Annotated in this window: 58 protein-coding genes (1 of these 58 running past the window's edge); 36 read left to right on the forward strand and 22 right to left on the reverse strand. The window is 59.3% G+C overall.

What is annotated here, in order from left to right; translation table 11 throughout:
• Window positions 1–23: 23 nt before the first annotated feature.
• Window positions 24–692 carry an SDR family oxidoreductase gene (locus EJ076_RS10685; protein WP_126067773.1) on the forward strand — a complete coding sequence of 223 codons (669 nt, stop codon included), beginning with the start codon at window positions 24–26 and terminating at the stop codon, window positions 690–692.
• A 586-nt stretch (window positions 693–1,278) separates the two neighbouring features.
• Here the strand turns inward: EJ076_RS10685 and EJ076_RS10695 are convergent.
• The gene (locus tag EJ076_RS10695; protein ID WP_126067775.1) at window positions 1,279–2,235 is read right to left on the reverse strand and encodes an NAD(P)-dependent oxidoreductase; all 957 of its coding nucleotides are present in this window, start codon (window positions 2,233–2,235) and stop codon (window positions 1,279–1,281) included.
• A gap of 176 nt (window positions 2,236–2,411) precedes the next feature.
• Entirely contained in the window at window positions 2,412–3,293 is an 882-nt protein-coding gene (locus EJ076_RS10705) for a hypothetical protein (protein WP_245463005.1), read from the reverse strand.
• 414 nt (window positions 3,294–3,707) lie between these two features.
• On the opposite strand from EJ076_RS10705, the gene EJ076_RS10710 reads away from it, so the two are divergent.
• The gene (locus EJ076_RS10710; RefSeq protein WP_126067776.1) at window positions 3,708–4,091 is read left to right on the forward strand and encodes a hypothetical protein; all 384 of its coding nucleotides are present in this window, start codon (window positions 3,708–3,710) and stop codon (window positions 4,089–4,091) included.
• Window positions 4,092–4,387: 296 nt separating this feature from the next.
• Here EJ076_RS10710 and EJ076_RS10715 read toward each other — a convergent pair whose 3' ends face one another.
• Window positions 4,388–5,329, reverse strand: coding sequence for a YihY/virulence factor BrkB family protein (locus EJ076_RS10715; RefSeq protein ID WP_245463006.1), 942 nt, complete (start codon window positions 5,327–5,329; stop codon window positions 4,388–4,390).
• A 366-nt stretch (window positions 5,330–5,695) separates the two neighbouring features.
• Here EJ076_RS10715 and EJ076_RS10720 point away from each other — a divergent pair, with 366 nt between their 5' ends.
• Window positions 5,696–5,887, forward strand: coding sequence for a hypothetical protein (locus EJ076_RS10720; RefSeq protein WP_126067777.1), 192 nt, complete (start codon window positions 5,696–5,698; stop codon window positions 5,885–5,887).
• 870 nt (window positions 5,888–6,757) lie between these two features.
• Window positions 6,758–7,009 carry a hypothetical protein gene (locus tag EJ076_RS10730; protein WP_126067779.1) on the forward strand — a complete coding sequence of 84 codons (252 nt, stop codon included), beginning with the start codon at window positions 6,758–6,760 and terminating at the stop codon, window positions 7,007–7,009.
• A 144-nt stretch (window positions 7,010–7,153) separates the two neighbouring features.
• Here EJ076_RS10730 and EJ076_RS10735 read toward each other — a convergent pair whose 3' ends face one another.
• The gene (locus EJ076_RS10735) at window positions 7,154–8,182 is read right to left on the reverse strand and encodes a L,D-transpeptidase (RefSeq protein WP_245463007.1); all 1,029 of its coding nucleotides are present in this window, start codon (window positions 8,180–8,182) and stop codon (window positions 7,154–7,156) included.
• Window positions 8,183–8,308: 126 nt separating this feature from the next.
• Window positions 8,309–9,067: a DUF1236 domain-containing protein gene (locus EJ076_RS10740; protein ID WP_126067780.1), complete on the reverse strand. Its 759-nt coding sequence runs from the start codon at window positions 9,065–9,067 to the stop codon at window positions 8,309–8,311.
• Between the two features lie 158 nt (window positions 9,068–9,225).
• Between EJ076_RS10740 and EJ076_RS10745 the strand changes: the two genes are divergently transcribed.
• The gene (locus tag EJ076_RS10745) at window positions 9,226–10,050 is read left to right on the forward strand and encodes a zinc ribbon domain-containing protein (protein WP_126067781.1); all 825 of its coding nucleotides are present in this window, start codon (window positions 9,226–9,228) and stop codon (window positions 10,048–10,050) included.
• 321 nt (window positions 10,051–10,371) lie between these two features.
• Here EJ076_RS10745 and EJ076_RS35160 read toward each other — a convergent pair whose 3' ends face one another.
• Window positions 10,372–10,515 carry a hypothetical protein gene (locus EJ076_RS35160; RefSeq protein WP_164548601.1) on the reverse strand — a complete coding sequence of 48 codons (144 nt, stop codon included), beginning with the start codon at window positions 10,513–10,515 and terminating at the stop codon, window positions 10,372–10,374.
• Window positions 10,516–10,584: 69 nt separating this feature from the next.
• Here EJ076_RS35160 and EJ076_RS10750 point away from each other — a divergent pair, with 69 nt between their 5' ends.
• The 9 genes from EJ076_RS10750 (at window position 10,585) to EJ076_RS10785 (ending at window position 18,735) form a co-directional block, all read left to right on the forward strand.
• Window positions 10,585–11,865, forward strand: coding sequence for a M20 family metallopeptidase (locus tag EJ076_RS10750; protein WP_126067782.1), 1,281 nt, complete (start codon window positions 10,585–10,587; stop codon window positions 11,863–11,865).
• 125 nt (window positions 11,866–11,990) lie between these two features.
• Window positions 11,991–12,659 carry a trimeric intracellular cation channel family protein gene (locus tag EJ076_RS10755; RefSeq protein ID WP_126067783.1) on the forward strand — a complete coding sequence of 223 codons (669 nt, stop codon included), beginning with the start codon at window positions 11,991–11,993 and terminating at the stop codon, window positions 12,657–12,659.
• Window positions 12,660–12,848: 189 nt separating this feature from the next.
• Entirely contained in the window at window positions 12,849–13,421 is a 573-nt protein-coding gene (locus EJ076_RS10760) for an NADPH-dependent FMN reductase (protein WP_126067784.1), read from the forward strand.
• Between the two features lie 99 nt (window positions 13,422–13,520).
• The gene (locus EJ076_RS10765) at window positions 13,521–13,931 is read left to right on the forward strand and encodes a DoxX family protein (RefSeq protein ID WP_126067785.1); all 411 of its coding nucleotides are present in this window, start codon (window positions 13,521–13,523) and stop codon (window positions 13,929–13,931) included.
• Between the two features lie 48 nt (window positions 13,932–13,979).
• Window positions 13,980–14,498: a sugar dehydrogenase complex small subunit gene (locus tag EJ076_RS10770; RefSeq protein WP_206438784.1), complete on the forward strand. Its 519-nt coding sequence runs from the start codon at window positions 13,980–13,982 to the stop codon at window positions 14,496–14,498.
• Between the two features lie 9 nt (window positions 14,499–14,507).
• Window positions 14,508–16,142, forward strand: a complete 1,635-nt coding sequence (locus tag EJ076_RS10775; RefSeq protein WP_126067786.1) for a GMC family oxidoreductase — start codon at window positions 14,508–14,510, stop codon at window positions 16,140–16,142.
• Entirely contained in the window at window positions 16,139–17,536 is a 1,398-nt protein-coding gene (locus tag EJ076_RS10780; RefSeq protein ID WP_245463008.1) for a cytochrome c, read from the forward strand. Before EJ076_RS10775 ends, EJ076_RS10780 begins: the two co-directional genes overlap by 4 nt.
• Before the next feature lie 547 nt (window positions 17,537–18,083).
• Window positions 18,084–18,260: a hypothetical protein gene (locus EJ076_RS35165; protein ID WP_164548602.1), complete on the forward strand. Its 177-nt coding sequence runs from the start codon at window positions 18,084–18,086 to the stop codon at window positions 18,258–18,260.
• 316 nt (window positions 18,261–18,576) lie between these two features.
• Complete coding sequence (locus tag EJ076_RS10785) at window positions 18,577–18,735, forward strand: efflux RND transporter permease subunit (RefSeq protein ID WP_245463009.1); 159 nt, start codon at window positions 18,577–18,579, stop codon at window positions 18,733–18,735.
• Window positions 18,736–18,844: 109 nt separating this feature from the next.
• Here EJ076_RS10785 and EJ076_RS10790 read toward each other — a convergent pair whose 3' ends face one another.
• Together EJ076_RS10790 and EJ076_RS10795 are read right to left on the reverse strand one after the other, a co-directional pair.
• Window positions 18,845–20,482: an MFS transporter gene (locus EJ076_RS10790; RefSeq protein WP_126067787.1), complete on the reverse strand. Its 1,638-nt coding sequence runs from the start codon at window positions 20,480–20,482 to the stop codon at window positions 18,845–18,847.
• 187 nt (window positions 20,483–20,669) lie between these two features.
• Entirely contained in the window at window positions 20,670–21,032 is a 363-nt protein-coding gene (locus tag EJ076_RS10795; protein WP_126067788.1) for a TraR/DksA family transcriptional regulator, read from the reverse strand.
• 675 nt (window positions 21,033–21,707) lie between these two features.
• On the opposite strand from EJ076_RS10795, the gene EJ076_RS10805 reads away from it, so the two are divergent.
• Genes EJ076_RS10805 through EJ076_RS10820 form a run of 4 tightly spaced genes read left to right on the forward strand, consistent with a single transcriptional unit; the run spans window position 21,708 to window position 25,857 of the window.
• Window positions 21,708–22,661: an ABC transporter substrate-binding protein gene (locus tag EJ076_RS10805; RefSeq protein WP_245463010.1), complete on the forward strand. Its 954-nt coding sequence runs from the start codon at window positions 21,708–21,710 to the stop codon at window positions 22,659–22,661.
• A gap of 24 nt (window positions 22,662–22,685) precedes the next feature.
• Complete coding sequence (locus EJ076_RS10810) at window positions 22,686–23,807, forward strand: ABC transporter ATP-binding protein (RefSeq protein WP_245463011.1); 1,122 nt, start codon at window positions 22,686–22,688, stop codon at window positions 23,805–23,807.
• Between the two features lie 3 nt (window positions 23,808–23,810).
• Window positions 23,811–25,043, forward strand: coding sequence for an ABC transporter permease (locus EJ076_RS10815; RefSeq protein ID WP_126067789.1), 1,233 nt, complete (start codon window positions 23,811–23,813; stop codon window positions 25,041–25,043).
• A 4-nt stretch (window positions 25,044–25,047) separates the two neighbouring features.
• Complete coding sequence (locus tag EJ076_RS10820) at window positions 25,048–25,857, forward strand: ABC transporter permease (protein WP_126067790.1); 810 nt, start codon at window positions 25,048–25,050, stop codon at window positions 25,855–25,857.
• A gap of 46 nt (window positions 25,858–25,903) precedes the next feature.
• On the opposite strand, the gene EJ076_RS10825 is transcribed toward EJ076_RS10820, so the two are convergent.
• A complete protein-coding gene (locus EJ076_RS10825; RefSeq protein ID WP_126067791.1) occupies window positions 25,904–26,797 on the reverse strand; it encodes a LysR family transcriptional regulator in 894 nt (297 codons plus the stop codon).
• Between the two features lie 100 nt (window positions 26,798–26,897).
• The gene (locus EJ076_RS10830; protein ID WP_126071010.1) at window positions 26,898–28,112 is read right to left on the reverse strand and encodes a M24 family metallopeptidase; all 1,215 of its coding nucleotides are present in this window, start codon (window positions 28,110–28,112) and stop codon (window positions 26,898–26,900) included.
• Window positions 28,113–28,373: 261 nt separating this feature from the next.
• On the opposite strand from EJ076_RS10830, the gene EJ076_RS10835 reads away from it, so the two are divergent.
• From EJ076_RS10835 to EJ076_RS10845, 3 genes are all read left to right on the forward strand, one after another.
• On the forward strand, window positions 28,374–28,772 hold the full coding sequence (locus EJ076_RS10835) for a hypothetical protein (protein ID WP_245463012.1): 399 nt from the start codon (window positions 28,374–28,376) through the stop codon (window positions 28,770–28,772).
• 11 nt (window positions 28,773–28,783) lie between these two features.
• Complete coding sequence (locus EJ076_RS10840) at window positions 28,784–29,728, forward strand: GlxA family transcriptional regulator (protein ID WP_245463013.1); 945 nt, start codon at window positions 28,784–28,786, stop codon at window positions 29,726–29,728.
• Between the two features lie 64 nt (window positions 29,729–29,792).
• The gene (locus tag EJ076_RS10845; RefSeq protein WP_126067793.1) at window positions 29,793–29,996 is read left to right on the forward strand and encodes a hypothetical protein; all 204 of its coding nucleotides are present in this window, start codon (window positions 29,793–29,795) and stop codon (window positions 29,994–29,996) included.
• A 100-nt stretch (window positions 29,997–30,096) separates the two neighbouring features.
• On the opposite strand, the gene EJ076_RS10850 is transcribed toward EJ076_RS10845, so the two are convergent.
• Window positions 30,097–30,594, reverse strand: a complete 498-nt coding sequence (locus EJ076_RS10850) for a PTS sugar transporter subunit IIA (RefSeq protein WP_126067794.1) — start codon at window positions 30,592–30,594, stop codon at window positions 30,097–30,099.
• Window positions 30,595–31,218: 624 nt separating this feature from the next.
• Here EJ076_RS10850 and EJ076_RS10855 point away from each other — a divergent pair.
• From EJ076_RS10855 to EJ076_RS10865, 3 genes are all read left to right on the forward strand, one after another.
• Window positions 31,219–31,632: a DUF5602 domain-containing protein gene (locus tag EJ076_RS10855; protein WP_126067795.1), complete on the forward strand. Its 414-nt coding sequence runs from the start codon at window positions 31,219–31,221 to the stop codon at window positions 31,630–31,632.
• 17 nt (window positions 31,633–31,649) lie between these two features.
• Window positions 31,650–32,153, forward strand: a complete 504-nt coding sequence (locus EJ076_RS10860) for a plastocyanin/azurin family copper-binding protein (protein WP_245463014.1) — start codon at window positions 31,650–31,652, stop codon at window positions 32,151–32,153.
• A 110-nt stretch (window positions 32,154–32,263) separates the two neighbouring features.
• Window positions 32,264–33,094 carry an ATP-binding protein gene (locus tag EJ076_RS10865; RefSeq protein ID WP_126067796.1) on the forward strand — a complete coding sequence of 277 codons (831 nt, stop codon included), beginning with the start codon at window positions 32,264–32,266 and terminating at the stop codon, window positions 33,092–33,094.
• Between the two features lie 17 nt (window positions 33,095–33,111).
• On the opposite strand, the gene EJ076_RS10870 is transcribed toward EJ076_RS10865, so the two are convergent.
• Entirely contained in the window at window positions 33,112–33,999 is an 888-nt protein-coding gene (locus EJ076_RS10870; RefSeq protein ID WP_245463015.1) for a LysR family transcriptional regulator, read from the reverse strand.
• Between the two features lie 281 nt (window positions 34,000–34,280).
• Here EJ076_RS10870 and EJ076_RS35170 point away from each other — a divergent pair, with 281 nt between their 5' ends.
• The 5 genes from EJ076_RS35170 to EJ076_RS10895 all read left to right on the forward strand — a co-directional run bounded on the left by EJ076_RS35170 (window position 34,281) and on the right by EJ076_RS10895 (window position 39,978).
• The gene (locus EJ076_RS35170) at window positions 34,281–34,439 is read left to right on the forward strand and encodes a hypothetical protein (RefSeq protein WP_164548604.1); all 159 of its coding nucleotides are present in this window, start codon (window positions 34,281–34,283) and stop codon (window positions 34,437–34,439) included.
• A gap of 390 nt (window positions 34,440–34,829) precedes the next feature.
• A complete protein-coding gene (locus EJ076_RS10875) occupies window positions 34,830–35,279 on the forward strand; it encodes a (2Fe-2S)-binding protein (protein ID WP_126067797.1) in 450 nt (149 codons plus the stop codon).
• A gap of 11 nt (window positions 35,280–35,290) precedes the next feature.
• Complete coding sequence (locus EJ076_RS10880) at window positions 35,291–37,546, forward strand: molybdopterin cofactor-binding domain-containing protein (RefSeq protein ID WP_206438786.1); 2,256 nt, start codon at window positions 35,291–35,293, stop codon at window positions 37,544–37,546.
• Between the two features lie 220 nt (window positions 37,547–37,766).
• Window positions 37,767–39,062 carry a cytochrome c gene (locus EJ076_RS10885; protein WP_164548605.1) on the forward strand — a complete coding sequence of 432 codons (1,296 nt, stop codon included), beginning with the start codon at window positions 37,767–37,769 and terminating at the stop codon, window positions 39,060–39,062.
• A gap of 199 nt (window positions 39,063–39,261) precedes the next feature.
• A complete protein-coding gene (locus EJ076_RS10895) occupies window positions 39,262–39,978 on the forward strand; it encodes a uracil-DNA glycosylase family protein (RefSeq protein WP_126071014.1) in 717 nt (238 codons plus the stop codon).
• A 194-nt stretch (window positions 39,979–40,172) separates the two neighbouring features.
• On the opposite strand, the gene EJ076_RS10900 is transcribed toward EJ076_RS10895, so the two are convergent.
• The 10 genes from EJ076_RS10900 to EJ076_RS10945 all read right to left on the reverse strand — a co-directional run bounded on the left by EJ076_RS10900 (window position 40,173) and on the right by EJ076_RS10945 (window position 50,531).
• Complete coding sequence (locus EJ076_RS10900) at window positions 40,173–40,388, reverse strand: DUF2945 domain-containing protein (protein ID WP_126071015.1); 216 nt, start codon at window positions 40,386–40,388, stop codon at window positions 40,173–40,175.
• A 110-nt stretch (window positions 40,389–40,498) separates the two neighbouring features.
• Entirely contained in the window at window positions 40,499–42,034 is a 1,536-nt protein-coding gene (locus EJ076_RS10905; RefSeq protein ID WP_126067800.1) for an FAD-dependent oxidoreductase, read from the reverse strand.
• 139 nt (window positions 42,035–42,173) lie between these two features.
• On the reverse strand, window positions 42,174–42,995 hold the full coding sequence (locus EJ076_RS10910) for a universal stress protein (RefSeq protein WP_126067801.1): 822 nt from the start codon (window positions 42,993–42,995) through the stop codon (window positions 42,174–42,176).
• A 206-nt stretch (window positions 42,996–43,201) separates the two neighbouring features.
• On the reverse strand, window positions 43,202–43,489 hold the full coding sequence (locus EJ076_RS10915) for a hypothetical protein (protein ID WP_126067802.1): 288 nt from the start codon (window positions 43,487–43,489) through the stop codon (window positions 43,202–43,204).
• A gap of 98 nt (window positions 43,490–43,587) precedes the next feature.
• Window positions 43,588–45,123, reverse strand: a complete 1,536-nt coding sequence (locus EJ076_RS10920) for an FAD-dependent oxidoreductase (protein ID WP_126067803.1) — start codon at window positions 45,121–45,123, stop codon at window positions 43,588–43,590.
• Between the two features lie 883 nt (window positions 45,124–46,006).
• Window positions 46,007–46,663: a fructose-6-phosphate aldolase gene (gene fsa, locus EJ076_RS10925; RefSeq protein WP_126067804.1), complete on the reverse strand. Its 657-nt coding sequence runs from the start codon at window positions 46,661–46,663 to the stop codon at window positions 46,007–46,009.
• Window positions 46,664–46,812: 149 nt separating this feature from the next.
• Window positions 46,813–47,184, reverse strand: a complete 372-nt coding sequence (locus tag EJ076_RS10930) for a DUF488 domain-containing protein (protein WP_126067805.1) — start codon at window positions 47,182–47,184, stop codon at window positions 46,813–46,815.
• Window positions 47,185–47,440: 256 nt separating this feature from the next.
• Window positions 47,441–47,848, reverse strand: coding sequence for a cytochrome c family protein (locus EJ076_RS10935; protein WP_126067806.1), 408 nt, complete (start codon window positions 47,846–47,848; stop codon window positions 47,441–47,443).
• A gap of 116 nt (window positions 47,849–47,964) precedes the next feature.
• A complete protein-coding gene (locus EJ076_RS10940; protein WP_126067807.1) occupies window positions 47,965–49,734 on the reverse strand; it encodes a GMC family oxidoreductase in 1,770 nt (589 codons plus the stop codon).
• A gap of 23 nt (window positions 49,735–49,757) precedes the next feature.
• Window positions 49,758–50,531 carry a gluconate 2-dehydrogenase subunit 3 family protein gene (locus tag EJ076_RS10945; protein WP_126067808.1) on the reverse strand — a complete coding sequence of 258 codons (774 nt, stop codon included), beginning with the start codon at window positions 50,529–50,531 and terminating at the stop codon, window positions 49,758–49,760.
• A 309-nt stretch (window positions 50,532–50,840) separates the two neighbouring features.
• On the opposite strand from EJ076_RS10945, the gene EJ076_RS10950 reads away from it, so the two are divergent.
• The 7 genes from EJ076_RS10950 to EJ076_RS10980 all read left to right on the forward strand — a co-directional run.
• Window positions 50,841–51,695 carry a LysR family transcriptional regulator gene (locus EJ076_RS10950; protein WP_126067809.1) on the forward strand — a complete coding sequence of 285 codons (855 nt, stop codon included), beginning with the start codon at window positions 50,841–50,843 and terminating at the stop codon, window positions 51,693–51,695.
• Window positions 51,696–52,170: 475 nt separating this feature from the next.
• A complete protein-coding gene (locus EJ076_RS10955) occupies window positions 52,171–52,824 on the forward strand; it encodes a BON domain-containing protein (RefSeq protein WP_126067810.1) in 654 nt (217 codons plus the stop codon).
• 450 nt (window positions 52,825–53,274) lie between these two features.
• Complete coding sequence (locus tag EJ076_RS10960; RefSeq protein ID WP_245463016.1) at window positions 53,275–53,568, forward strand: DUF6522 family protein; 294 nt, start codon at window positions 53,275–53,277, stop codon at window positions 53,566–53,568.
• Between the two features lie 61 nt (window positions 53,569–53,629).
• Entirely contained in the window at window positions 53,630–54,430 is an 801-nt protein-coding gene (locus EJ076_RS10965; RefSeq protein ID WP_281039087.1) for a succinate dehydrogenase iron-sulfur subunit, read from the forward strand.
• A 10-nt stretch (window positions 54,431–54,440) separates the two neighbouring features.
• A complete protein-coding gene (sdhC, locus tag EJ076_RS10970; RefSeq protein WP_206438787.1) occupies window positions 54,441–54,839 on the forward strand; it encodes a succinate dehydrogenase, cytochrome b556 subunit in 399 nt (132 codons plus the stop codon).
• A 4-nt stretch (window positions 54,840–54,843) separates the two neighbouring features.
• A complete protein-coding gene (sdhD, locus tag EJ076_RS10975; protein ID WP_126067811.1) occupies window positions 54,844–55,230 on the forward strand; it encodes a succinate dehydrogenase, hydrophobic membrane anchor protein in 387 nt (128 codons plus the stop codon).
• Window positions 55,231–55,250: 20 nt separating this feature from the next.
• Window positions 55,251–55,690, forward strand: the 5' portion of a protein-coding gene (locus EJ076_RS10980; protein WP_126071019.1) for a CBS domain-containing protein. Its footprint extends 1 nt past the window's final position; 440 of the gene's 441 nt are visible here — the first part of the coding sequence; its start codon is at window positions 55,251–55,253; the stop codon is cut by the window's right edge — 2 of its three bases fall inside, at window positions 55,689–55,690.

Consider the following 55,690-nt stretch of genomic DNA (forward strand, 5'->3'; position numbering starts at 1 on the left):
CTCAGCCAACGAGGAACAAAGCCATGACCAAGTCCACAAACGACAATCCCCACGCCGCGCAGACCAAGATATTGGTTTTGGGGGCGACGGGGCCGACTGGCCGGCTCATCGTCAGCCAGGCATTCGCACGCGGATATGAGGTGACGGCACTGGTCCGATCTCCCGAAAAAGCGGCGGAAATGAAGGGCGTTCGGCTTGTTGTCGGCGACGCCCGCGACGAGAAGACCCTACGCCAGGCCGTCACCGGGCAGGATGCCGTCATCAGTGCCCTGGGCACTCCGGCCAGCCCGTTCAACAAGGTGACACTGCTCTCGACCGCGACCCGCGCGCTCGTCAAGGCAATGAAGACTGAACACATCTCGCGCCTGATCACCATCACCGGGATGGGCGCGGGCGACAGCGCCGGCCATGGCGGGTTCCTGTTCGATAACGTGATTTTTCCGCTGCTCCTGCGCAACGTCTATGCGGACAAGAACCGGCAGGAAGCCGTCATCCGTGAGTCCGACCTCGATTGGACTATCATCCGGCCATCCGTTTTGAACAAAAAGGCGGGACGCGCCAATGTCCGCACTCTAACCGATCTGTCCGACTTCCATGGCGGGACCATCTCGCGGGAGGACGTTGCGAAATTTGTCCTCGACCAGGTGCATAGCGACGCCTGGCGGCATCGTTCGCCACTGATTACATGGTGAGGCCCGCCATGCCCCATCGTCAAACCAGCGGCGGTTGCCGGCAACCCGTTGGCGCATAAACTCAACGAAGGCTCTTGCAGCCGGGCTACGTTCCTTACCGGCAGGCATGACTAGACTGACATCGACGGCTGGAACGCTCCAGCCTGGCAGAACGCGAACGAGATTGCCGGCCTCGATCTCAGGCGCAGCCACATATCTCGCCGTAACCGCGATCCCAGCCTCGTTAAGCACCATGCGATCTATTGCCGTGAGATCATTTGCGGTGAGCCGAGCGATGGACTCGACCTGGTCCTCCACGCCGTCCCTGTCGCGAAGCGACAAACGCCGGGGGAGACCATCGCCACGGGGGATGAGGAGCAGATCGTCGGTGCGTAGCTCGTCGATCGACCTGGGCCAACCGCGCCGTCCGAGGTAGTCGGCGCAAAGGGATAGCGAAACGTAAGTGATGAGTTTCTTGAGATCCATCAGTTCCTCCCATCAGCCCTCCAAAGTTCGAGTTATGCTTGGCGAGAAAACCCGCACTCTCATTTGATAGACGCAATGCGGGTTTCGATCTGCGCCGAGGCTGAGAAGTATCTGGGCACTCCTACCGGCTGAGTTTCCCGTTCGCCACCAGCCACTCGACGGACTCATACACTGCCTGGAGCGACGAATACCGCGGGTCGTAGCCCAGGAGGTTCCGCGCTTTGGCGATTGCATGGCTCGGGCTGCGTGCAATGTGCTCCCAGGTGGCGCGCCAGTTTTCTTCGGTCTGCTTGCCCTTCCACGTATCGAACGGCTCATAACTCAGCTGCGGGGCGTGGCCGAACCATTTGTACATGGCCTCGGCGTAGCCTCGCAGATTGATCGCCTGTGGCGAGACGGTGTTGAAGACCTCGCCCACCGCGTTGCTCCAGTTCGCGATGGCTCGCATCACCATCTGTGCTACATCGTCGGCATGCACGTGGTGTACTGTCTCGTTGCCAAGATTGGGCAGCACAAGCGGCTCGCCACGGGCGATCTGGGCGAACACGCCGACGTCGAAGTGCCCCGCCGGATTGAGCGGCTCCCAGCCGGGCCCCACGATATGGCCGGGCCGAAACACCGTGGCTGGAAACCCGTTTCGCCTGGCTTCGTTGAGCAGCCAGGTCTCAATCTCGGCCTTTTGCGTGCCATAGCTGCCGAACGGATTTTTCGGCTGGTCCTCTGTCGCGGGGATCGCGGTGTTGTGCCCATAGACCCAGATGGTGCCGCAATGGAGGAAGTGCTGCACCTCGCCTCGCAGCGCGCCCACGATCTGCATGGTGCTGTCGAGGGTGAAGGAAATCATGTCCACCACGATATCAGCCTTCAGCGCGCGGACCTTCTCGCCGAAGGTGCCAGCCTTCTCCTCCGTGTCGCGGTCGATCACCACTGGCTCGACCGATTTCCACGCCGCATTCAGCGTATAGGCCGCGCGCTGGCCGCGGCTGACATTGACCACTTCATATCCGGCCTCAACCAGCCGCGGCACCAGGTACGTGCCGACATGCCCGCTGCCGCCAATGATCACTACGCGTGTCATTTTCGCCTCGCTGATTGCCGACGGACTGTGCCATTGGCAGATGGCGAACGCCACTCGAACTGGATGCCGTTCCGGATCGTTGGAGCGATCTTCATCTTCGCGTTTCTCGAGGCGCTGGGGATGCACGCGCTGGTCATCGGGATTCCGGTTCCCCACCAGCTGTTCCTCGTCTTGCCCTATGTGGCGTCACTTGTGTTTCTTGCCGGCCTGCGATCGCGCACCCTGCTGCTCAACCGGCCGGACGGAAAGGCTTTGCCAGCGAAGCCGGGAAATGCAGCGCCAGCATTTGCCGGTTTCGTGAGATCAGAACCAGTACGATGATGGTAGCGAGATAGGGCAGGGCCGACAGCAGTTCGGATGGCACTTCCAGTCCGAGCGCCTGCCCCTGCAATTGAAGGATCGTCATGCCGCCGAACAGCCATGCGCCTAGCAGGATGCGCGGTGGCCGCCAGGTGGCGAACACCACCAGCGCCAACGCGATCCAGCCCTTGCCGGCTGTTCTCGACCCAGAGTGGCGTGTAGGCGACCGACAGGTAGGCGCCCGCCAATCCCGCCCTCGCCCCGCCAAACAGCACGGCCATATAGCGGTTCCGGATCACGGGATAACCGATCGCATGTGATGTTTGCGGTGACTCGCCGATCGTTCGCAGGATCAGCCCGGCCTTCGTGTGGTAGAGAAACCAGCTGATGGCAGCGAACATCACCAGAGCCAGATAGACCATTGGATCGAAGCGGAAGAGCAGCGGACCGATCGGCGGCAGATCGGACAGAACAGCGACGTTGATGCCGTGCAGCGCCTCGATAGGCTCGCTGCCGAAGCCGCGTCCAAGGAAGGCGGACACGCCGGAACCGAAGATGGCCAGCGCCAAGCCGGCCGCATATTGATTGGTGAGGAAGGTCAGCGCCAGAACGCCGAACAGCAACGAGGCGGCGGCACCTGCCAGCGCGCCGGCAAGGCACATCCCAAGGCACAAATCCCCATAGCAATCGTCTGCGGCCCGCGGGTTCCTGTATGAGAGACTTTCGTACGCCTGACAGCACCCGAAACCCTTCAGCATCTCGGCCGTAGGGGTAAGCGTTGCCCTTGCCCGAAAGGAGACATCCCGGCGACAACGCCGGAAGTCGTGGCTGCGTCCCATTCTTGCCATTGGCATTCTTCGGCGCTGTTGCAGAAGCGGACGAACTTCGGGCTAGGCGTGACTGCCGCGGGCGGGCTATCCTCGACGCAGGGTATGTTATTGCCAGTCGCCAGTTATCCCCGAAGGCGCTCGGTGTGCCATTGGATCTTGTTCATGCGCGTGCTCCTATTTGATGCAGCTAATGTTAGACATGCACTGTGCAGGCGCGCTAGGTGCGTTGGATAGTGGTCAAGTTGGTTCGGATTGTAGGTGGCGCGCTTGGGGACCTATTGTGTGGATAAGCCGTCCAAGGCCTATTGGTGCTCCACGCCGCGCCGCGCCCCCTCTTGAGCTATGAAGGCGCAGTATGTTGAACTCGTCTTGTTGGAACAGTCTCTCGCCCGTGCAGGCGATATGAATCGGCCGTTTTCCGATCGAGTGAGCGACGTTGCTGAAAAAACGGACGGACTGGTCTTGTTCAACATTCGCGTCGACGGCGACGCTCGCCTTTGCAGGATGGCGGCCGTTGGCTATGGGGCAAGTGACGCCGTGGCAATCATGATGGATAAATACGGCCAGCTTAGCTCCGCGCCGATAAGCGAAGACACCGACTTTCTGATTGCCGAGCTAACCACATGGGCTTCGCTGCCGATGGCAGAGCAGGCTTGTGTCAATTACGGCGGGACGGCAGCTATCTTGCTTGCCAGGCTTCGTAGATCTGGTCGGATTCCTGAATGAAGAAGGCCGCCTGGAGGGCGGTCGGAATTTCCAATACGGTGAGCGTGACGTGCTTGGTCTGCTAAGTGGGCTCAAGACCGTCGGCGTCGCGCAAAAAAACGCCCGCATTGTGCAGGTCATCATTGTATCGGCCCATCGCCTCAACGCTTCGGCAGGTGAGAAGAGTAGCTTTTTCGCTGTCTTCAGTTGCCTTAACGAGCACCCCACACACGCATGGTCTGTCCTCCTTGAAGCTACGGGCGACGAGGCCCCAGCAGAAAGGCTGTCATCGTTGCACTGACGCACCCAACCGCCAACTACGCAAGGACGCCCGAAGAGCTGGCCTTTCGGTTCACCCGAATTGAGACAACGTTTTCTGAAGCGGAAGCATTTTGAACCAGCCCGTTCAAATCGGACCTGCTGCCAAGTCGAACGGAATAGGCACGGGTCAACTCGGCACCGAGCAGAAAGATTTCTGATGAATAGTAGACCCAAAGCAGTATGACGAGCAGCCCTCCGGCCGCACCATATGACGACGCGATTGCACTTGTGCCGATATACCAACCAATAAGAGATTTCCCCAATGTGAATAGCGCGGCGGTCACGACGGCACCGATCCCGACATCGCGCCATTGTAGGGTCCTATCCGGCAGCACTTTATAGATAGCGGCAAACATCACAGTGATCAGGGCAAAAGAAATGAAGGTGTTGATTGCGCTAAGAACAAATGTGCCGAATGGCAATTGAGCGCTGATCACAGTGCCCAGAGCCGAGATCGCCGCGCTCGCCACCAGAGATACCAGCAACACAAAGCCGAGTGCTGCGACCAGTCCAAGACTTGCTGCGCGCGCCCGCAAAAGACGCGACAACGAACTCCCTTTCGGTTCAACCTTCCATATTGCGTTCAGCGCCTGCTGCATTTCGCCAAAGACCGCAGAGGCAGTCACGAATAACGTGGCCACGCCAGCGATGGCTGCCAAGGTCCCCGATGATTTGCCAGACGCCCCTTGGAGCGCCGTCTGAAGGAGGGCTGCGCTTTCTGAACCCATTAGACCCGAAATCTGAGCAGACAAAGCCAGCTGTGCCGCGTCATGACCAAAAGCGATGCCTGCTATCGCGACGACGATTATCAGAACCGGGGCCAGCGACGTGGCGGCGTAAAAGGCCATAGCCGCGCCACGACTAAGAGCATTGTCGTTGACAAAGCCAACCACGCTTTCATGCACCAATCCCCATATTTTTCTAATCGCGGGTCGCACATTGAATCCATATGAAATGGTTGGAAACCGTCTCCTATCAATGCGGTCGATCTTCCGATGTTCCAGCCGACTGCCTCGCTGCAGGGTTTTCGGGAAGAGTGAGGCAACTCTGGCCCAAGTGTACGAAACCGTACGTAACCACCCACTATGTCAAACTTTATTGCTGGCAACGGTCGCTCGGCGGATAATCCCGTTGCTTGGCGGGGTGAGTAGCCGGCGGCCCGCGCGCTTCTTCCGTGCAGGGAGAAGGCGCGGGTTCTCGATTTGAGTTTGGTCGAGACCCTACAGATTTTTGTTACTTGAAGAACTGATTTCGGCGGTCCTATAGATTCGTGATTGTCCACATTGCGCGGGAGGCAGTGCGAAATGGATGATGTAACATTAAACGCCTGGGTTTGCCCCTGTGTTGAAGTGATCGAGGCCTGCGGCGAATGGTTCGTCCGCGTGGTCGACGATGACCAGGAACTGACCCGATCATTCGACCTGGAATCGTTCGCACTTGCCTATGCGGAAGGCCAGCGAATACGGTTGGGGCTTGCCGACTTCAAGCGATTGTAGATCATCATTGGCCTTATATAAGGCAATGGAGCGGCTGGACGGCTCGCCCAAGGTGATAGGGGCGCATCGGCCACTGGCAGGCCTGTAGGCGCTACCCAGCTGTCGGGACGAAAAACTAAAATGGCCCCGGCGCTGGGTCGATGCGCTGGGGCCTTAGGCATGCACGAGCTACCTAGCATGTCCGTTTATGAGCGTTGCCTAATATGGTCAACAAACGGTGAATGATCGCTGACCCCTGCCAGTTGATGACAGGTTGCCCCTGATCACGCCGGGAACCTTTCATCGGCTAGCCGATTTGTCTGCATGTCCCGAGCCGTCGAACCACCCATATTGCCAAAGGATAGCCCAGATCGGGAGGCCAACTGTGAAGTCGCCTTGGAAGCCGCATTCGCAGCGCTGGTGACTGCCTCGGAAGCGCAGGGGTGGACGCCGCACGAAACGGCTTCATCCCTCCTGAAAATCGCTACGGAGCATGCCCGGCAGTTCAGGGTTGTGCCGGCTGAGCCGCCAAGATGGCAATCGCGAAGAGATATATTGATTAGCTGTGCCGCGCTCGTGTTTTTGCTGTGTGCCGCCATTGTTTGGTGGGTGCTGAGGTGAACGCGTCGATCGGCGACGAGGTCCGGGTCGAAGAGTTTACTCCGAAGTCCTAGCGATAGAGTGGCCGACCGGTGTTACAACAGTGAAGTCCGCGTCGGTCACCGCGGCTTCTTGAGGGGTTGCCGCCCGCAAGAGCTAGAGCCTGTCAGCAGGCTGGCAATCACCCTCGGGGCCTTTGGCTATAACGTACAATCGGGCGGGTCGGGAACGTTACATTCCGCTAATGCGTTTGATGATCCTGTAAGGGACGATTTTTATTGGAGGCTCAACATGCGCAGCTTCGAAATGATCGATCTGCTTTGCGTGGTCGAGGCCTGCAAGCACGATCGAGCGGTCGGGAGTTTTGTCTCGATGGCTGAAGGCGTGGAAGAGTTGCGGGTGCTGACTGGCGATTTCGTGTCACCGGACGATGTGGTGGCAAACGCTCTTTCCACGGTAGCGCTTGCGCGAGGCTGCTCAGTCTTGTTCGACGAACAGGCAGGCGCTGAAATCCACTTTGACGTCCTGGCGGCTAAATCCTAGCGGCCTTACCCCAGCACGTGGCTAGACCTACGAGGCATTCAAAGCCTTAGCGACGTTCGCGGCGAAAGACACGGCGTTTCCAAGTGCGGCCGGCTATTGCCCGTGACCCTTGGCCCTGGCAACCCATCGCTAAGTGCGCATGGTCTAATCGGCGAGCTTGACGCCTGCGTCCGCCATCTCGTCCTTGAAGTTAACTTTCGTGCCCTTCTGCACCATAGAGGCGAGGTCTTCGGCATCCCAGTTGGTCAGCCGGATGCAGCCGTGTGAGAAAGTCGCGCCGATCTTGCCGGGTTCGGGTGTGCCGTGAATGCCGTAACTTTCGATCGAAAGATCGATCCAGACCGATCCGACGGGGTTGTTCGGCCCAGCAGCTATGGTGAAAGGCCGCTTGGTCTTCACTCCCTTGAAGGCAAAGCCCGGATCATAATGATAGGTTGGGTTGTGCACCGCGCGTTTGATCTCTGCCATGCCGCTCGGCGCCGGCTTCTCATCGCTCCCGATCGATGCGGGATAGATTGCGAGCCATTTGCCGGAAGGATCGAGCACGCGCACCAGGCGGGCGCCCTTGTCGACCTCGATGGTGGCAACGGCCGCAGGAGGATCGCCCCGGCCGACATCCGGCACCATCAAGGTCGCACCGGCCCTTCCGAAGCCGGCGTTGGGATTGAGCCTTCGTAGCAATTGTTCGCTAATATGGAAGCGCTCCGCCAACCTCTCCACCGCGTTGCGATAGCCCAGCCGTGGCAAACGGGCCATCCTCTCCATGCGCGTCGGAATCCGCTTGGTGAAGGGTCCGCGCACATCCTTGCGGGTCACCTCGTAAGCTACCAGAACCGGGTTGGCGGAGGTTGCCATCAGCTTGTCCCAAGTGTCCTGAGTGAGCTTACCATCGGACTGGAATCCGTTCGCGGTCTGAAAAGCGCTAACCGCCTTGGCGAAGTTCTCTGAAAGGCGGCCATCGATCAGGCCCGGCGAGAATCGGGCACGATCCAGAAGAATCTGCGCTTTCAGTACGGCTGGACTGAAGCCTTTGGGTTGGTCGACGCTGAATTGGGCCTGATTTACGGCAAGTTGGTCCAGCTTGGTCGCTTCTGTTCCGCCGCACGCGAGGGCGAGTGCCGCAGCGACGACAAGAAGGAGCCTAAATATCGATGTCAACTCCGGTAGCTGCACAGGAATCTGCTTCTATGACGCGGAAAGGCCTTTCTGGTTCCGTTCGCCCGCAGCTGATTCATCGGTGAATCTTATCGAGACGCCCGCCACGTGGATGTGGCCGGCGTCTCGGTGCGATGGGCAAGGTCAGGTCAGGATAAGGACGATCTTCAACGTGTCCGGATCGACGATGACGATCCGACCGTCGGCCAATAGGAAATACTCGTAGGTTTCGTAGGCTGGTACGATCTTGACGATACGCGCCGGCAGGCGATGCAACCTTATCTTGTGCCGGGGAACCTCGATGCCGACCGAAATGTCGAAATCGACATTCGATACCGGCTCGACCTTGGTCTCCTTGATGACCTGGGTGATCTGGCTTTTCTGTTCGACCGTCACATTGGTGATGGAAGCCGTCGACCCCTGATCGGTCTGTGTCGAGGTCTTGCCCTGAGCCTGCTGGTCGGTCTGGATCTTGGCTTTCCCCTGAGCCTGCTGGTCTGTCTGGATCTTGGTCTTGCCCTGGGCCTGCTGATCGGTCTGGACCTTGGCTTTCCCCTGAGCCTGCTGGTCTGTCTGGATCTTGGTCTTGCCCTGGGCCTGCTCGTCGGTCTTGGGCTTGATCTTGCCCTGAGCCTGCTGATCCGTCTGGACCTTGGCCTTGCCCTGGGCCTGCTCGTCGGTCTTCAGCTTGGGCTTGCCCTGAGCCTGCTGGTCCGTCTGGGCCTTGGCCTTGCCTTGGGCCTGCTCGCCCATCTTCGTCTTCGAGCCCTTTTGACAGTCGGCTGTGCCGGCCGCGCAATTGGCGTTAGCGCCCGATTGGGTTTCGGCCGGTTGCGTTTGAGCAATTGCTGCCCCACAGCCAACGCCGAGCGCCAGCATGCTGGTGATCAGAATATGTTTCATGGGAGGTCTCCTCGAAAGCGTCAGTCCCTTCGCTGGGTAAACCTCAACGGAAAAACTTTGTTCCAGGCGAATTGGCACGCCGACAAGCAGAAATTTGAAGGAACACGCTACATCCGATGGCGTTACGACCATGAGAGGCCCGCCAGCAGCAAATCGCCATGCTCTTCGAGACAACGACGGCCGGTGTGCGGGCGGCGAGGGCGAAGCGGCTGCACGCAGCACGGCGGCCGGTCTCGCTGCTTTCCGGCCTGCTCAGCTGCGGGTGCTGCGGCGGCAAATATGGTCTCATCCTGCGCGACCGCTTCGGGTGCCTCAATCACAACCGGCGTGGCACCTGCAACAACAATCGCACCATTGTCCGAGCCCGGATCGAGGAGCGGGTTCTTTCCGGCCTCAAGGACCGGCTGGTCTGCGCCGAGTCGGTCGCAGAGGCGGTAAGTGCCTATGCAGAGGAGATGAACCGCCTCAACCGCGAGCGGCGGGCGCAGGCGCAAGCAGACCGCAAGGCGCGGGAGAAGATCGAGGGCGCCATTGCCGGCATCATCGCAGCGATCGAGGACGGCATGTATCAGCCGGTGATGAAGGCGCGCATGGGAGAGCTGGAGCGGCAAAAGGCGGAGATCATCGGCCGCATGGCTGAGGCGCCGGCCGATATGCCGGATGTTCATCCCAACATCGCCAACATCTACCGCATCAGGGTTGTTGCCTTCGCTGAGGCGCTCAACGACACGGTCGGCGGCCGGGAAGCGGCCGAGGCGCTGCGTTCGCTTATTGGTGAGGTGGTTCTTTCGCCCGGTAGCAAGCGAGGCGAGGTCATCGCCGAGCTACGCGGCGAGCTGATCGGCATCCTCGACTTTGCCAGTCCTCGGCAAAACCATCGGATTGGGGAAGTTAGGACAAAGGTCGAAGCCTGTCCCCGCAACCAGACCAAGCGACATCGAGCAAAAGTTCAGGGCGGCGGATTGATCATCAAAACGCCCTAAAAGGGGCCAGAGGTCGCTCATTCGACGCTCGTAGTTTGCATGCATTATCCTAATAGCACGCCTTGCTATCCCACTCTGCGACCAACCGTTTGATGGCTTTTCTCGTAGCGAGCATGAGCACATCTTGCGAGCATGGACCATAAGGGTGTTTGCGGTAGGGACCAGAGAGGGCACAAAACTTGCCGGCCGTTGTTTTCCGCCGGAGCTCTCAAAGGGAAATGCTCAAGCGAGAGCGGGTGTGATCAGGGTCTTCCTCCGGGCGCCTGACAGAACGATTCTGCGTCTAGCACGCGCTCTCGCGCGCCAAACAGCCCGCGAAGATCACGCGGGAACAGGCCAAGAGAATAGATAGGAAATACGCATAAGGCTTTCGGCCGGAAACACCGGCGCGGTAGCAGCGGATGAGGTCACGATCGGTTGATCGTAGGAATTGGGCTTGCCGTCGATACAGGTGACAGTGATCATCATCACCTCCGCTGGGCCATCGAAGGCTTAAAAGCGGAGCCGTCGCCACATCGTCGGCAGGAGATTGTGATGAAGAAGCATACTTCTCGCGAGGACATATCCGCCCTCCTGTCGAGCATGGGAAAGCTGCTGCCCGATCTTGAGGCGCTCTATAAGGACATTCACGCCCATCCGGAACTCTCGATGCAGGAGACGCGGACTGCGACTCTCGCCGCGGACTGGCTCAGGAAAGCCGGTTACGAAGTGACCACCGGGGTCGGCAAGACGGGTGTGGTGGGACTGCTCCGCAATGGTGAAGGACCGACGGTGATGCTGCGTGCCGACATGGATGCACTCCCAATCGCCGAGAACACCGGCCTCGCCTATGCCAGCAAGGTCACGGCAAGGGACGCCGAAGGGAACACGGTGCCGCTAGGGCATATGTGCGGCCACGACATGCACGTAGCCTGGCTGGTTGGTGCGGCGACACTGTTGTCGCAGGCGCGCAATGACTGGAAGGGTACCTTGATGGCCGTCTTCCAGCCTGGTGAAGAAACCGCCCAAGGCGCCCAGGCCATGATCGATGACGGCCTGCTTAAACGCTTTCCCTCACCCGACGTCGTGCTTGGCCAGCATGTCATGGTCGGTCCCGCCGGAACTGTTGCCGGCAGCGCCGGGCCAATCACCTCCGCGGCCGACAGCTTGCAAATCCGTTTGTTCGGGCGCGGCGCGCATGGCTCGATGCCGCAGGCAAGCATCGATCCCGTTGTCATGGCGGCATCCGTTGTTTTGCGGCTTCAGACCATCGTGTCCCGCGAGGTTGCTGCGAACGACGCGGCGGTTGTCACGGTCGGCGTGCTGCAAGCCGGCACTAAGGAGAATGTCATTCCCGATGATGCCGTCATCAAGCTCAATGTGCGCACATTCGACCCCGGTGTGCGCAAGCACGTACTCGCCGCGATCGAGCGGATCGTCAATGCCGAAGCCGAAGCCTCCGGCGCCCCGCGCAAGCCGGAGATCACACCGCTCGACCGCTACCCGTTGAACGTGAACGACGAGACCGCGAGCAACCGCATCGCTGAGGCTTTTCGCGGGTATTTTTCTGCCGATCGAGTAAAACACACGGGCCCCGCGCCAGCGAGCGAGGATTTTGGCTGCTTCGGCACCGCGTGGCAGGTGCCTTCGGTATTTTGGTTTGTGGGCGGCAATGATCCCAAAATCTATGCCAAGGCCAAGGCAGCGGGAAAGCTGAACGAACTGCCGGTCAATCACAGTCCACAATTCGCACCGGTTCTGCATCCTACACTGGAAACGGGTGTGGAGGCGTTAGTGGTTGGTGCGCTGGCCTGGCTTGGCGCGAACGCGAAGTGACGCCTTTTGGATGGGATGGGCGAAGTTTGTCGAGAACGGGCTGCCTTTAAGTGTAGGTCAGGCTCATTTGAATGCTGTTTCGTGCTTTCGGCCCGATACGCTAAGCTTGCACGGGCGGAGCCGTCATGATCACCATTGAAACGTTTGTGCATGTTCTGGATCTGGTCGGCACCTTCATCTTTGCGATCAGCGGCGCTGTTGCCGCGGTCAATCGTCGTCTCGACATTTTCGGCATCCTCGTTCTGTCTTTCGTGGCCGGGAATTTTGGCGGGATCACCCGCGATTTGCTGATCGGCGCAGTCCCTCCGGCTGCTCTGACGGATAGCCGATATCTGCTGGTTTCTGTGCTGGCAGGGCTCATCACCTTCTTCTGGTATGCCGGCGTCGACAGGCTGCGCAGCCCGATGCTTCTGTTCGATGCGGCGGGACTATCGCTCTTTGCCGTCGCGGGCGCGCAGAAGGCGATCGAGTTCGGTTTGAACCCGGTAATGGCCGCCCTCCTTGGTATGTTGACAGGTATCGGCGGAGGCATGACGCGCGACGTTCTTCTCGCAGAAATCCCACAAGTGCTGCGTTCTGATCTCTATGCCATTGCTGCACTCGCTGGCGCATCCATCGTCGTCATCGGCGATATGCTAGGTCTTTCCTATGGCATCTCGGCCTTGGCCGGAGGGCTCTTGTGCTTCGGCCTTCGCTTCATGGCAATCAGATACGATTGGCGTCTGCCTGTAGCACATCTGTCGGCGCGAGGACGGGCGGCGGCAGACCCTTCGAACGAGGAAGATCCGGGCTGAATTTGTTGACGATCGCCGCGCCAACGCCAACTAAACCTGGCCTGCTGCCAGCTATGTAGCGCCTGCCCGGCCAAGATGGGTATCCGAAGCTTGTCATTGGTTTTAGACACCTGACAGGAATTTGACTGGTGCCTGTCCTTGATTAAGCGGATACTGTTGTTGGGTCGGTGGGAAACACCGGAGGGCCTCATGACCACACACAAGGTCGGCTACCTCATCGGCAGCCTCGCCAAGGCATCGATCAATCGCAAGCTTGCAAACGCACTCGTTCAGCTTGCCCCGCCAGAGCTTGAGATGTCGGAGATTTCCTTCAAGGATTTGCCGCTCTACAGCTACGACTACGATGCCGACTTTCCACCTGTCGCTCGCGCTTTCAAAGACTCCATCGCCGCTGTGGAGGCAGTTCTTTTCATAACACCCGAGTATAACCGCTCGATCCCAGGCGGGCTGAAGAACGCGATCGACTGGGCGAGCCGCCCATATGGAAAGAATTCCTTCGCCCGCAAGCCGTCGGCCGTCATTGGGACATCACCGGGAACTATCGGAACCGCCGTGGCCCAGCAAAGCCTGCGCAGCGTGCTGAGCTTCTGCAATTCGCCGCAAATGAATGCTCCGGAAGCCTACATACAGTTCACGCCGGGCCTGATCACGGACAGCGGCGAAGTGACGGTTGAATCCACCGAGCAGTTTTTGCGCACCTACATGGCGGAGTTCCATATGTTCATTGCACGGGTACTTCAGGTGCTTCCCAAAGACGCCTGACGTCGTTTCAAATGTCTAAGCGCTGTCACGGCGTTGCGTTTTCCGCCACCGTCGCGGCTGGCAACTGATCGTTGGCAGCCTTTCACTAGGGAGGTTCTTGTGATCGATCTTGTGACCGCGCCCTATGCGATATTGCTCCTTCGACTTTGCCTTGGGGCCATGTTCATTTCGCATGCGATGCTCAAGTGGCGCGTGTTCACCATTCCAGGGACTGTCGCGTTCTTCAACTCCCTAGGTCTCCCAGGCTGGTTGGCCTACGCAACCATTGCCGCCGAACTGGGTGGAGCGGCGTGTCTCATCCTAGGGATTTATCCGCGTTATGTGGCTTTGCTGCTCATCCCGCTCATTGTTGGAACGATCGTAACCGTTCACGGCAAGAAGGGATGGCTGTTCAGCAATACCGATGGCGGATGGGAATATCCGGCCTTTTGGGCGGCGGCTCTTTTAGCGGTATTTCTACTGGGTGACGGCGCGGCCACGCTGGTCGCCTCGCCGCATCTTGGGTTTTGACGAGGTGAAATGTCGGACGCAAAATCGCGATCGTGTCAGGGCATCGCGGTGACCGAGGACAGGCCCATGGAACAGTTTGTCGATCAACCGAACGCCGCCCGCCGGCTGCTGCTTTTCGGGCTTGTTTCGGCCTATACCGCATCCTTGATCCCGTGGGCGCTGGCCCAGGAAGTGACGGAGGCGGATACGGCGCCGTTCGTGGCGCTGTCGGCCATACTTGCAGGTCGCCAATCGCTGGATTCGGCCCAGGCGTTGCGGCTCTACAAGGCCCTTGTCGCCGACGATCCCGGGTTCCCCGCGGCCGCGAAGGCGCTGCTCGACACGATCGAGCAGCGTAAGATCGATCCCATGCAGTTGCAGAAGACGCTGGACGACGAGAAGTCACCTCTCAAGCTTGTGCCTTGGCGGATCGTGACCGCCTGGTACATGGGCATTGTCGGCGACGGAGCCAAGGCACGCTGCCTGGCGTTCGAGACCGCGCTCAATGCCCAGGTGGTCGCTGACGTGCTGAAGCCGCCGACCTACGCTTATGGCACCTATGGAAGCTGGGCCAACAAACCAATCTGAGGGAAAATCATGGCCGATGCCCTGTCAGCGGATTTTGTTGTCGTCGGCTCGGGCATCATTGGTTCGCTGGTGGCGCGAAAGCTCGCGCTGACTGGTGCGTCGGTCGTCATCCTCGAAGCGGGCCCGCGCGTTACCCGCGCAGAGTTGGTGGCCCGTTTTCGCAACTCGCCGCGCCGCAGCGACTGGATGTCCCCCTATCCACCGGCGGTCTGGGCGCCGCACCCGGTCTATCAGCCTGAGCCGAACAACTATCTCGTGCAGGCCGGACCCTATCCTTACGCCGCCGAATATATCCGGCAGGTCGGCGGAACGACGTGGCATTGGGCGGCCCAAGCATGGCGAAACCTGCCCAACGATTTCAAGATCAAGAGCCTTTACGGCGTCGGCGTCGACTGGCCGATGAGCTATGAAGACCTTGAGCCTTTCTATCAAGAAGCCGAGGAAATCATGGGCGTATCGGGCGCCCCCAATACGGGGTCCCCGCGCAAATTCGCCTTTCCGATGGAACCGGTCGCGGAGCCCTTCGCGATGCGCCGCCTGCGAGAGCGGCTTGCTTCCGACTATCAAGTCGTGTCCAACACCACGGCGCGCAACAGCCGTCCCTATGACGGGCGGCCAGCATGCTGCGGCAACAACTCGTGCCAGCCGATCTGTCCCATCGACGCCCAATACCACGGCGGGCTCGCAGCGGAAGCCGCCGAAGCGGCTGGGGCAAAACTGGTTCCGAACGCCAATGTCTACAAGCTCGAACATGACGAGAAGGGCCGTATCGCGGCAGCGCTCTACTGTGATCCCGACAAGGTCTCGCACCGGGTCACCGGCAAGACTTTCATCGTCGCCGCCAACGGCATCGAAAGCCCACGCCTGCTGCTCCTGTCGGCCAGCGACAGGTTTCCCAAAGGCCTCGCCAACAGCTCCGACATGGTCGGCCGCAACCTCATGGACCATCCAAGCACCTCGCTAACCTTCGACGCGGACGAGGAGGTGTGGCTGGGGCGCGGACCGCAGAGCCCGAGTTCCATCAACACCATGCGCGATGGTGCGTTCCGGTCCGAACATGCACCCTACCGGCTCGATTTCACCAACATCTCGCGCGTCGACGGGGCAACGAAGAGTCTGATCGCGGCGGGCGTCTACGGCAGCGAACTGGGAAAACGCCTCCGCTTCAGCGCAGCCCACGAGATGAACGTGAAGAACGTACTCGAAGTCTTGCCGGACCCCGAGCACCGGATCATGCTGAGCTCCGAGAAAGACGCGATGGGCATCCCGAAGCCTGAGGCGCATTATTCAATCGCCGACTACACTAGGCGCGGTCACGAGCGCTCCCAGCAGGATTTTCGGCACATCGCCGAACTGATGGGCGGAACGAATCTGCGCTTCAGCAAGGACGGTGACTTCGCCAACAACCAGCATATCTGCGGCACGCTAAGCATGGGCAGCGATCCCAAGACCTCGGTTTGCGATCAGTGGGGACGCGCGCACGACCACGAGAACCTGTTCCTTGCCAGCACCGGCGTGCTGCCGACATCGGCGACCTGTAATTCGACGGAGAACGGTCTGGCAGTGGCCCTACGCGCGGTCGCTCATATGCTGGGGCAGCAAGCGGCTTCGGGCGGCAGTGCCGGGCAAGGGGCAAAATCATGAGCCGCGCCATGCCCCGCCTGTTTCGCCGCCTCGGTCTGGCCCTGACATTGTCAGTCGCGGCCTCAGCTTTCACAAGCCTCGCTTTTGGCGCGGATGCCGATCAAATCGCCCGCGGCAAATACATTGCCACGGCTTCCGATTGCGTGGCCTGCCACACCGCGCCCGGCGGCGAGCCGATGGCCGGTGGTCTGGCCATCCCAACGCCCATCGGCTCGATCGTGTCGACCAACATCACGCCGTCGAAGGAAAACGGCATCGGCGACTATACGCTGGAGCAGTTCGACGCGGCGTTGCGCAAGGGTGTGCGCGCCGACGGCAAGCATCTCTATCCGGCAATGCCCTACACATCCTATGCGCTGCTTTCGGACGACGATGTCGCCACGCTCTATGCCTATTTCATGAATGGCGTGACGCCAGTCGAAACCCGCCCTGCTGAAACGAGGCTGCCGTTCCCGTTCAACATCCGCTTTTCGATGGCGGCCTGGAACCTACTGTTCCTCGACGGCACTCCGTTCAAGCCAGATCCTGCACAGGATGCCGAATGGAACCGGGGCGCCTATTTGGTGCGCGGCCCGACGCATTGCGGAACCTGCCATACGCCCCGCAACCTTTTCATGGCGGAAAAGACATCCAGCGAAATGGCCGGCGGCGACGTCGGCTTTTGGCATGCCCCTAACATAACCTCCGACGGCAATAGCGGCGTTGGCGGGTGGAGCGCCGATGAACTGGTTGCCTACATGCGCGACGGTCACGCTACAGGCAAGAGCCAGGCGGCCGGCCCGATGGCCGAAGCTGTCGACCACAGCTTGCGATTTTTGACACCTGAAGATCTGCAGGCGATCGCGATTTATCTGAAGACAATTTCGCCAGCTCGCGATCCGGCCGACACACAGCCCGTCTTTGCCTGGGGCAGCCCGTCTGACGAACTGGCGAGCATTCGGGGCGTGGCGTTGCCGCAAGACCGCGACCAGATGAGCGGCCCGCAGGTCTACGACGCCTATTGCGCGACCTGCCATCAGGCGGAAGGCCAAGGTAGCTTCGATGGCGGCCTGCCTTCGCTGCTGCACAACACCGCGCTGGGGCGAGCAAATACCAACAATCTGGTTATGGTGATGCTTGAGGGGCTGCATCGCCAACCCGACGTGCTGATGCCGGGTTTCGCCAAGGAACTCTCCGACACCCAGATTGCCAGCCTGGGTTCGTATCTCATCCAGAATTTCGGCAATCCGGCGGCCAAAGTCACGGTTGGACAGGTTGCCGAATTGCGGGCAGGCCCTGTCAGATCCGTTCTGGTGACGGTGGCTCGGGCTGGCTTGGCCGTGGGTACGCTGATCGTGATTGGCCTTATTGCTTGGCTCCTGCGACGGCGCAAGAAAAGCAGGCGAACAGCGTAGTTTCCGAGCGTTGGCCTCTCTTTTGCTCCCGCCACCGCGTGAAGAACTGCCGCTGATGCTCGTCGTATGCCCGTTGGATTGGAATCCTCCCTGGTGTGAGCCGTCTGGTTTCGGCCGGCACCGTGTGCTCCGCATGCTCCCCGCTGTCCATCGCTTCAGCCGCGAGCAGACGCGCCCTGTCGGCGGTGGACGCAAGTGAGGAGCCGCCAATGACGGGAGCGTTCATGACGCCTCGTGCTCAGAGCAGATCGCGCCGCAGGGCAGCTATAAGCTCTCGCTGAAAGAGGGTGCCATCGTTTTGCAGGATGGCTCAAGCCCCGCGTTCGACACTTGGATGCCGGGCGGGGCATCTGGCGTCGGATGGCAGCTTCGATCATCGGTTTTCTGCCGATCGAATCGCAGTTGTGAACGCATTGGCGTTCCCTCCGAATCGTCAGAGGCATTGTGGAAGGCTTGCACGCTGGAACTTCGGCAAGGTTGCCAAGTGACCGATCAAATGGTTGGATAAAATTGCTGACCCAGCCCATGAGCAGTGCTAGAGTGCTGCATGCCAAAGAAGTTGAACGAGTTGCGCCATCTACTTGAGCAGGCGCGTACGGACTTGCGGGCTATCGAGACGCATCTCTCAAAAGGTGAGAACAATGCAGCGCACGTGCGCGCCCAGGAGGCTATCGTGCGCTTGGCGCAATTGATCGAAATCGAAAAGTTGCCGCGTCGGACTTAGCGTTCGAAGCCAGGGTTAACGATCTGCCGCAACCCGTTCCTTTAATTAACGTTCCTGACATAGCTAGGCCCCGGTCGTAAACGCCAGGGCCAGCGCCACGCATTAAGTCTGATCCTTCCTGTCGTACTTTCCCACCTTGAAGCACTTTCGGCTTCTGTAGCGTGCCCAGTCGTGGTCGATCACGCTTTCCGCAGCCTGAAAGCAGACTAATCTAGCCAGCTTTTAAGCGACCGAAGCAGTAGATGCATGCTCCGATCGTCGGCGGCGCCGTGCTAAACAGGTGCAACCAGTAAGGCGGTGCCTACGTGCAGTGCTCATGACGGCGCTCGCTTTCATCTTGGGGGTGCTCCCGCTTGCCACCTCGACGGGAGGCGGGCGCGCAGGCGCCCGCCAAGCCGTCGGTGTGACGATCATCGGGTGCATATTGGCGGCACGACTGTCGGGCTCTTCATCATACCGATGCTGTTTGCGGTGATAGCTAGAGCATATTTCCGAATGGGCCTCGCCCATAAACAAAGTCGGGAGCGATCAACCCGAGTGTTCGAGTTCACCGGCGTGCCGAAGGGCGGATCGCGGCCGGTCAGTCACCCTTGCGCCTTCCGTCCACGCTGCGCGGCGATGAAATGGGTGACCGTCGGCTTGCTGAGCAACTGGGAATGGACTTGGTCTTCGAGAATGCGGTCGGCCTTTGTCACGCGCTTGTGTTGGCGCAGATGTTCCAGCCATGATTCGACCAGAAAGGTTTCCAGGTAACGTCCTTCCACGGCGGAGTCCTCGAATATGCCCCACGCATAGGCTCCGTCGCGTTTTCGTTCGTGGGAAAGATGGTCCATGACCGCAAGAAATGCTTCCCTGTGTTTGGGATCTATCAGGTACTCGACTGTAATCATCACTGGGCCCGCATCTACTTCAACCGCCCCGGTGATGATGGGCGCCGGCCAATGCATGGAAGGAGAGAGATCGATGCCTGCGCCGGTCTGCAGTTTCCAGCGCCACGTCAGCGGGATTGCCAACAGGGCACCAACCGCCGCGACGAAGTGAGTGACGGGCAGTCCGGCATATTCAGCCATCCCGCCCCACACGACACTGCCTAGAGTCATGCTTCCGAAGAACACGCATACATACATGGCAAGGCCGCGACCCCGCACCCAGTCGGGCAGAGCGACCTGTGCCGACACGTTCAGATTGGCCAGTACGGCGATCCACGACATGCCGGCAACCAGGCTAGCCACCAGTGCGGTAAGCGGTTCCCTCGCCAGGCCGAACAGAACCAACGTAACTGCCGTGCCAGCTTCGCCGAGTGCGACAATGCCATTCGGCCCAAGCTTCTCTTTCAGGCGAGGCAGGATGAATGAAAAACCCACCGCGCCTAACCCAATCGCGCCCAGCAGCATGCCGTAAACGTCGGCGCCGCCGGCAATCTGGGTGTGGGCCACAAGCGGAAGTAGTGCCCAGTAGGCGCTGGCAAACAGAAAAAAGCCCACTGCACGTACCAACGTGGCGCGCAGGTGCCGGTTGTTGCGGGTATAGCGCAGGCCGGTGCGAATAGCGCTGCCGAACCGTTCTGCTGGAAGCGTGTGTGCCGGGCTTTTCTGCGGTCGCCACCATAGCAATACGATGATAACGCCGACATTGCTGAACGCGTCAAGCCAGAACGGTGCCGCAATTCCAAATGCGGTGATGATGATGCCAGCCAGCGCCGGCCCCAAAGCGCGACTGATGTTGATGCCGACGCTGTTGGTCGCCACTGCGGCCGGGAGATCTTCCTTCGTAACAAGTTGCGGAACGATGGACTGCCAGGCCGGGGCTTCCAGCGCCGACAATGTGCTGATCGCCAACATGAAAAACAACAGCGTTGCCGCCGTCACGAAACCGGTGGAAAGGAGCGCGGCAAATGTCACCGATACGACGGCAATGAGGACCTCAAGCATCACGATAAATCGGCGCTGGTCAACGATGTCGGCCAGGGCGCCGGCTGGCAGCGCGAGAAGAAACAGCGGCAGACTCGATGCTGACTGTACCAATGACACCATCAGGGGATCGGCATTCAGGCTTGTCATCAACCAGCCTGCCGAGGCGTTGTACATCCAGCCGCCAATATTGGCCGCGACAGTTGCCAGCCAGAGCAGCCGAAACACGGGGTTGCGGAAAGGCGCCCAAGCCGATCGGAGCGCGTGGAGTTCTTTATGACGGCCCGGCGTCTTCTCGCCTGACAACCTCATCGACGATTTCCGACTGTGCAGCGGAACTGGAGACTGCAATCGTCACGATTGGCTTGTGAGAACGAATCTCTTCTAATGGACATCGGAGCAACAGCTTTGGCCCGACCACGCGACAGTTCGGTCCGACCGAATTACGCACATCCGCCACATTCGCAGGCGCGTTGTTTGCAAGAAAATTGCAAGATCATCATTTGGGTTGGCGTTCAATCTTCTCCTCTTCCTGGACGGTAAGAACCCCTTCGGGAGTGGCTTCCAACCTGGCTCTGGGTATGGACTCGCCGCTAATGTCCGAGAGGCCATAAGTGCCTTGCTTGATCTTCTGAAGCGCTTGATCGATCGCATGCAGGCGACGGTTATCGACGTCATGAAGCGCCTGATGGATTTCGTTTTGGGCCATATCTTGGGCCGCTTCCTCGAATTCCTGGCTTTCTTCGCCTTTCGCCTCCCTGACCTCCCGCTCCTTCGCCATACCCACTTCCTCTGGTTCGAGAATCTGCGCGCGCAGTGCCTCAAGGCGCCTGCGCTGCGGCTCGATGAAGGATTTCTCCATTGTTAAATCCTCAATTCAGCAGCCGGTGGTAAAACGGCGGCGGCTGTGCTTCGGGTGCTTCAGTTCATCGACCATCGCGATGGCAAAATCCTCCATGGAAATATGGCTCTTGCCACTCGCGTCAATAAGCAGGCTATCGTTGCCGAGCCTGAATTTTCCGGTGCGCTCGCCCGGTGCGAAATCGGCAGAAGGCGACAGGAAGGTCCAGTCGAGTGCCTTCTCGTTTCGCAGCGCCTCAAGAAACTTGCGTCCCGCGGAAGCCTTGGCCTATGGGCGGCTTTGACTCTGTCGACGAAGCAGCGAAACGATTAAACCTCGTGCCACCCCAATCATGCCGGAGTGCACGAACTCTGGTTCGCGCACCGAAGGAAGGTGGCGTGGTGTTTCGCGTCACCGGGACGAACTCGAGGATGAAACGGTCTCCTGCGAGGCGGCGTCCGCGGATAACGCTTTCTCATAGAGCCATGCAATGTACTTATTTGCTGTCGTGCCCTTGCCAAATTAGCGTTTTGCACTGGCCAACGCTCACCCAACCCAAAAGCCGAGGTCGTGTTCAATCAAATGGGAGTGGTGGAAATGAGATATCGCTTAACAAGTCGCATGCTAATCGTATCGCTGGCGGCGCTAGCGCCCCTTTGTTCGAATTCGGCGCGAGCGCAAGACACGCTTTCGGTCATGAGTTTCGGGGGCGCTTACCAGGAAGCGCAACGCAAGGCAGTGTTCGAGACCTACACCGCCGAGACCGGGGCCAAAATTGACGAGCAGGAGTACGGCGGCGAGATCGCCAAGATCAAGGCAATGATCGAATCCGGCAATACCACGATAGATGTCGTGGACGTCGATGCGCCTACGCTACTTCAAGGATGCGACGAGGGTATTTTCGAAAAGATCGACTGGGCGAAAATCGGACCGCAGGACGACTGGATCAAAGGCACGACCTCGGAATGCGGCGTCGGTACGATCGTCTATGCGACGATCCTTGCCTATGACGGTGCCAAGCTGCCGGACGGCCCGAAAACGATCAACGACTTGTTCGACACCAAGAAGTTCCCAGGAAAGCGCGGCCTTTGGAAAAACCCGGCGACCAACCTGGAATTCGCATTGCTTGCCGATGGCGTCGCGCCTGATCAGGTCTATGAAACGCTCTCGACGCCGGCGGGTGTGGATCGGGCCTTTGCCAAGCTCGACACGATCAAGGACAGCATCGTGTGGTGGGAAGCCGGCGCCCAGGCACCGCAGTTGCTCGCTTCGGGTGAGGTGACGATGACGACCGCATGGAATGGCCGCATCTACAATGCCAATAAGGAGGGCAAGGATTTCCGCATCGTCTGGGACAATCAGATCCTCGATTCCAATTACTGGGTAATCCCCAAGGGTGCCAAGAATGCCGAAGGATCGCTTGCTTTTATCAAATACGCGGTCGAGCCCAAGGTGCTCGCAGGCATCACCAAATTCATACCCTATGGTCCGGTGCGGAAATCGGCGGCCGAGTTCGTGGCCCCGGACGATGCCAAGAATCTACCGACCAGCCCACAGAACCTGACGGTTTCGCTAACCCTCGACAATGGCTTCTGGGCTGACAACGGAGACGAAATACGCAAGCGGTTCACGACCTGGCTTGCCCAGTAGCGCGGGCTGCGGAGGAGAGCATCGATGAATTTTTCCCAGCGAATGTCACTTGCGACGGACAACCCAGTCGATGCCCTCGTTCGATTCGAGGACGTGAAAAAATCCTACGACGGCATCAACTTCGTCGTGAAAGACCTCAGCCTCGACGTCTTTCGCGGCGAGTTCCTGACCATGCTGGGGCCTTCGGGCTCCGGCAAGACCACGACGCTGATGATGCTGGGTGGTTTCGAGCAGCCGACGCTCGGTCATATCCTGCTCGACGGCAAGCCTGTCGAGCGGTTGCCCCCAGAGAAACGCAACATCGGCTTTGTGTTCCAGAACTATGCGCTGTTTCCACACATGACGGTGGCGGAGAATGTTGCGTTTCCGCTGCGCTATCGCGGCATCACCGGTACAAGAGCCAAGGAAAAGGTTCGCCAGGCGCTCAGCCGCGTCAGTCTCGAAGCGCTGGGCGATCGTCGCCCGGCGCAGCTTTCCGGCGGCCAGCAACAGCGTGTCGCATTGGCTCGCGCTCTCGTGTTCGAGCCTTCATTGGTGCTCATGGACGAGCCGCTCGGCGCGCTCGACAAACAGTTGCGCGAACGGATGCAGATCGAGATCAAGCAACTCCAGACCTCGCTCGGCATCACCATGGTCTACGTTACCCATGATCAGTCCGAAGCGTTGACGATGTCGGACCGTATCGCCGTCTTCCACGATGGGCGTATTCAGCAGCTTGCGGATCCGAAAACGCTGTACGATGAGCCGTCCAATCGCTTCGTCGCCTCGTTTATCGGCGAGAACAACACGCTGCCATGCACCTTGCTTGGACGGGAAGGAGGCGTGGCCATCGCGCGCATGGCCGACGGCACGACGTTGAAGGCCGCTGGCGCCAATGTGTCCGGCACGGGCGCGGACATGAGCATATCCGTGCGGCCGGAGAATATTTCGCTGGCCGGCGAGGGTGTCCACGCCGATCTCAACCGTTTCACCGGCAAGACCCGTGACGTATTCTTCCTCGGCGACCATATGCGGCTGTCGATCGAGGCGTTTGGCGGCCAACTCGTCACCGCGCGTATCTCGGCGCGGCAGGCGCGGCATTTTGCGTTGGGCGAAGATGTCGTCCTGGAATGCGGCATTTCCGAATGCCGTCTGCTGGAGGTGTGAGCGATGACCGTCGTGGAGATAGACCGGATCAACGTCTTCCTGGCCGTCCGTCGGGCCGAGAAACCCGCCCGGCGGGCCGCGCTTTCGCTGGCCCTGCCGCTCATCGTCTTCCTGGTGGTCGCCTTTGTCGCTCCAATCCTCTACCTACTGGTCACGGCGGTAGGCAATCCGGAGACACGCGAGGTGCTGCCGTGCACATTGGCCGCTCTCGAAAGCTGGGATGGCGTTTCAACGCCGGACGAGCCGGTCTATGCCGCACTCGCCGCCGATTTGAAGGTTGCCAAGGACAACAGTACGGCCGCCTTGCTCGGCAAGCGCCTCAACTACGAGATTTCCGGCATGCGCAGCCGCGTGCTGGCGGCGGCGCGGATGGTCGAGAAGCTGGATACGGGTCCGTACAAGGAGAAGTTCCTCGGGCAGAACACGGATTGGGGCTCGCCGGAAACCTGGGCGATCATCAAGCGCAACGGCGCCTCTTTCACACCTTACTATCTGCTGACCGCGCTCGACCTCCAGCAAACCTCGAACGGATCGGTCGAACGCGTCCAGGGTGACCAGGCGATCTTCCTCGACGTGTTGGGGCGCACACTTTTTGTGGCCGGGTTGGTGACGCTGTTTACGCTTATCCTGGGCTACCCCGTTGCCTATGTGCTGACCATCGCGCCGAAGGCGATTGCCGGCATCATGATGCTGATGGTGCTGCTTCCATTGTGGACGTCGCTGCTCGTGCGCACCACCGCTTGGGTCGTGCTGCTGCAGTCCGACGGCATCATCAACGACGTGCTGATGACCTTGCACCTGACCAGCGAGCGGCTTCAGCTCATCTTCACGCGCGCCGGAACGGTCATCGCGATGACGCACATCCAGTTGCCCTTCACCATCCTGCCGATCTACAGCGTGATGCGCTCGATTCCCGCCACGCAGCTCAGGGCGGCTCGCTCGCTCGGGGCTCCGCCATCGTCAGCCTTCTGGCGCATCTATGCGCCGCAGACGCTGCCTGGCGTCGTTGCCGGATGCCTGATGACCTTCATCCTGTCGCTTGGCTACTACATCACGCCGGCGCTTGTCGGTGGGCCACGCGACCAGATGGTGTCCAACTTCATCTCGGTCTACATCAACCGCGATCTCAACTGGGGCCTGGCCGCCGCCCTCGGTGTGGTCCTGCTTGTCGTGACGCTTGCCATATACCTGTTGTTCCTGCGCCTCGTTGGCGCCGACAAGATCAAGCTGGGGTGACGCCATGTGGCTGCCTTCCTACGCGACGCCGTCTGAACGCCTGATGCGCACGCTGGTGGTGATGTTCGCCATCGCGGTGCTCCTGTTCCTGATTGCACCGCTGTTCATCATCGTGCCGCTGTCCTTCTCCAAGGACCCGTTCTTCACCTTGCCGGTGCGGGAATATTCCTTGCGCTGGTATGCCGATTTCTTTGGCAATGCGCGCTGGATGAATGCCATCTTCAACAGTGCCGTCGCGGCGGTGATGACCACGATCCTGGCCACCACGCTCGGCACGTTGGCGGCACTCGGCATATCGCGCCCCGATTTCCCGGCGCGCCGCCTGACCATGGCATTGCTGATCTCGCCAATGATCGTACCGATCGTCATCGTGGCTGTCGGCAGCTATCTCTTCTTCGGTCAGTTCGGCCTGACGAACACGCGCACCGGCCTCGTCTTGGCGCACACCGCACTTGCCACTCCTTTCGTGGTCATCACGGTGACAGCGACGCTTTCCACTTACGACACCAACCTCACTCGGGCGGCATTAAGCCTAGGCGCTCCGCCGTCGTCGGCGTTCTTTCGCGTCACGCTGCCGAACATCATGCCAGGAGTCATTTCCGGCGCAATCTTCGCCTTTGCCACCTCTTTCGATGAGGTGGTCGTTGCGCTGTTCATGACGGCGGCCGAGCAGCGGACGCTCCCCGTCCAGATGTTTTCCGGCATCCGCGACCAGATCAATCCGACCATCATGGCTGCCGCGACGCTGCTGCTTGCGCTGTCGATCATCCTGTTCGCAATGCTAGCGCTGCTGACCCTGCGTCGTGTGAAGTAGCCGACCCAGCCGCCGCTTTCTTCGGGGCTGGACCCGAAAGCTGTTCTCAACCGACCTTGGCGGTGCCTTCGCCGGCGACGAACATATCGGCGAATCGGGCGGCAAAACTCTGCGCCACGGAGGACCGTTTGCGGTCGGGGCTGACATAGATGCCGACCACGACATCGGCGAGCCGGGGAAGATGGCTCGACGGTTCAATGATCCTGAGCTTTGCCGGAATGATCCGGCGCGCCAGCACCGTAACGCCGAAATCGGCGCCTACGGCGGCCTCCAGGCCTGAGAGGCTTGGGCTTGTGTAGACGATCTCGAAATTGCGGCCGTCGCGCTGCAGCGCTGTGAGCATGTTGCGGCGATAGAGGCATCCCTCGGGATAACAGACGATCCGCAGCTCCCTTTCTCTTGCGAAATCCTCCGGTAAATTTGGCGATTGTGCCCCAGACACCCAGGCCAGCCTCTCCTTCCAGGTCATGAACGCGCCTTCGGAAGGCCCGTCCGGCGTCATCGCCACCACAATGTCGAAGAGGCCGTTGCGCAAGCCCTGCAGCAGATTATGCGAGAGATCACAGACGACGTCGAAGGTAAGGTCGCCGCCGTCGCGCGCCAGGCTGGCCATCAGCTTGGGCAGGAAATGATCGGCGTAGTCGTTGGGAATGCCGAGCCGCAGCCTGCCCTTGTTGTCACGCTTGGAGAGCTTCAGCATCATGTCGTCGTTGAGAGCCAGGATCTGGCGCGCGTAGCCGGCGACGAGCTCACCCTGTTCGGTGATCTGTGCGCCGCCTTCCTTTGCAAAGAGCGAGACGCCAAGCAATTCTTGAAGCCGCTTCATCTGCAGGCCGATCGCCGGCTGCGTGCGGCCGAGCTTTTCTCCGGCCCGCGTATAGCCGCGTAAGTCGATGACGGTGACAAAGGCGCGGAGGAGGTCGGTCGGGATGCTGCGCATGATTAGCTCCACATTTACCGATTAGATCACGCGGTTCCAAACAAACGCAAGTGGGCCTTCCTTTCCAGGAAGGCCCACCAGAAACGGCCGCAGTGTGCGATCACGCCTTGACGATATTATGCTGTGGGCCGAACGGGAACTTGGTGATGTTTTCAGCGCCGTCTTCAGTCATCACGAGGATGTCGTGCTCTCGATAGCCGCCGGCACCGGGCAGTCCTTCCGGGATGGTCAGCATCGGTTCCATGGAGACAACCATGCCTGGTTGCAGCACGGTGTTGATGTCTTCGCGCAATTCGACGCCGGCTTCGCGGCCATAATAGTGCGACAGCACTCCAAAGGAGTGGCCGTAACCGAACGAGCGGTAGCCGAGCAGATTGTGACTGCGGTAGATTTCGTTCAGCTCCGTCGCGACATCGCCGCAGCGTGCGCCGGGCTTCAAGAGTTCCAACCCACGACGGTGCACGTCGCAGTTGATCTCCCAAATCCGCAAATGCTCGTCGCTGGCATGGTCAAGGAACAGCGTGCGCTCCAGCGCGGTGTAGTAGCCCGAAATCATCGGGAAGCAGTTGAGCGAGAGGATATCGCCCTTCTGAACCTTGCGCGAGGTGACCGGGTTGTGCGCGCCGTCGGTGTTGATTCCCGACTGGAACCAGACCCAGGTATCCATCAGTTCGGCATGCGGGAAGGTCGTGGCGATATGCCGGACCATGGACTGCGTGCCGGCCAGCGCGACTTCATACTCGGGAACGTTCTCGCGGATCGCCTTGCGAATGGCTTCGCCGCCGATATCGGCGGTGCGCGCGCCTTCCTTGATCAGGACGATTTCCTCGGCCGATTTGATCGTGCGCAGCCACATAGTCGGCGCGCCGATGTCGACGAACTCGACGCTCGGGAAGGCGTCTTGCAAGAGTTTCCTGAACTCGAGGTTGACGTGATCGAACTCGATGCCAATACGCTTCACCCCGGGCAACGTCTGCTGCAGGGTGTAGAAGTAATTGTCGCGCTGCCAGTCGGTGTAGGTAATGTTATCGCCGAACGTTCGACGCCATGGCTGGCCCGCATCGATGCCGGCCGAGACCGACACCGCCTTCTGCGGGGTGACCACGAAAGCATAACGCCGACCGAAATAGCAGAACATGAAATCCGAGAAATAGCAGATATTGTGGTAGGAGGTCAGCACCGCCGCGTCGAGCTTCAGGTCGGCCAGAATTCTGCGCAACCCATCCTGGCGGCGCGTCATCTCGGCGGCGCTGAAGGTAGCGACAGCCTTCTCGCCATTATGCATCTTCTGCAAACGCAACAATTCGTTGGGCACGCCCTTGGCGTAGACGTTCATTGTTTCCTCCGCATCCAAATCGGGTTTCAGGTTGGATGCGGACTATAAAAATTTGGCCCTCGCGTCGGAAATGAGAAGTCGATATCCGAGGATAAGTGTTCTTAATCACTCGCCCGTCGCGACAAATTCCTCGGCGGCCTCCATAATTTTTCAAAATGTGACTATCAGGCGAATAAATTTTCCTGATGCGCCCACCACATCGTAGCTTCCTGCATCAACCTTGCGGGAGGGAACAGCGCGATGACCGACGACGTGTTGCATCTGATTTCGTGGCACAATGGCGAAAAGGAGTATTCGCCGTTCTCCGAAGCTGAGATGAAACGGCGCCAGAACGATATCCGTCGCTGGATGACGGAGAACAATGTGGATGCAACGCTGTTCACGTCCTACCATTGCATCAATTACTATTCCGGCTGGCTCTACTGCTACCTCGGCCGCAAATACGGCATGGTCCTCGACAGCGACAAGGCGTCGACGATTTCGGCCGGTATCGACGGCGGCCAGCCCTACCGCCGCAGCTTTGGCGATAACATCACCTACACCGACTGGCGGCGCGACAATTTCTATCGTGCAGCGCGCCAACTCACTGCGGGCGCCAAGTGGCGCGCCGACGCGAGCCACATCCTGCCGGGGGAATAGGAGGATTGCTATTGCGTTTTGGCTTCCTGCTCGCCCGAAACTTTACACTTTCCCCACTGTCGCTGTTTCTCGACACACTGCGCCTTGCGGGCGATGACGACGACCGCAGCCGGCGTGGGAAGTTCGACTGGCAGATTGTTGGAGAGAGGGGTCTTCCAATCCGCTCGAGTTGCGGTGTTGAGTTACTGCCCACGAGGCAAATCACGGATCCGCAGGAATACGACAATATCGTTGTTGTCGGGGGATTGCTCAACGGCACGCAGTACCTCAGCGGCGAAAAGGAGGCCTTTCTCCGACGGGCCGCACAGCGAGATGTGCCGCTCACGGCTTTATGCACCGGCAGTTTCGTACTGGCGCATTATGGTCTGCTCGACAACTATCGAGCCTGCGTGAGCTGGTTTCACGTCAAGGAATTTCGGAATGCATTCCCACACGTCCGCGCGCACGCGGACACATTATTTTCAATTGATGGAAATCGCGCCACCTGCGCTGGAGGTGCCGGGGCAGCTGACTTGGCCAGTTACTTTGCCTCTAAGCATGCTGGCGGCAAAGCGGCAGAGAAAGCTGCGAAAATTTTGGTCCTAGACAGAATCAGAACAGGCCGTGACGCGCAGCCCAACGGAGAGCTGTTTCCGAAGGCCAAAAGCCGCCACATCAGGCGTGCTTTGCTTCTCATGGAAAGTAATCTGCAGGAAAAAATCACTGTGACGGAAATCGCCAGCAAACTTGGGGTCTCACGCCGCCAGCTTGAGCGATTGTTTGCCACAGAAATACAAACGGGCCCTGTGGCGGCCTATCTTGCGCTGCGCTTGCACTATGCGAGAACGCTATTGGGAACCAGCGACCTGCAAATCAGTGAAATCGCTTACAGGTGTGGTTTTCCAAATGCCGGACATTTTAGCCGCGTCTATCGTCAGCATGCAGGTGTTGCTCCGTCAGAGTTTCGACGGGCTTGATTGGCACCGGCCAGAAGAACGGCTTCGTCAGCCAAATCCTCGCCATAAGCCTAAAAGCAGGCCGATGCCGGAGGCCGCCCGACGCGCCCACAACATCAAGTCGAAGGTGCGCTCGAGCGTCGAGCATGTCTTTGCCGAGCAGAAGAGCCCTATGGAGCTGTTCATCCGAACCATCGGCATCGCACGCGCCACGACGACGAAGATCGGCATGGCCAACATCCTCTGCAGTATGAAGCGTCCGATCTATCTGGACCGCGTCGCCATCTGACAGTAGCGGGGACAGAAAGACCCGTTGTGACGGTTGACGCCAGCACACGATGCCCGCGGCGTACGTCCGCAACTAATGCGTCTAGGCATTGCTTAACTGCCTAGGCATGAAGCCCGGCCTGGTAAGCGTGCGAGTTGGTGGAAATGGCCGGACGCAGGTCAGCATTGAGTATCGCCATCACCTCACCGGCTGACTGCGCCTGTCGCAGTCCCTCTCGAGTCCGAGGTGCCCGAAGCACCCTGCACACCTGTGAAAGAGCGGGAAGGAAGGCGGAAGCGGCGGAGCGCGGCCAGAGTAACGTGTAAACCATATCGACGGGATCGTCGTCCGGTCCGTCGAAATCGATAGGCGGAGCCAATCGTGTGAAAGACGCGACAGGCGAAGAGATCATGTCGAACAAAGCGTGTGGGATCGCCACGCCGCGGCCGATACCCGTCGAGCCGAGGAACTCGCGGTGCAAAAGACCGCGGAGAACCATCTGCTCGTCCAGCCGGGATCTCCGTGCAATCCTGACGGCGATCCTCGACAAGGCCGAATGCTTTCCCTTTGTGGCGAGGTCAAGCGAAATGTCTTCTTCTGACAAGAGATGGGGGATCATCACAGTCGCCTCTAAGCTGATCCAAACGCGATTGCGAACGAGCGCTCGGCCACATTGCCTACGCAAGGCGATGTTCACTTTGGACTGAATTGGAATCTGGCTGTCCCGGACGCAAAGCCAGGGTCTTTCCGCGTCCGGGCTAGAGGCCTGCTTTGAGGCGCTGCGGCTCTCGCCGAAAATGGAGCGTGGAACTATTCATGGCAACTCAAATGTAGTGAAAGGTTTTTCGAAATCAAGCAAACAGCGCGGGGCAGGGAATTCCGGCCTTACCGCGAACTTAGTCAAGGTTCGGACGAACAAAAGGCAGCCGCGACGGGGCGTGCAACACGGTTTGCCTTGTGGTGGCTTGCTGGCAAACGACATCCCGCCAACGCGCGTTTCCGAACCTGCCCAATAGGTTCGGAAGCAGGATTCATAGGTCTCAAATTGGATCCAAAAGATACCAAACAGAACGCAGGCATGCAGAAATAGTGCACTGAAATGCCAGTTAATTTCGTTTGACGAACATAAGGGTCTCTTACTTACTTGCGGCGGGAACAGGCCGTATCTACAGCGAAATCACATTTTTATCGGTCTCCCAAATTCGGCCATCGCGGCTTTTGAATTCAACAAGGAGATACCCCTATGAAAAAGCTCGTCCTCGCACTTGTCGTGACAATGGCCAGTTCGCTTTGCGCCATGGCGGCATCTGAGGTCGCCAAGTCGCCGCCGGCCGCGCCTTACCAACAGGTAAGCAAGCTAGTGAAGTTGCCTGACTTTCTGCCGGGCATGGGCCAGCTCTTCGTCGATCCCGCGACACTGCCAGCCGGTCCGTTCCTTGCTTATGATCACGATGGCAAGCTTGTCAGCACGATCTACATGTTGCCGATCAAGGATCTCAACCCGGATAAGCGTTTTGACAACCTCGCGGCACCGGGCGGAAATGTCGACCATGTCGACGTCTACTACAATGCCGGCCATCCAGGCGTCGAAGTCCCGCATGCCCACGTCGTGCTGTGGCATGTCTCGGTCGCCGACGAAGCGCGGGTCGCCAAATGACACTCACGCGTCGTGAGATGCTGGGCGCGGGCGGCGGGCTTGCCGCCGCCCTTTCCCTATTCCCGTTGACCGCGTGGGCCGGCGAGGTGGTGGACATCAGGATGCAAGGGCGCGACGACGGCTCACACGTCTGGTTCGACCCGATCGGCATTCTGATCAAACCAGGACAGACGATCCGCTGGACCAATCTCAATCCTGGCAATTCGCACACGACGACGGCGTATAATCCGGCAAACTTCGAGCGACCGCTCCGTATGCCCAAGGCCGCAAAGCCGTGGGATTCCGACTACCTCCTGCCCAACGAGAGCTTTTCGGTTACCTTCACCGAGCAAGGGGTCTACGATTATTATTGCATCCCTCATGAGCATGCTGGAATGGTCGGCCGTATTATCGTCGGCGAACCCGAGGCACATGGCTGGCCTCAACTGGTCGGATCGAATGGCGACTTACCGGCGGAGGCCCTCAAGGCATTTCCGACCATCGAAGACATCATGACGAAAGGGATCGTCCGGCGCGCTTAGATCATGCGCATGAGAGGCACGACCCTTGGCAACAAATGGACCGAATAAGACGATACGAAGGAGAGCGCGAGCTTCTCGAGCGTCGTCAGTGACCTGTAGGGGCGACTTTCATGACAGGCTGCGTGTTTCCGTGTGAAACTCAACCACCATCTCAGTCGGAGCGCGACGCGCGCACCCAGGTGCCGGACACGCCTCTCGATGTCCAAACTGCAGCCGAGCAACGGGAGCGCGCAACGCACCGGCTTGCCGCGCTGGGCGAAATGACCGGCGGTATAGCCCATGATTTCAGAAATCTCCTGACAGTAATCGAATCCGGGCTCGGGCTCGCCGAGCGGAGAGCAGACGAGCCCGAAAGTGTGCGTGCCTACATTGCGGCAGCGCGGGAAGGGATCGATCGAGGGGTCGAATTGACGTCGCTATTGCTCGCCTTTGCAAAGCATCAAGAACTCGACGCTCACACTGGCGACATGAATGAATTTCTAAGGAGTTTTGAACCTTTCTTGAGATATGGCGGCGGGCCAGATGTCCGCGTTAAGCTCGAACTAGGTTCCGATGTCCCGGCGTGCCTGATTGACCCGGCATTTTTCGACGCAGCAGTGCTTAATCTCGTCATCAATGCACGCGATGCCATGCCAAATGGCGGCGAGATCCGAGTCATTACCGGGCGAATGGTACAGACGGCGGCATCACCTGATCCGCCCGGGCCGGGAAGCTATGCGCGCGTTCGCGTCAAGGACCCCGGTTGCGGCATGCCTGAAGACGTCTTGCGAAAGGTGTTCACTCACTACTTTACGACCAAGGGTGAGAAGGGTACCGGAATAGGGCTGTCGCAGGTACGTGCATTCGTGCAAATGGTTGGTGGCCACGTTAGCATTGCAAGCGAACCCGGCGTTGGAACGACAGTTGATCTTTTGTTCCCGTCAATCCAACCGAATCCCTGAACGTCGTACCAGAATTCTTATGGTTTGATGTCGCCGCTCGCGATGGCATGCAGTCCTGCCAAGGCAGGGACCGCTACGGTTTCATCGGCGTTAGCAGATTGCACCGCATAGACCGGGTAGGAGAACTGCGGCATTTCAGGTACGAGGTGGAGGCGCCCGGCCGCAATGTGAGACCGCGCTTCGCTCAGCCTGAAATAGCCGGAACCGCCGGCCGCAAGTACATAGTTGAGTGCGAGCGGACCGAGGTCGAAAGAAAGATCCGGCGCAGCACTCGGGAAATTCATCCCATGGTGAAGCGTAAAGTCTGGCCCCCAATCCATATAAACATAATCGGATCCGTCCAGGAGGTGCGCTTCTGAATTGGTAGTTACGAGGACGAGTTTTTCCTCAAGAACCAGATCGATCTTCAAGCCCGGTCTGTGCGGGGGTGCGTACATGATGGCAATGTCGACCATTCCCGACGCGACTTGATTGATCAAATCCTGCGGCACATCGACGTGTACCCGAAGTGCAATATCCGGAAGGGATCGCCGCATACATCGAACCCAGTCGAGCAGAAGAGGTTGAGCAAGACTGACTTCGCTGCCGACAGTCAGAACGGCGCGACGGCCTGGCGGGACAGCAACCTGATGAAGGGTGCGCTGCCATAGCTGGACGAACATCGGAGCGTGGCGCAGGAATTGTTCGCCAGCAGGGGTGAGCGAAGCGCCGCCTTTATGCCGGACGAAAAGCGGTCGACCTAGTTGTTGCTCAAGGCTGCGAATTCGCGCGCTCACGGTCGTTTGAGCAACATTCAAACGTTCCGACGCCCGGATGAAGCTTCCGCTGGAAACAATCTCGATAAAAGTGCGAGCGAGCTCGATGTCCATAGGCAGTATAACATAAAAATTGCGTTCAAAGGTCAATCGAAATCATTTGTCAGATAGATAGCACCCACATTTGGGCTCCGGAAAATCCGCCAAGCGCGGCGTCGGTCGGTTTCGTGGGCGAAGGTTGGCTCGGCCCGACGCTCGTCTCAATACTTGCATCATGTTGCTCATAACGAGACAGGGAAGATCATATCGACGAGAGAGAAGAGGTCGTCGCTGCCGGATCTGGCGGCCGGACGTGCCGAGCGGGCGGGAACGGACCAGATGCCAGAGGCTGTCAGTGACATGGGGTGCGGCCGTCCAGGGCGAGTTCCTTTGTGGAAACCACCGTTGTAGTGCGCGGACGACAACGCATCGCCTCAAAAGGTATCGAACTGGCTGTCTCCAGCGAGCATGTCGACCTCGTCGCAGCGATCGCCGAGGCCATCTCTCTGCCTGGCTCGCCAATGGGCAAACAATCACCACCGGCGACATGACTCGAACGCTCAACGAGGAAATCTACCGTTGCCTGATCACCTAGTTGGAGTTCGATATCCACATACCCAATGTGGCAGCACAAAAATTGCATTTAAATGACATTTCTATTCGTTTGCCAAATAGCTACCGCGGTCAGTAGGCTTTTGCGGAATTCGCCAGTCGAAACGCTAGATACGTTGTCGATTTTGTACAGATAGCCCGGGAGACTTTGCACTCATTGCACATTCGTAGATTGCACGAACCTAAGCCTGGTTGAGCCGCTGTTGCTGCCTCGAAATAATAGCAACCTCGTCTGGCACTTTTCGATGTTCTGCTTCTCATTGCCTCCAACTGATAAGCCAACCGAATAAACAATACCAGACCGATGCGACGATCCTGGAGATGCGAAGATGTTAAATTTCCAACTCAACGGTCAAGATGTCACCGCAGACGCGCCAGACGATGCCACGTTGTTATGGGTGCTCACTGACGATTTGAAGCAACACGGCCTGAAATTCGGCTGTGGATTGTCACAATGCGGAGCGTGCGACGTGATGATTGACGGTGAGGTCGTCCGCTCCTGTCAGACCAAGGCCAGCAGCGCCGGGGGACGGTCGGTCACCACGCTTTCCGGCCTCATGGAGAACGGCAAGGCAAGCAAGCTGCAGCAGGCGTTCATTGACGAGCAGGCGGCGCAATGCGGCTATTGCCTATCGGGGATGATCATGACCGCCCAAGCGCTCATCGATCGCAATCCCAAGCCAACCGAAGCAGATGTACGCGCCGCGCTGAATGGCAACCTCTGCCGCTGTGGGACGCATACGCGGATCATCCGCGCCGTATTGCGCGCGACGGAATAGGGAGGCCAATCATGAACACCATGCTTAAAAAAATGACCCGGCGCGAGCTTCTCGCAACGACTGGCTTCCTTACTTTGACCTTTGCCATGCCGTCGAATTTGTTCGGTCAGCAGGCGCCGGAGGCCTTAGGTATTGCTGGTGGACCGGGTCTTCCGCATGACATGAAGAATAACCCGATGCTTAGCTCCTGGCTGCGTATCAACTCGGACGGAACCGTCACGCTGTTGATCGGTAAGGTCGAATTCGGCCAAGGCAACAGAACCGCCATCGGGCAAGTATGCGCCGAAGAGCTCGACGTCGATTTAAGCCGCTTGCAGATCATCGCCGGCGACACCAAACTCTGCCCGGACGAAGGTGTCACCTCGGGTTCGACGTCGATGCCTGACGGTGCGACCGCTGTCCAACATGCTTCGGCCGAAGTCCGTGGCATCCTTCTTGGGTTGGCAGCAGAAAAGCTCGGTCAGCCAGCTGAAACCATGAAGGTCAAGGACGGCACCATTACCGCCGCCAATGGCAAGACCACGACCTACTGGGAACTCGTGGTCGGCAAGGCACTGGACGTCAAAGCAACCGACAAGCCGATACTGAAGGATCCGGCGACATACACGATCGAAGGTACCTCAGTGCCTCGCGTAGACATTCCGGCGAAGATGACCGGTGGCGAGTCCTTCGTTCAAGATATGCACCCCGATGGTGTGGTCTACGGTATGGTCGCTCGACCGCCCAACTACCGATCGAAGCTGACAAGTATCGACACCGGGCCGATCGAGAAGATGCCTGGCGTGATCAAGGTGGTGCGCAATGGCAGCTTTCTTGGCGTGATAGCCAAGACGAAAGACGAGGCCATGGCGGCCTCGGCCGCGCTCGGCACCGCCGGGAAGTGGGACGTTCCCAACGACATGATCGGGAACGCCGGCATTTATGATTGGCTGTTGAAGGCGCCGAGCAATCCTAACATAATCCACGACCAGAAGCGCGCAGACGGCGCCGCACCCGTCAAGACGATCGAGGCGACTTTTCAACGGCCGTATGTCATGCACGGTTCTATTGGAACGTCGGCGGCTATCGCGCAGCTGGGCGCGGACGGTGTGATGACCATCCACACGCACAGCCAAAGCGTGTGGCAGACCGCGGAAGCGATCGCGAAGATGCTGAAGGTGGATACTGACAAGGTCCGCTGCATCCACACCCAGGGTTCAGGTTGCTACGGTCACAACATGGCCGATGATGCGGCGGCCGACGCGGCGTTGTTAGCAACTGCGGTTCCTGGCACGACGGTGAAACTTCAGTACACGCGCGCCCAGGAGCACCAGTGGGAGCCCTACGGTCCCGCGATGGTCATCAAGATCAAGGCCGGCGTGGACGGCGACGGCAACGTGCTCGATTGGGAAACCGACGTATGGTCCACGTCGCACGCCACGCGGCCGGGTGGGAACCCCGGCAATCTCCTGTCGGCGCGCTATCTTGATCCGCCGTTCGAGCAGCCGACGCCTAAAGAAATCTCCGGTCCGAATTTTGGCGCTGGCCGCAACGCCATCCCGCTGTACGAGTTTCCAGGGCAGACCGTGACAACGCATTTTGTCAGTGAGATGCCGCTTCGCGTGTCGTCTACGCGCTCGCTCGGCGCCTATGCAAACGTTTTCGCGTTGGAGTCGTTCATCGATGAGCTTGCGCATGACGCGAAGGTGGACCCGCTCGAGTACCGACTGCGCTTTCTCAAGGACGACCGGGCGCGGGCCGTGCTGACGAAGGCGGCCGACCTGTTCGGCTGGAGCAACTACAAGCGTAAACCAAACCAGGGCCGCGGCATCGCTTTTGCGCGATACAAGAACTACGCGGCGTTGACCGCGGTTGCGATAGAGGTTCGCGTCACCCCGCGTAGCGGGCGGGTGCAGGTGCTGAGAGCGTCGGTCGCCGACGACAGCGGTCAGGTCGTCAACCCGAACGGTATCGCCAACCAGATGGAAGGCGCGGTTATCCAGTCATTGAGTTGGACGCTCAAGGAGGAAGTTAGATTTAGCGATTCGGCAATCCTGTCAGCCGATTGGGCGAGCTATCCGATTATCACTTTCCAGGAAGTGCCCAGCATCGACGTGGCGGTGATCAATCGGCCGGGCATGCCGTTCCTCGGCACCGGGGAAGCTGGTCAGGGGCCGACTGCCGCAGCAGTGACGAATGCAATATTCGATGCAGCAGGCGTGCGGTTGCGCACGCTGCCGTTGACGCCTGATCGCGTGAAGGCAGCAATGGACGCCAAGAAAGGCTGATCTCCCCAACCAGAAGGCCGGCACTGTTATGCGTGGGTTTTGTCACATACTTTCTGTAATTGACGCAGCGGCATGAAGGTGACTCCATTTCGAGATGATGTTGTGCCGCTTACGTGAAGAAAGCCGGATAGTAGCGCGCATGCGGCTATTCTGAATTTTGTGACGGAACCTTTGCCGCCGATGCGTCGACATGGAGGACTGTCGTGAAGGGGTGGGCGCCATGCGTTATTTGATCTCGGCCCCTATTGTCCTCTCAGTGGTGATCTTAGGTCTTTACGCGTGGGTAGACCGATATTCTGAGATTGATGCGATCAAACCGCTAGCCGTCAACGCCTTCGACAAGACCGTGATCGATAAGGGCGCTAGCCTCGTCGCGATCGGTGATTGCGAAGTCTGCCATACAAAGCCGGGGGGTGAGTCCCTCGCCGGCGGGCGCGAGATCAGGACGCCCTTTGGCACGATCCTCTCGACAAACATCACGCCAGACGTCGGTACGGGCATCGGCGCTTGGTCACTGCCCGCCTTCACCCGCGCGCTCAGGGAGGGCGTAGATCGCTTTGGCCGCTACCTGTACCCTGCCTTCCCCTATGACCATTTCACCAAAGTCAAGGACGACGATATCGCTGCGATCTATGCGTATTTGATGACCCTTCCCCCGGTCAGTGCGCCAAAACCGAAGAACGAACTGCCGTTCCCATACAACGTGCGCGTCCTGCTCGCCGGCTGGAATTTCTTATTCCTGCGCCAAGGCGCCTACTCGCCCGACCCGGCACGCGATGACCAATGGAATCGTGGCGCTTATCTCGTTGAGGGTATTGGCCATTGCGGCGCATGCCACACTCCACGCAACATCTTCGGTGCCGAGCGCCGTAGCAGCGCCCGTTTTGCCGGCGAAACGCTGGAAGGTTGGCATGCGCCGGCGCTGAACATGGCCTCGCCTGCGCCGGCACCGTGGACGGCCGACGCTATGGTCAACTTTCTTCTGGATGGTTGGGATGGCGATCATGGCATCGCCGCCGGTACCATGACAGCTGTGGTCAATGGACTCGGCTCTCTTTCGGAAGACGACGCCTACGCCATCGCGACCTATATCCTCTCCTTCCAGGATCAGACCAACGTGGACGCGCGGACGAAGGCAGCCAAGTCCTTCGCCGAGAAGGTCGCTTTCGGCCCGTCTTCGCCGGCACCGTCGCAGCTGGGTGCCGCCTCCGAGCGCGGCGAGGCGACTTTCGCCCGCGTCTGCGCGAACTGCCACCGCGCCGGCACCAACACGGCGGCTTTGGCGCTAAGCAGCGTCGTGAGCGGGCCTGACCCGAGAAACCTGATCCACATTATCGACCAAGGCATCGAGCCGCCCCAGAACGCTCTCGACCACTCCATGCCGGCGTTCGGCGGAACGCTCTCCGCCAGCGACCTTGCTGACCTGGTGACGTTTGTGCGCAGCCGCTTCTCCGAGAAGCCCGCATGGTCGAACGTGTCCGTTCTCATCACGGAGGCGCGAGCCGCCGAACAGTGACCCAAAAGACCAGCATGAATGAGGTTGTTGCAACGGCTGGCTGGAAGCGCAAAGAGACTAGGTTCGAGGCCAATTATGCGGCAAGAATTTCGAACTGCTCGGCCAAGGAGGGCGGGCGACCCGCCTCAAATCGGAACCCTTTATCGAGTGATCGCCGTACTGTTGTTCGTCATCGCGGCCGTCCTCCTGTTTGGGCATGATGCCACGGAGGCTTCTCTCATCTCAAAAATGGAACGACCTAGTGGACATTACTGCAACTAACTTCGACCTGCGAAGCCCCAAAACATGCGCTAGCTCGGAAGAGTCGCAACTCGACGCGTTACTCTCGAACATTCGTGCCTGTCGCGCATGTGCTGGGGAATTCAGCCATGAACCCCGTCCGGTGGTGCAGGTAACCTCCGAGACCCGGCTCTTGATCTGCGGCCAAGCGCCAGGACGACGGGTGCATGAGAGCGGATTGCCGTTCGACGACCCTTCAGGTGATCGGTTGCGCGAGTGGCTTGGGCTCGATCGCCATGTCTTCTATGGGGACTCGCGGATCGGCGTGGCTCCGATGGCGTTCTGCTTTCCTGGGACCAATCCCAAAGGCGGCGACTATCCGCCACCGCCCCGGTGCGCCACGCTCTGGCGCCGGTCGCTTCTGGCGTGCCTGCCGAGGGTGGAACTGACGCTCCTGGTCGGCAGTTACGCTCAACGGTGGGCGTTGCAGCACACCTCGGGGCCGTCGATGACCGCGACCGTCGCCGCGTGGCGCACCTATGGTCCCACGGTGATCCCGCTGCCCCACCCCTCGTGGCGCAGTACAGTCTGGCTGCGTCGCAACCCGTGGTTCGAGAACGAATTGGCGCCTCATCTTCGCAGCCGGGTTGCTGCCATCCTCGGCGGGGCAGCTGCCCTTCATGGCCCGGCGTCATGATAAACTCGCGGCGGACTCGGCACCGGTCGTATTAAGCGCAGCCGTGACACTCCCCAGCAGTCGAACGGTTGTCGCCCGGCGGCGAGCGGGATCGTCGACGGCTATTCTGCAATGAATCCTTCACGGGAGCACTCCGGAACGCCATGACCGCACGCATACGCAGCCTGATTGGTTCGATCAATTCGGCCGGGCCGTCAGTCACTCAATCGGGTGAGCACCTGGCCGCGGTGCAGGGCCACGTGGTCGGTTTTGCTGCTCTTGATCTCGTATTGTGGAGACTGCTGGCTCGCGCGATGCGTATGGCCCTTGTAGTCTACATCTTGGGTATGAATCTCAACGATCGTACCGCTGACGCGACCAGCTTCCGAATTCCAACTCACCCGATCCCCGACCTCAAACCGTTTCGTCATCACGAGCGTCGCGGCGCGGGGCCGTGGTACCTTCTTGTGTTCGGTCATTCTGTGTGCTCCGCCTGGGCAGACGCAATTCAGGTGTAGGCTGAGGGACTGGATCTTGGCGGTCACTCGTTCCTGACCATCGCCCGCTCGAACTCCAGTTCGGCGCGGAGTCCCGCCAAGTCCCGATGGACGAAGGCCTGGGCCAACTTCTGGCCGCCGCGCCGGTAGGTGACCGTGCAGTCTCTTGCTGTGAGATCACCGTCGATTTCTGCCTTGTCCCATCCTTCGGCGTGGCCGACGTAGGCCAAGCTGAAGTCGTACTGTTCGGTCCAGAAAAACGGCACGCAATCGAACCGCTCACGTCGGCCGAGCATGTTGCGCGCAGCGGTCTGCCCCTGGCGCTCAGCGACCACCCAGTGCTCCACGCGAATGTTCTCACCCGTGCGACGGTCGGGCCAGCGGGCGATGTCGCCGGCGGCGAAAATCCCCGGCACGCTGGTTTCCAGATAGGGATCCACCGTCACTCCGCGGTCGAGCTCCAACCCGGCCTGCTTGGCCAGTGTCAGAGTTGGGCGCACGCCGATCCCCGCGACAACAAAATCGGCCGCAAGTGTGGCCCCATTCTTCAGGGTGACCCCGCCGACACCGATCGAAGCCGCCGTCGTGCCGAGGTGGAAGACCACACCATGATGCTCGTGAAGCGTCCGGATATGCTGCCCGAGGTCGTTGCCAAGAATCCGCTGCATGGGGATTGCTCCGGGCGCGACCACATGGACGTCGACGCCACGCGCGCGCAGCGAGGCGGCGACTTCCAGACCGATGAAGCTGGCGCCGATCACCACGGCCCGACGTGACGCCACAGCGTCGGCGTTCAACGCATGGGCGTCGGCAAGCGTCCGCAGGTAGCGGACGTGAGGCCGTTCGTCACCCGTACCCAGCCGCACGGGCTCGGCACCCGTGGCCAGCAGCAACGCGTCATAGACATATCGGGTCCCGTCAGTGAGTTCGACGTGCCGTGCCCCTGTGTCGATAGAACCCACACGCGCACCCAGCTTCAGCTCGATGTCCTGATCTTGGTAGAATTCAGCCGTGCGCAACGGATTCGAGTCGTCCGAGGCGGTCCCCGTGAGATACCCCTTCGACAGGTTAGGACGATCGCACGGGGCCGACGTATCGGCGCTCAGCATCGTCAGCCGCCCGTCGTAGCCCTCACGCCGGAAGGTTTCAGCGGCCGCTAGGCCAGCAGCGCCGCCGCCGACGATCACGATCGAGTCGGGTAGGCCGGAATGGGCTGGAAGCGACCGGCGCGATGCGGGCTTGCGCCGCGCCCGAACCCGTATGCGGCCGTCTTTACGCTCGACATCAAAACACGGGATCGATGTCAGGGCAGGGGCGCGGAGCACCTCCCCAGTACGCAGACTGAAGCAGGCATGATGCCAGGGACAACGAACGGTGTCGCCGACGAGGAGTCCGTCGGCGAGCGGTGCGCCGTAGTGCGTGCAAACCGATCCGACGGCGAATATCTCCTCGCCTCGGCGCGCCAGCAAGACGGGCTCGTTGTCAACATGGCCGGCGAGCATGGCGCCATCTGCGATCTGGCTCAGAAGGATGCCAATGCCGAAGTCCAAGTAGTCAATGTCAGGTGTAGTGGAGTTCATGAAAAGCCTCCTTACTCGATCGTACAGCCTCGGCGTGCAACTCGCTCCGGGGACGGCGCGACGAAACGCGCCGCCAGGGGAGGGTTCCTGCTCGGATTTTCCAAGCTGACGGTGCGCACCGACCTCTCGGGCAACGTGATCAATTCGACATGACCCGGTTCAATCGATCATTTTCCAGCAGCGAGCGGGTAGCGCCGCCGAAGATCCACTCCCTGAATCTGCTGTGGCCGTAGGCGCCGGATATGACCAGATCCGCATGCATCGCGTCGGCCACATCGGCGATCGTTCCGCCATCGGATTTTTCCGGAAACACTTCCGCCTTCGCCTTTACGCCGTGAAAGGAAAGTAAGGCAACGACATCATCCAGACTGTTCCAGGTTTCGTCGGTTACGTCATTGTCGATCGTAACGACACGAACCTCCGGGGCCATTTGCAAAAAGGGCATAGCATCGGTAACCGCACGCCTGGCTTCACGCGTGTCTTTCCATGCGACAAGAACCTTGTTGATGCGGAAATTTTCCTGGTTGGTTGAGGCGACCAGTACAGGTCGTCCCGCTTGAAGGATCAGGTTGCCGAGATCGGTGGACCGATAGACGTTGCCAGAAGAGGCACCCTCGGGCGATGCTGTGACGATGAGATCGGCCACACGCGCCGAGCCGATCAGCAAGCGGGTCGGATTGCCGACGGCCCCACGCCATTCCGTCTCAACCGTTGCACCAGCAAGATCTTCGAATTCCGCGCGGAGGTCCTCAATTCGTCGCTCGATGTTCTTGCGCTGGCGCATCATGCTCTCTCCGTCGAAGGCCACTCCTCCTTCCACTACAACCGGCGGCGGAACGTCGGCGGCCGAAAGACCGATCAGGCGCGCATCGAACCGCTGGGCCAAATCGACACCGAGCTTGATAACAGGAGCGACCATACCGTCGATGTCGAGATTGAGGACGATTGACTTGTAGGCCATTGGATTTCCTTCCTTGGATGGTAGTGTGTCGATCCTGCTAAGGGAGAAAGCCCAACCGGCGATGCGCCGCAAAACGCAGCGCGTCAGCTGTGATCAAGCGTTAGAAGGACGAAGCTCTGCCGTGCGACGCTTCAAAAAGCTCGGTGTCACAACGATCATCGTCATGAAGCGTTCGCCGGCTGGCGTGACCGTCGATGTTCCCCGCCCTACTCGAACATGATCCGGGCAGTACCTTTCTTGGCGATCAACATTCTCCGAGCTTCCTGGATCCGCTCGGCCTGTAGTTTGGTATACGGGCCCATCGGCTTGGTCTTTTCATCGCCGCGACGGACCTGGCAGTACCACTGGCCATTGATCGAGAATATTTCAACCGACGTCGACGTCTCGTTGGGCTCGTCTTTAGCGACCGCCTCCATGAATTTGACGATCGTTGAATAATGTTGAGCGGGCGCGACCGTGCCCAAACCATTGGTGGTGCTCAGTTCCTGTTGCATTGTGGACATAATCCGAACTCCTTTCGGTCACGACGGCATTCCGCTCAGCCATTTCGCATTGCGCTCTTCTTCGGACTGCGGCGCCCGAGAGCGCTTTGCTAAGTCGCCATCCGGTGCTCCATTTCCATCTCTGCCTTCAGACTTTCGATGTCGCGGAAGATCGAGGCAACAGCCAGCGTGCGTCCTTCGCGTTTGAAGCGCAGCAGACAATCCTTGGCTGTGATGTCTTCATCGACCGCGATCTCATCCCATTGTCCGGCATGGCCGACATAGTTGATGGGAACATCGTAATGCTGGCTCCAGAAGAACGGCACGGCCGCGAATTTCTCCCGATCGCCGAGCATGTTCAGGGCCGCTGTTTGCCCCTGCCCCTCTGCAACCACCCAATGCTCGACCCGAATGTTCTCGCCACTGTGGGGATCTGGCCACTGCGCAATGTCGCCGGCCGCGAATATCCCTGGCTCGCTCGTTTCCAGAAAGGCGTCCACAACAACGCCGTGGCCAACGACCAGCCCCGCCGTCTTGGCAAGTCCGGTCCGCGGCCGCACGCCGATCCCGACGACGACGAAATCCGCCGCCAACGTGCCGCCGCTGCTGAGTTTCACCTTCCTGCCGTCGATGCTTTTCGCCGTGTTCTCGAGATGGAATACGACGCCATGCTCTTCATGGAGGGCGCGGATGAAGTCGCCCATTTGCGGCCCCAGGACCCGTTCCATGGGCCGTTTTTCCGGCGCCACGACATGAACCTCGATATCGCGCGCCCGCAGGGCCGCGGCAACCTCGAGCCCAATGAAACTGGCTCCAAGCACGATCGCGCGCCTTGCCGTGGTGGCCTGCTCGATAATCGCCTTGCAGTCTGCGAGCGAGCGCAACGTGTGAACGTGCGGCAGGTCGGCGCCGGGGATGGTCAGGCGGACGGGTTCGGCTCCCGTTGCAACCAGCAGCCTGTGGTAAGGAATCCTTCCTTCATCAGCGAGGACGACCTCGCGGGAACGCAGGTCGATGTCAACGGCCTTCGTATTGAGACGCAGGTCGATATTGTTTTTTGAATAGAACTTCTCGCCGCGGAGCGGAATCCAATCCTCCGGGGCCTTTCCGGCGAGATAGTCCTTGGAGAGGTTCGGCCGGTCGACGGGCGGCGCTTCGTCGTCGCTGATCATGACGATGCTGCCATGATAGTGTTCGCGCCGCAGTCTTTCCGCCGCCGCGAAACCGGCCGCGCCGCCGCCGACAATGACGACTTTCCCTGGAACCAAGCTGGAGTCTCCGGCGCGCGGCCTCGGTGCCGTCCATTTGCGCTTCTCGCCCACGAATATCCGATCATCGCGCTGCTCAACCGACCAGCAAGCGAGTGGATTGAAGGCAGGCGCTCTTAAGGCCTCGCCTGTGCGCAAATCGAAGCACGCGTGATGCCAGGGACACCGAACGGTATCCTCCACCACAAGACCGTCGACGAGCGGCCCGCCGTAATGTGTGCAGGTCGCCCCGACGGCGAAAACCTCGGCCCCACGGCGCACCAGCAGCACCTGTTCATCGCCGCAGTAGCCTACCAGCTTTCCACCATCGGGAAGATCGGAGAACGCGATCCCCTGAGCCAGATCCGGCCCGTCCAGTTTGTTATGGCCTTCAGCCATTATCTTCTCCCTTGGCGATCCCGTGTCATCGCGTGTGCGGTGAAGCGGGAACTCCCAAGCCCACCAGCATCGGAATATCTTTTGCCTGGCTGGCGCGTCGTCAGGTTTTCAGGACTGCCAAAGGCCCAGACCAGCTCACTCGTTGCGGCCGAGCCGCATACACAGTGTAGTCTCCCGCCTTCTTAGATATCGCGCAAACGAATTTAATCGGCAATTGAATGCAATTTTTATGATACCTTAAACAACGGCTTTTGCTGGGGAGGCAAGTCGCCAGCAGCTTCTTTGCGAAGCAGGTTTGGCTTCTCGCTTTTCCTTTCTCGTCGACGGCGACACCACCATCGCGACGTTGTGCCATAGGCCATCGTATGCGCCTTCAAGGGTGGTCCGGCGAGCGTTGAAGACGAGCTTCTCGATCGCTCCCGCCCCCGCCCAGAAAACCTTGAAGGGTGTGAGGCCGTCGGAGTCCAGGAAAGACCACCGATTCTTGCGGGTTGAGCATGCAGCAGATTGACAGCCCTCACGGAATCCAGGGAGATACCCATGCACGCAATCAGACTGGCCGTAGCGGCTCTCACCCTGATGCCATCGTTGGCCTCCGCTCAGGCATTCGTCTGGTCTGAACAGTTGCAGAAATCGCCCTCATAGAATCCATGCGGCCTGGGCTTCAGGCAATGGTAGATGGCATCAAAAAGGGCATCGTTGACCGGTTAGCCGCGAAGGAATCCAAGGACAATGGCGTGTCCAATATCCTCGGCGCTGGCAACTGACGATCAGCACCTCGGCCCGTGATGCCCGGTCCAAGTCCTCGCGAGGCCCTCCTACACACACGATGATGTGGCTAGCGGACGGCAATGCGTCTCCCAGGGAAGCCTGCTGCGGGCGATTACAGGATCGCCTGCCCTGTCTTGCTCCAGTCGGCGAGAAAGGACTCAAGTCCCCTGTCGGTGAGCGGGTGTTTGGCGAGGTTTCTGAGCACCGCCGGTGGCACGGTCGCGATATTGGCGCCTGCGATCGCCGCCTGTTTGACATGGAGAGGGGTGCGAATTGAAGACGCCAGGATTTCCGTCGTGAAGGATTTATCGTTGTCGTAGATCTTGCGGATTTCCCGGATCACCTCCATGCCGTCCAGACCAAGATCATCGAGCCTGCCAACGAACGGCGAAATGAAGGTCGCGCCTGCCTTGGCTGCGAGGAGTGCCTGGTTGGCTGAAAAGCAGAGCGTGACATTGACCTTGTGTCCGAGCTGACTAAGAGCCCGGCAAGCCCTGAACCCATCCCAAGTCGATGGCACCTTGACGGCCACATTGGCGGCAATGCCGGCCAAAAGCTCTCCCTCGGCGATCATACCGTCGAAGTGGACCGCGGTGACTTCCGCTGAAACCGGGCCCTCGATTGTCTGGCAAATCTCCTTGATCACATCCCTGATCGGCCTGCCGATCTTTGCGATAAGGGATGGGTTCGTGGTCACCCCGTCGAGAAAGCCGGCAGCAGCAAGCTCGCGAATTTCAGAAATATCGGCTGTATCAATAAAGAACTTCATTGTCTTTCTCCGCAACGTGAATAGGTCCATCGATGATTTGATGGGGTTTCTTTAGTTTGGTTTCCGCAGAGACGAGTTTGTTGTCGCTGTTGTGATCGCACGCCCCATGTCTTTGAAGGCAATGGCGGCGCAGGAGCGACGTGACGGCTCTATCGATGTCTCAACAGAATCTCTCTAAGGACGACGGCATCGTTATGGGCCTCGTCATGAGCCGAGTAGACGAGTGTAACGGCGCCCTGCCGTATCATGTCGCGCAGTTGGTCGAGTTCATCGCGATGCACATGGATTTCCGCCGCATAGCGCCGGCGGAATTCCTCCCAGCGGGCTGGATCGTGTCCGAACCATTTCCGAAGCTCGGTGCTTGGCGCGAGTTCCTTCATCCAATGGTCGATGGCGGCCTCGGTCTTCTTGACCCCGCGCGGCCAAAGCCGGTCAACCAACACTCGCTTGCCATCGTCGGCAGTAGGGCTCTCATATGCCCGTTTCAATTTTACTCTCTCGACTAAGATTTTTTCGCTCATCGACGTCGTGTCCTGTCGGTCTCCGTGTCGTTGACAGCATCGAGAAGGCCGGAGAATTCGTTTCTAAGGATTACCTCGTCGGCTTGATCTGATGCGAATACGAAGATGTCGCCGCGATATCGCTCGATCCAGTGGCGTCCCGCACCATGGCTGCGCAGGTAGTCACCGATCTGATGAACCGTAGAATACCCCAGACCCTGGTGCAGGACGAACTTCATAAAGGTTGTACTTTGAAGCCGGGACAGGTCCCCCTGACTCAGGGGCCGACCTTCTGTCCTTGAGCGTTGAACTGTTTCAGATAGGCGATCACGTCGGCAATCTCCTGGTCCTTGCTGAGACCGGCGAATGTCATCTTTGTGCCGGGCACCAGTTTGCGCGGCGCGTGCAGATAGGTCGTCAGCGTCGGTTCATCCCAGGTCAGACCCGAATTCTTGTTCGCCGTTGAATAACTATAATCGGGATACGCGCCGGCCGCCCGGCCGACGATCCCATTCAAGACCGGACCTACTCCGTTCTTTGCCTCAGGGCCGACCTTGTGGCAGGCCATGCACCGCCTGAAGACGACGGCGCCCGCTTCGGCATTGCCGGGGGACAAGTCCTGCGCATGGGCCGAGCCGACTGCCGTGAGAATTGCGGTCATCAATCCAAGCATGGTCGATTTCATGGTTGCTTCTTTCAGTGAGCGGCGGGTCGGTTCCGGCCGAACCGGCCCCCTGCGGTATGGGGTTCGAAACACACCCAGCCTGCCGGATCCGAACCGCGGATCCGGCAGGCGTTGCCTCAGGAGGGAACTAGTGGGCCGGGGTTCTTTAGATACTGGTTCTTGATCGCGTCCACCGCCCAGTAGGCAAGTGCGCCTACCGGTCCGGTCGGGTTCTTCCCGGCGTTCTGGGGAAACACGCAAGCGCCTGTGACGAACACGTTCGGAACATCCCAGACCTGAAGATATTTGTTCAGAACGCTGGTGTTCGGGTCGGCGCCAAAGACTGCCCCGCCTGTGTTGTGCGTGCTTTGATAAGGCACGATCGAATAGGGCACGGGGGGAATGCTCCGATCGACCTTGGTCGCACCCATCTCCTTGGCGATCTTTACGCAGATGTCAGCCTGGCCGTTCATCTGCTTTACCTCATTGTCCTGGAAGTCGAACGTCATCCTCATCAGTGGACGGCCAAAGACGTCGGTGTAGGTCGGATCGAGGCTGAGATAGTTCTGTCGATAGGCCATCACGGCGCCTTGATTGCCAACGCTGGCCGCGTGGTCATAATTGTCGATCACCGCCTTCTTCCATTCGGAGCCCCAACGCGGCGTGCCGTGCGGCGTTGGATGCGATTGGATAGGCCGGGCGCCCGAGTTGCTGCAACTGATGCCGCCGCCGCCGATGTAGCCAGCCTTCACGAAATCGTAGTTGTCGCCGTTGAAATCATCCATGGTCGTGCCGAGCGCGCCTGCGCCCATGAAGCGATTCAAGATGGTTTCCTTGTCGAAGAAGGCCGTAGCTCCGCCACCGCATTGATAGGCATAGTTGCGACCGACCACACCCATTCCCGTTGCCGGGTCATAAGGCACGCCGATTCCCGAATGCAGCAGCAGGTTGACGTTACCGAGGGCATAGGCCGAGAGGATGATGAGGTCTGCAGGCTGTTCGAACTCCCGCCCGCGTGCGTCGAGATAGGTGACGCTGACTGCCTTCTTGCGGGTCGAGTCGAGATTGACCTTCAGCACGATCGAGTTGGTGCGCAGTTCGAAATTCGGGTTCTCCAACGCCAGTGGGATGACGGTGAAGTGCGGGCTCGCCTTAGCATTCGCCTCACAGCCGAAACGCTCGCAGAAGCCACAATAGTGACACTGGCCGAAGGCCACGCCATCGGGATTGACGTAGTCCCGTGACGCGTTTGACGAAGGATTGGGGAAAGGGTGGTAGCCGAGATTGCGGGCCGCCTTCTCGAACATCACCATGCTCTGCGCGGCAATCATCGGCGGATTGGGGTACTCGTCCTTTCGCGATCCCTCGAAGATGTTGCCACCATCGATCTTTCGGCCATTTATATTGCCGGCCTTGCCGGAGGTGCCGCAGGTTTTTTCGAACTTGTCGTAGTAGGGTTCGAGATCGTCATAGGTGATCGGCCAGTCCTGCAGATGCATATCCGAAGGGATGATCTTTTCGCCGTACTTGTCGACCGTCCGGGTACGCGCTTGGTGATCCCATTCGAGCCAGCGCCAGGTCACGCCGTTCCAGTGCACGCCGGCGCCGCCGACGCCCTGGCCGGGCAGGAACGAGCCGAGTTGACGCATCGGCAGCGCCGTTTGCGATTCACTGTTGCGGAATGTGATGGTTTCCCGCCTCACGTTCTGCATGAGGTCGTAGCGGGCGGCGTAGCGCAGTTCGTCATGGATCTGCGGATCGATAAAGTCCGGATTGGTGTCACGCGGGCCCCCCCGCTCAAGGGCGACGATTTTCAGCTTCGTCGACGCGAGCTCCTTGGCGATGATGCCGCCTGTCCATCCAAGGCCGACAATCAGGACATCGACAGCGTTGAGTTTGGTGGCCATGTTATAGTCTCCTTTTCCGTCGGCTAGATGAGGTCCTGAATGCCTTTGGGTTCAGCCTTGTAGGGCCTGTTCCGGAAGGGTTCGATCTTGTCCATGTACATGGCGTCTGCGCCTGGGAACCCGATCATCTTCCAGGCCGCCCGGTCCTTGTTCCCGCCATACATCGGGTCGGCGAAATAGCCCTCGATCGTCAGCTGAAGCAGCAGTCCGAAGAAGGTCGCGGTGGGCACGGTTGGGAGCTCGACCTTCCCGCCCTCGAGATCGGCCAGCACCTCGGCACGATCTTTTGCCGAAAGGCCGTCGAAGGTGCTCTTGTGGTTTTTCTGCACGAAGGCATTGACGTCGTCGATGCCGGCCCGGATCAGTTCCGATGGCGTCATGGGCAATTGATAGCCCTGCTCGGGCGTACCCTCGCCAAATGGCCCTTCCAGATACAGGCGGTCACCCTTGCCGTATCCACCGGCCATCTGCCGGTCGATGTAAGTCGCAACGCCGAGTTCCTTGGCGCCGGGGCCTGTTGAATCGCTTGGAAGGAGCGTATCGACTGCCGCTTCGATGAAGGCGGATTCGTCTACATTGAAGAATTCATAGCCAGAACCTCCAACATGAGGTGTGGTGGCGGCGGTCACGTGGTGATGTTTTGTATTTGCGGCGGTCGCAGCCATGATTTCGTCCGCCGATGCGGATCCGCCAAGCGGCAGAGTACTCGCTGCCGCTCCGGCAGCTCCGGCCGCGCCGAACAGCTTCAGAAAGTCGCGCCGCCCCACATCGCCTTGGCTCTTTTCTCTCGTCGACATGATTACTCCTATGACGCTGCAGGCAAAACCATGGGGACGATGGAGAGAGCTTGCGCTCGCTCCAACCGGCGCTGCGCAGCATCCAGCGCTAAGCTTGGTGGATTTCCCCGAAGCCTAGTGCTCGCGCTTGCTATCTAGCAAACGAATTTAATCGACAAATCAGTGCAATTTTTATGATAGATGGGAGTGTTGATTGCCATCGGACCGCGATATAGCTCGCTCGGATGGCCGCGTCGAGAAATCCAGAGAGTTTATTTCGGAGGGCAACATAATTGACAATTAAACGCAATTTTTATGTTATGATAGCCTATGGATGTCGAGCTCGCCCGCTCTTTTCTTGAGATTGTTTCCAGCGGAAGCTTCATTCGAGCTTCAAGGCGTTTGAATGTTGCTCAGACGACCGTGAGCGCACGAATTCGCACCCTCGAGCAACAACTTGGCCGCCCTCTTTTCGTCCGAAACAAAGGCGGAGCTTCGCTCACTCCCGCCGGCGAGCAGTTTCTTCGTCACGCTCCGATGTTCGTCCAGCTATGGCAGCGCACGCTCCATCAGGTTGCTGTCCCGCCCGGCCGTCGTGCTGTTCTGACCGTCGGCAGCGAAGTCAGTCTTGCTCAACCTCTTCTGCTTGACTGGGTTCGATGGATGCGTCGATCCCTTCCGGATATCGCACTTCGAGTACACGTCGATGTGCCGCAGGATTTGATCAATCAAGTCGCATCCGGGCTCGTCGACGTGGCAGTCATGTATGCACCCCAGCATCGGCCCGGCCTGAAGATCGATCTGCTCATGGACGAAAAACTCGTTCTGGTGACAACCAACCCTGAAGCAAGCCTGGTGGACCGCGTAGACTACGTGCACGTAGATTGGGGGCCGGATTTTACGCTTCATCATGGGATGAATTTCCCGGATGTCGCGCCAGATCTTTTGATGGATCTTGGCCCGCTTGCGCTCAATTATATTCTTTCGGCTGGCGGATCCGGTTATTTCAGAATGAGCGTGGTCCAGCCTCATATTGAGGCTGGTCAGCTTCACCTGGTGCCCGAAGCGCCGCAGTTTTCCTACCCGGTCTATGCGGTGCAATCTGCGAACGCTGATGAAGTCGTATTAGGCCCTGCCTTGGCTGGACTGCATTCCATTTCAAATGGCAACGCCGAACCGGCATAATCCGCGTTTCCCCCGACATTGCTGGCTGCTTGAAGCGCTGTCCCTCTTGTCGATCCTGAAAGTCGTTCCGGCCGGAACATGAGATCGACTGTCGTTCCAGCCCCTCGCTCGCTGGCAATGCGGACCTCCCGCTTTGTCGAAAGGCCACTTTACGAACGAGGCGATCACCCCGCTCGGGCGGGCACGAAGACTTCATCGGAAACACATGGAAAATCAAAAAGGGAAGAGCCGCGTCGTGTCGGCATTCGAACCGAAAGTGACTGCAAGATAATTGCGTTGAATTCATCATAAATTTCGTTTGCCTTGTTCTGAAGGAATGACGAGGCTCAATGGGAGGCTTTAGGAGCGGCGCATCGGCAATATCGGATGCCACTGTTGCCGGGTGCGAGAGCAGTAACGCCATCCGTCTGCGTCAAGGCGACCTTTCTCGAGGCGTGCAGGTGCTGAGTGTTGATCCACTATGAGGAACTGTGACATGCGATCCGACAGAGATATTAAACAAGACTTAGAAAACGAACTTAAATGGGACCCCGACATCAATGCCACCGACGTCGGTGTCACCGTCAAAAAGGGCGTCGTCTCGCTTACGGGCTACGTCCCTTTCTATATGCAGAAGTACGAGGCGGAGAATGCGGCGAAGCGGGTCAAAGGTGTCCTCGGCATTGCCAACGACATTGAAGTTCAGCTTCCATCCAGCCATCAAAAGACAGATCCGGAACTCGCGCGGGCCGCAATCGAGGCGATCTCCATCGAGCTACCCGCTTCCCACGAGCGGTTCAAGGTCATCGCGAAAGATGGTTGGCTTACCCTGGAAGGCGACGCCGAATGGCAATATCAGCGCAATCAGGCTGAATCCGCCACGCGCAAACTGCACGGTGTCAAAGGCGTCATTAATCGCGTGGTGCTGAAGCCGCGCGTGGCACCTGTGGAGATCAAGGCCAAGATCGAAACCGCGTTCAAACGAAGCGCCGAGGTCGATGCGCAGCAGATCAGCGTCACCGCCGATGGTGGCGAAGTGATCCTCGCCGGAGCCGTAAGCTCGTGGTCGGAAAAGCAGGAGGCCGAGCGAACCGCCTGGCGAGCGCCCGGCGTCGTCAGGGTCCACAACCATATCAACATTGTCGGCTAGGTCATCGCCTTCGGAGAACGAGGATGTCATCAATCCTGCTGTTGTGTCGCAGTCGCATAGGTCAATCCGGCCGTCGCTTGAGGCCAATGCGTTGCGCACCGTCGGGCACTGCAAACTTTTCCGTCATTTGCGGCGAAGCGATGGCCTTCGTTCCAGAGCACTTCCGACCGTTAGACGCTGGCCGGTTCACATTCAGGCAACAGGTTCCTTTTCGCGGGACCGGTGTTGCCGGCGCGGTCCGCCAGCGTCCGCTTTTGCAGCCGGGAGCGATATTGATTTCTTAAGTGAAGAAGGGAAGCGGGCACTGTCGCGTCATGGGTTGGAACTGCTGATGAATCGCGATAGCCGACGCTGGTTCGAGTCTGACGTGGGACCGCCCAGCTGACTCCTGCCGATACTGATCGGCGCACTACAAATGGCCGCCCGTGAAGGGCCGCCGCACAGTGATTGATGATGGCGACGATCAAATTCGAAGACGATGAAGTGCAGGTCGATGCCGCGATCATTGGCAAGGGGCTCGGTGTTGACCCTTCGGTTGTCCAGCCTCTCATTCGGGAAGGCAAGATAGCGAGCAGGCATGAGCGCGGAGAAGGTGCAGATGCCGGGCGCTTACGGCTGACATTCTTTTTAGGCAATCGTCGGTTCCAGGTCATTGTCGACGACGCCGGACGGATCATCCGGCGATCTGCCGTCGATTTTGGCGATCGCGCTCTGCCCAGGGCACTTCGAAGGCCAAGCGGATGACCGAGGATAAAAGAAGCCCCTTTCTCATCGAATCCTCGGACCAACTCCCCGAGTGACGGTGTTGAAACGGTTTCCGCTGCCTAGGAAACTCGGCGTCGGTAAAGAATCTCGAATAGGAAAAGGGAAACGCTGGCCTGTGCCTGCGACGGCCGCAGCGCGTGTAAAGACATTCGAGATTTACCGCTACGATCCCGACTCCGGCGACAATCCGGTCATAGACATCTTTGAAATCGATCTCGACAACTGCGGCCCGATGGTTCTGGACGCCCTCATCAGGATCAAGAACAAGGTCGACCCGACCCTGACGTTCCGCCGCTCATGCCGGGAAGGCGTGTGCGGCTCGTGTGCGATGAACATCGACGGTACGAACTGGCTGGCCTGCACAAGATACATAGCCGAAACGGACGGGTCAGCGACGATCTATCCCTTGAGCAATCTGAGGATCATCAAGGATCTGGTTCCAGATCTCACACATATGTTTGCCCAATACAGCCTCATCGAGCCCTGGCTCCACTCCAAGGCGCCTGCGCCGGAACGGGAGCGCCTTCAGTCTCCGGCCGAAAGAGCTGAGCTTGACGGCTACTATGAGTGCATTCTCTGCTTCTGCTGCACGTCGGGGTGCCCCAGTCATTGGTGGAATGGCGATCGCTTCCTCGGCCCTGCCGCGCTGCTGCATGCCTACCGCTGGCTCATTGACAGCCGCGACGAGGCGACTGGCGAGCGGCTCGATGATCTGGAGGATCCTTTCCGGCTCTACCGATGCCACACGATTCTCAACTGTACGCGCACCTGCCCCAAGGGACTGAATCCTGGAAAGGCAATCGCCGAGATCAAGAAAATGATTGTCGAGCGGACAGGCTGAGGGGAAAGAAGTGAAGACTATTGCCAGCCGCAGGCGGCCGCTCTCGCCCAACATTCAGATTTACCGACCACAGCTTACCTCGGTTCTCTCGATCGTCAATCGCATCACCGGCGTTGTCCTGAGCACCTGTGCGGTGTTCCTGGTGATCTGGCTCTCTGCCGCCGCCACCGGCCCGCAAGCATTCGCCACGGTTCAAAGCGTCATAGGATCCTGGATCGGACAGTTCTTAATGATTGGAGGCGTGTTTTCCTTCTACATGCATCTCTGCGGCGGTATCCGGCATTTGTTCTGGGACGCCGGATATGGTTTTCAACTTCGCACGATCTATGCCTCCGGCTGGGCAGTGGTAATGGCCAGCTTTTTGCTCACGGGGGCTACATGGGCACTCAGCATCTACATGGTGGGGTAGGAAGTTGCACAAGCAGGATACGCGCTCACCGCTAAGCCGCGCGACCGGGCTTGGTTCGGCACGCAAAGGCGTCGGCCAATGGTGGGCCGAGCGCGTGACGGCTATTGCGTTGGTCCCGCTGACGATATGGTTCCTGGCGTCTGTCGTCGCCCTCACTGGCAGCGACCATGCTGGCGTCGTCACCTGGCTCAGGACGCCGTTCGCCACGATCTGCATGATGCTGCTGCTGGTGGCATTGTTTTATCACATGGCTCTCGGACTTCAGGTTGTAGTCGAGGACTACGTTCATTCTGGAGCGAGATTTCCGGTGTTGATAGCGATTCGCTTGGGCTGCTTCGCGCTGGCCGTAACTGGCATTGTCGTCACGTTGCGCATCTCCTTGGGCGGCTGATGGAGGGAAAGGACGAACAAATGCTCGTTGATAGAGTCGTGCCCATTGCCCACAAGAGACTTGCCACTATTAGATATGATGCGCCCTTGCTTGAAGCAGCCCGACTGCTTGGCGGTTCATCGGACCTGGTCGTTGTCTGCGGCCCCGATGGGCTTTTGAAGGGCGTGATTACGAAAACGGATATCGTAAGGCAGGTCGGCCGATGCCAAGGTTCAACCTGCCAGATCGCGGTATCGTCGGTTATGACCTCGGACGTCGTCATCTGCCGGCCGACGGACTGGTTGCACGACGTCTGGTCGATCATGAAGGAGCGCCGACTGAAAAACATCCCCGTCACCGATGCGGAGTCTCGACCGATCGGAGTGCTCAACGCACGAGATGCGCTTGAGGCCCTCATGCTGGAGGTGGAACAAGAAGAGACGCTCTTGCGCGATTATGTGATGTGTGTTGGCTATCGCTG

Source organism: Mesorhizobium sp. M7D.F.Ca.US.005.01.1.1, assembly GCF_003952545.1.
Lineage (GTDB): Bacteria > Pseudomonadota > Alphaproteobacteria > Rhizobiales > Rhizobiaceae > Mesorhizobium > Mesorhizobium loti.

Excerpts from the sequence above, each read along its gene's own strand:
- EJ076_RS10685 (WP_126067773.1), top strand. The coding sequence starts at position 24 with ATGACCAAGTCCACAAACGACAATCCCCACGCCGCGCAGACCAAGATA.
- EJ076_RS10695 (WP_126067775.1), bottom strand. The coding sequence starts at position 2,235 with ATGACACGCGTAGTGATCATTGGCGGCAGCGGGCATGTCGGCACGTAC.
- EJ076_RS10705 (WP_245463005.1), bottom strand. The coding sequence starts at position 3,293 with ATGCTGAAGGGTTTCGGGTGCTGTCAGGCGTACGAAAGTCTCTCATAC.
- EJ076_RS10710 (WP_126067776.1), top strand. The coding sequence starts at position 3,708 with ATGAAGGCGCAGTATGTTGAACTCGTCTTGTTGGAACAGTCTCTCGCC.
- EJ076_RS10720 (WP_126067777.1), top strand. The coding sequence starts at position 5,696 with ATGGATGATGTAACATTAAACGCCTGGGTTTGCCCCTGTGTTGAAGTG.
- EJ076_RS10730 (WP_126067779.1), top strand. The coding sequence starts at position 6,758 with ATGCGCAGCTTCGAAATGATCGATCTGCTTTGCGTGGTCGAGGCCTGC.
- EJ076_RS10740 (WP_126067780.1), bottom strand. The coding sequence starts at position 9,067 with ATGAAACATATTCTGATCACCAGCATGCTGGCGCTCGGCGTTGGCTGT.
- EJ076_RS10745 (WP_126067781.1), top strand. The coding sequence starts at position 9,226 with ATGCTCTTCGAGACAACGACGGCCGGTGTGCGGGCGGCGAGGGCGAAG.
- EJ076_RS35160 (WP_164548601.1), bottom strand. The coding sequence starts at position 10,515 with ATGATCACTGTCACCTGTATCGACGGCAAGCCCAATTCCTACGATCAA.
- EJ076_RS10750 (WP_126067782.1), top strand. The coding sequence starts at position 10,585 with ATGAAGAAGCATACTTCTCGCGAGGACATATCCGCCCTCCTGTCGAGC.
- EJ076_RS10755 (WP_126067783.1), top strand. The coding sequence starts at position 11,991 with ATGATCACCATTGAAACGTTTGTGCATGTTCTGGATCTGGTCGGCACC.
- EJ076_RS10760 (WP_126067784.1), top strand. The coding sequence starts at position 12,849 with ATGACCACACACAAGGTCGGCTACCTCATCGGCAGCCTCGCCAAGGCA.
- EJ076_RS10775 (WP_126067786.1), top strand. The coding sequence starts at position 14,508 with ATGGCCGATGCCCTGTCAGCGGATTTTGTTGTCGTCGGCTCGGGCATC.
- EJ076_RS10780 (WP_245463008.1), top strand. The coding sequence starts at position 16,139 with ATGAGCCGCGCCATGCCCCGCCTGTTTCGCCGCCTCGGTCTGGCCCTG.
- EJ076_RS35165 (WP_164548602.1), top strand. The coding sequence starts at position 18,084 with ATGCCAAAGAAGTTGAACGAGTTGCGCCATCTACTTGAGCAGGCGCGT.
- EJ076_RS10785 (WP_245463009.1), top strand. The coding sequence starts at position 18,577 with ATGACGGCGCTCGCTTTCATCTTGGGGGTGCTCCCGCTTGCCACCTCG.
- EJ076_RS10790 (WP_126067787.1), bottom strand. The coding sequence starts at position 20,482 with ATGAGGTTGTCAGGCGAGAAGACGCCGGGCCGTCATAAAGAACTCCAC.
- EJ076_RS10795 (WP_126067788.1), bottom strand. The coding sequence starts at position 21,032 with ATGGAGAAATCCTTCATCGAGCCGCAGCGCAGGCGCCTTGAGGCACTG.
- EJ076_RS10805 (WP_245463010.1), top strand. The coding sequence starts at position 21,708 with ATGAGTTTCGGGGGCGCTTACCAGGAAGCGCAACGCAAGGCAGTGTTC.
- EJ076_RS10810 (WP_245463011.1), top strand. The coding sequence starts at position 22,686 with ATGAATTTTTCCCAGCGAATGTCACTTGCGACGGACAACCCAGTCGAT.
- EJ076_RS10815 (WP_126067789.1), top strand. The coding sequence starts at position 23,811 with ATGACCGTCGTGGAGATAGACCGGATCAACGTCTTCCTGGCCGTCCGT.
- EJ076_RS10820 (WP_126067790.1), top strand. The coding sequence starts at position 25,048 with ATGTGGCTGCCTTCCTACGCGACGCCGTCTGAACGCCTGATGCGCACG.
- EJ076_RS10825 (WP_126067791.1), bottom strand. The coding sequence starts at position 26,797 with ATGCGCAGCATCCCGACCGACCTCCTCCGCGCCTTTGTCACCGTCATC.
- EJ076_RS10835 (WP_245463012.1), top strand. The coding sequence starts at position 28,374 with ATGACCGACGACGTGTTGCATCTGATTTCGTGGCACAATGGCGAAAAG.
- EJ076_RS10845 (WP_126067793.1), top strand. The coding sequence starts at position 29,793 with ATGCCGGAGGCCGCCCGACGCGCCCACAACATCAAGTCGAAGGTGCGC.
- EJ076_RS10850 (WP_126067794.1), bottom strand. The coding sequence starts at position 30,594 with ATGATCCCCCATCTCTTGTCAGAAGAAGACATTTCGCTTGACCTCGCC.
- EJ076_RS10855 (WP_126067795.1), top strand. The coding sequence starts at position 31,219 with ATGAAAAAGCTCGTCCTCGCACTTGTCGTGACAATGGCCAGTTCGCTT.
- EJ076_RS10860 (WP_245463014.1), top strand. The coding sequence starts at position 31,650 with ATGCTGGGCGCGGGCGGCGGGCTTGCCGCCGCCCTTTCCCTATTCCCG.
- EJ076_RS10865 (WP_126067796.1), top strand. The coding sequence starts at position 32,264 with ATGACAGGCTGCGTGTTTCCGTGTGAAACTCAACCACCATCTCAGTCG.
- EJ076_RS10875 (WP_126067797.1), top strand. The coding sequence starts at position 34,830 with ATGTTAAATTTCCAACTCAACGGTCAAGATGTCACCGCAGACGCGCCA.
- EJ076_RS10880 (WP_206438786.1), top strand. The coding sequence starts at position 35,291 with ATGAACACCATGCTTAAAAAAATGACCCGGCGCGAGCTTCTCGCAACG.
- EJ076_RS10885 (WP_164548605.1), top strand. The coding sequence starts at position 37,767 with ATGCGTTATTTGATCTCGGCCCCTATTGTCCTCTCAGTGGTGATCTTA.
- EJ076_RS10895 (WP_126071014.1), top strand. The coding sequence starts at position 39,262 with ATGCCACGGAGGCTTCTCTCATCTCAAAAATGGAACGACCTAGTGGAC.
- EJ076_RS10900 (WP_126071015.1), bottom strand. The coding sequence starts at position 40,388 with ATGACGAAACGGTTTGAGGTCGGGGATCGGGTGAGTTGGAATTCGGAA.
- EJ076_RS10905 (WP_126067800.1), bottom strand. The coding sequence starts at position 42,034 with ATGAACTCCACTACACCTGACATTGACTACTTGGACTTCGGCATTGGC.
- EJ076_RS10910 (WP_126067801.1), bottom strand. The coding sequence starts at position 42,995 with ATGGCCTACAAGTCAATCGTCCTCAATCTCGACATCGACGGTATGGTC.
- EJ076_RS10915 (WP_126067802.1), bottom strand. The coding sequence starts at position 43,489 with ATGCAACAGGAACTGAGCACCACCAATGGTTTGGGCACGGTCGCGCCC.
- EJ076_RS10920 (WP_126067803.1), bottom strand. The coding sequence starts at position 45,123 with ATGGCTGAAGGCCATAACAAACTGGACGGGCCGGATCTGGCTCAGGGG.
- fsa (WP_126067804.1), bottom strand. The coding sequence starts at position 46,663 with ATGAAGTTCTTTATTGATACAGCCGATATTTCTGAAATTCGCGAGCTT.
- EJ076_RS10930 (WP_126067805.1), bottom strand. The coding sequence starts at position 47,184 with ATGAGCGAAAAAATCTTAGTCGAGAGAGTAAAATTGAAACGGGCATAT.
- EJ076_RS10935 (WP_126067806.1), bottom strand. The coding sequence starts at position 47,848 with ATGAAATCGACCATGCTTGGATTGATGACCGCAATTCTCACGGCAGTC.
- EJ076_RS10940 (WP_126067807.1), bottom strand. The coding sequence starts at position 49,734 with ATGGCCACCAAACTCAACGCTGTCGATGTCCTGATTGTCGGCCTTGGA.
- EJ076_RS10945 (WP_126067808.1), bottom strand. The coding sequence starts at position 50,531 with ATGTCGACGAGAGAAAAGAGCCAAGGCGATGTGGGGCGGCGCGACTTT.
- EJ076_RS10950 (WP_126067809.1), top strand. The coding sequence starts at position 50,841 with ATGGATGTCGAGCTCGCCCGCTCTTTTCTTGAGATTGTTTCCAGCGGA.
- EJ076_RS10955 (WP_126067810.1), top strand. The coding sequence starts at position 52,171 with ATGCGATCCGACAGAGATATTAAACAAGACTTAGAAAACGAACTTAAA.
- EJ076_RS10960 (WP_245463016.1), top strand. The coding sequence starts at position 53,275 with ATGATGGCGACGATCAAATTCGAAGACGATGAAGTGCAGGTCGATGCC.